Origin of the sequence: Pseudomonas sp. CROZ-RG-20F-R04-15, from assembly GCF_022662375.1 — a bacterium.
In the GTDB taxonomy this organism is placed as follows: domain Bacteria; phylum Pseudomonadota; class Gammaproteobacteria; order Pseudomonadales; family Pseudomonadaceae; genus Aquipseudomonas.
On the sequence record NZ_JAKNQL010000005.1, the window covers coordinates 169,660 to 225,371 of the forward strand.

At 59.7% G+C, this 55,712-nt stretch carries 54 protein-coding genes and 1 pseudogene (2 of these 55 only partly in view); 29 read left to right on the forward strand and 26 right to left on the reverse strand.

Annotation, left to right across the window (positions count from 1 at the left end):
- Nucleotides 1–375: the 3' end of a DUF6515 family protein gene (locus L8H52_RS10305; RefSeq protein WP_242206953.1), read on the forward strand. 699 nt of this gene lie to the left of the window's left edge; 375 of the gene's 1,074 nt are visible here — the last part of the coding sequence; its start codon lies off the left edge, out of view; its stop codon occupies nucleotides 373–375.
- Here L8H52_RS10305 and L8H52_RS10310 read toward each other — a convergent pair.
- Both L8H52_RS10310 and L8H52_RS10315 read right to left on the reverse strand, forming a co-directional pair.
- A complete protein-coding gene (locus L8H52_RS10310; protein ID WP_242206954.1) occupies nucleotides 365–1,264 on the reverse strand; it encodes a cation diffusion facilitator family transporter in 900 nt (299 codons plus the stop codon). The two genes, L8H52_RS10305 and L8H52_RS10310, sit on opposite strands and share 11 nt — an antisense overlap.
- Nucleotides 1,265–1,276: 12 nt before the next feature.
- Entirely contained in the window at nucleotides 1,277–1,696 is a 420-nt protein-coding gene (locus L8H52_RS10315) for a polyribonucleotide nucleotidyltransferase (protein ID WP_242206955.1), read from the reverse strand.
- 363 nt (nucleotides 1,697–2,059) lie between these two features.
- Here L8H52_RS10315 and hrpB point away from each other — a divergent pair, with 363 nt between their 5' ends.
- Nucleotides 2,060–4,579: an ATP-dependent helicase HrpB gene (hrpB, locus tag L8H52_RS10320; protein WP_242206956.1), complete on the forward strand. Its 2,520-nt coding sequence runs from the start codon at nucleotides 2,060–2,062 to the stop codon at nucleotides 4,577–4,579.
- On the opposite strand, the gene L8H52_RS10325 is transcribed toward hrpB, so the two are convergent.
- A complete protein-coding gene (locus L8H52_RS10325) occupies nucleotides 4,548–5,450 on the reverse strand; it encodes an EamA family transporter (protein ID WP_242206957.1) in 903 nt (300 codons plus the stop codon). The genes hrpB and L8H52_RS10325 overlap by 32 nt on opposite strands.
- A 94-nt stretch (nucleotides 5,451–5,544) precedes the next feature.
- The gene (locus L8H52_RS10330) at nucleotides 5,545–6,807 is read right to left on the reverse strand and encodes an MFS transporter (protein WP_242206958.1); all 1,263 of its coding nucleotides are present in this window, start codon (nucleotides 6,805–6,807) and stop codon (nucleotides 5,545–5,547) included.
- A 149-nt stretch (nucleotides 6,808–6,956) separates the two neighbouring features.
- Between L8H52_RS10330 and L8H52_RS10335 the strand changes: the two genes are divergently transcribed.
- Nucleotides 6,957–7,412: a helix-turn-helix domain-containing protein gene (locus L8H52_RS10335; protein ID WP_242206959.1), complete on the forward strand. Its 456-nt coding sequence runs from the start codon at nucleotides 6,957–6,959 to the stop codon at nucleotides 7,410–7,412.
- Nucleotides 7,413–7,433: 21 nt separating this feature from the next.
- On the opposite strand, the gene L8H52_RS10340 is transcribed toward L8H52_RS10335, so the two are convergent.
- Nucleotides 7,434–8,348 carry a LysR substrate-binding domain-containing protein gene (locus L8H52_RS10340; RefSeq protein WP_242206960.1) on the reverse strand — a complete coding sequence of 305 codons (915 nt, stop codon included), beginning with the start codon at nucleotides 8,346–8,348 and terminating at the stop codon, nucleotides 7,434–7,436.
- Nucleotides 8,349–8,569: 221 nt separating this feature from the next.
- Between L8H52_RS10340 and L8H52_RS10345 the strand changes: the two genes are divergently transcribed.
- The 4 genes from L8H52_RS10345 to L8H52_RS10360 all read left to right on the forward strand — a co-directional run bounded on the left by L8H52_RS10345 (nucleotide 8,570) and on the right by L8H52_RS10360 (nucleotide 13,053).
- Nucleotides 8,570–10,060: an aldehyde dehydrogenase gene (locus L8H52_RS10345; RefSeq protein ID WP_242206961.1), complete on the forward strand. Its 1,491-nt coding sequence runs from the start codon at nucleotides 8,570–8,572 to the stop codon at nucleotides 10,058–10,060.
- 368 nt (nucleotides 10,061–10,428) lie between these two features.
- On the forward strand, nucleotides 10,429–11,415 hold the full coding sequence (locus tag L8H52_RS10350) for an ABC transporter substrate-binding protein (RefSeq protein WP_242206962.1): 987 nt from the start codon (nucleotides 10,429–10,431) through the stop codon (nucleotides 11,413–11,415).
- Between the two features lie 10 nt (nucleotides 11,416–11,425).
- Nucleotides 11,426–12,229: an ABC transporter permease gene (locus tag L8H52_RS10355; RefSeq protein ID WP_242206963.1), complete on the forward strand. Its 804-nt coding sequence runs from the start codon at nucleotides 11,426–11,428 to the stop codon at nucleotides 12,227–12,229.
- A complete protein-coding gene (locus L8H52_RS10360; protein WP_242206964.1) occupies nucleotides 12,217–13,053 on the forward strand; it encodes an ABC transporter ATP-binding protein in 837 nt (278 codons plus the stop codon). Before L8H52_RS10355 ends, L8H52_RS10360 begins: the two co-directional genes overlap by 13 nt.
- Before the next feature lie 147 nt (nucleotides 13,054–13,200).
- On the opposite strand, the gene L8H52_RS10365 is transcribed toward L8H52_RS10360, so the two are convergent.
- The 3 genes from L8H52_RS10365 to L8H52_RS10375 all read right to left on the reverse strand — a co-directional run bounded on the left by L8H52_RS10365 (nucleotide 13,201) and on the right by L8H52_RS10375 (nucleotide 16,022).
- Nucleotides 13,201–14,121, reverse strand: coding sequence for a hypothetical protein (locus L8H52_RS10365; RefSeq protein ID WP_242206965.1), 921 nt, complete (start codon nucleotides 14,119–14,121; stop codon nucleotides 13,201–13,203).
- 71 nt (nucleotides 14,122–14,192) lie between these two features.
- Complete coding sequence (locus L8H52_RS10370) at nucleotides 14,193–15,272, reverse strand: endonuclease/exonuclease/phosphatase family protein (RefSeq protein WP_242206966.1); 1,080 nt, start codon at nucleotides 15,270–15,272, stop codon at nucleotides 14,193–14,195.
- Between the two features lie 75 nt (nucleotides 15,273–15,347).
- Complete coding sequence (locus tag L8H52_RS10375) at nucleotides 15,348–16,022, reverse strand: YciC family protein (protein ID WP_242206967.1); 675 nt, start codon at nucleotides 16,020–16,022, stop codon at nucleotides 15,348–15,350.
- 178 nt (nucleotides 16,023–16,200) lie between these two features.
- On the opposite strand from L8H52_RS10375, the gene L8H52_RS10380 reads away from it, so the two are divergent.
- From L8H52_RS10380 to L8H52_RS10390, 3 genes are all read left to right on the forward strand, one after another.
- Nucleotides 16,201–16,959: a DUF2076 domain-containing protein gene (locus tag L8H52_RS10380; protein WP_242207059.1), complete on the forward strand. Its 759-nt coding sequence runs from the start codon at nucleotides 16,201–16,203 to the stop codon at nucleotides 16,957–16,959.
- A 138-nt stretch (nucleotides 16,960–17,097) separates the two neighbouring features.
- On the forward strand, nucleotides 17,098–17,577 hold the full coding sequence (locus tag L8H52_RS10385; protein WP_007949802.1) for an NYN domain-containing protein: 480 nt from the start codon (nucleotides 17,098–17,100) through the stop codon (nucleotides 17,575–17,577).
- 41 nt (nucleotides 17,578–17,618) lie between these two features.
- Nucleotides 17,619–18,224, forward strand: a complete 606-nt coding sequence (locus tag L8H52_RS10390; protein WP_242206968.1) for a 3'-5' exonuclease — start codon at nucleotides 17,619–17,621, stop codon at nucleotides 18,222–18,224.
- Between the two features lie 130 nt (nucleotides 18,225–18,354).
- On the opposite strand, the gene L8H52_RS10395 is transcribed toward L8H52_RS10390, so the two are convergent.
- A complete protein-coding gene (locus L8H52_RS10395; protein WP_242206969.1) occupies nucleotides 18,355–18,810 on the reverse strand; it encodes an Lrp/AsnC family transcriptional regulator in 456 nt (151 codons plus the stop codon).
- Nucleotides 18,811–18,973: 163 nt separating this feature from the next.
- Here L8H52_RS10395 and yedA point away from each other — a divergent pair, with 163 nt between their 5' ends.
- Nucleotides 18,974–19,909, forward strand: coding sequence for a drug/metabolite exporter YedA (gene yedA, locus L8H52_RS10400; protein WP_242206970.1), 936 nt, complete (start codon nucleotides 18,974–18,976; stop codon nucleotides 19,907–19,909).
- A gap of 52 nt (nucleotides 19,910–19,961) precedes the next feature.
- The gene (locus L8H52_RS10405; RefSeq protein ID WP_093434676.1) at nucleotides 19,962–21,299 is read left to right on the forward strand and encodes a DEAD/DEAH box helicase; all 1,338 of its coding nucleotides are present in this window, start codon (nucleotides 19,962–19,964) and stop codon (nucleotides 21,297–21,299) included.
- A 249-nt stretch (nucleotides 21,300–21,548) separates the two neighbouring features.
- Here the strand turns inward: L8H52_RS10405 and L8H52_RS10410 are convergent, their stop codons facing one another.
- Complete coding sequence (locus L8H52_RS10410) at nucleotides 21,549–22,796, reverse strand: TIGR03862 family flavoprotein (protein WP_242206971.1); 1,248 nt, start codon at nucleotides 22,794–22,796, stop codon at nucleotides 21,549–21,551.
- Between the two features lie 293 nt (nucleotides 22,797–23,089).
- Nucleotides 23,090–24,010 (reverse strand): histone deacetylase, encoded by a 921-nt coding sequence (locus L8H52_RS10415; RefSeq protein WP_242206972.1) that lies wholly within the window; start codon nucleotides 24,008–24,010, stop codon nucleotides 23,090–23,092.
- An 83-nt stretch (nucleotides 24,011–24,093) separates the two neighbouring features.
- On the opposite strand from L8H52_RS10415, the pseudogene L8H52_RS10420 reads away from it, so the two are divergent.
- The 3 genes and pseudogenes from L8H52_RS10420 to L8H52_RS10430 all read left to right on the forward strand — a co-directional run bounded on the left by L8H52_RS10420 (nucleotide 24,094) and on the right by L8H52_RS10430 (nucleotide 26,234).
- A pseudogene (locus tag L8H52_RS10420) lies at nucleotides 24,094–24,663 on the forward strand (GNAT family N-acetyltransferase).
- 111 nt (nucleotides 24,664–24,774) lie between these two features.
- Nucleotides 24,775–25,644 (forward strand): acyl-CoA thioesterase II, encoded by an 870-nt coding sequence (gene tesB / locus L8H52_RS10425; RefSeq protein ID WP_003228466.1) that lies wholly within the window; start codon nucleotides 24,775–24,777, stop codon nucleotides 25,642–25,644.
- The gene (locus L8H52_RS10430) at nucleotides 25,641–26,234 is read left to right on the forward strand and encodes an HAD family hydrolase (protein WP_242206973.1); all 594 of its coding nucleotides are present in this window, start codon (nucleotides 25,641–25,643) and stop codon (nucleotides 26,232–26,234) included. The genes tesB and L8H52_RS10430 overlap by 4 nt, the downstream gene beginning before the upstream one ends.
- Before the next feature lie 143 nt (nucleotides 26,235–26,377).
- Here the strand turns inward: L8H52_RS10430 and L8H52_RS10435 are convergent, their stop codons facing one another.
- The 4 genes from L8H52_RS10435 to L8H52_RS10450 form a co-directional block, all read right to left on the reverse strand.
- The gene (locus tag L8H52_RS10435) at nucleotides 26,378–27,331 is read right to left on the reverse strand and encodes an alpha/beta hydrolase (RefSeq protein WP_242206974.1); all 954 of its coding nucleotides are present in this window, start codon (nucleotides 27,329–27,331) and stop codon (nucleotides 26,378–26,380) included.
- The gene (locus L8H52_RS10440) at nucleotides 27,332–28,219 is read right to left on the reverse strand and encodes a neutral zinc metallopeptidase (RefSeq protein WP_242206975.1); all 888 of its coding nucleotides are present in this window, start codon (nucleotides 28,217–28,219) and stop codon (nucleotides 27,332–27,334) included.
- Nucleotides 28,220–28,411: 192 nt separating this feature from the next.
- A complete protein-coding gene (locus tag L8H52_RS10445; protein WP_242206976.1) occupies nucleotides 28,412–29,245 on the reverse strand; it encodes an aldo/keto reductase in 834 nt (277 codons plus the stop codon).
- A complete protein-coding gene (locus L8H52_RS10450) occupies nucleotides 29,229–30,968 on the reverse strand; it encodes an FAD-dependent oxidoreductase (RefSeq protein WP_242206977.1) in 1,740 nt (579 codons plus the stop codon). The genes L8H52_RS10445 and L8H52_RS10450 overlap by 17 nt, the downstream gene beginning before the upstream one ends.
- Nucleotides 30,969–31,146: 178 nt before the next feature.
- Between L8H52_RS10450 and L8H52_RS10455 the strand changes: the two genes are divergently transcribed.
- From L8H52_RS10455 to L8H52_RS10470, 4 genes are all read left to right on the forward strand, one after another.
- Nucleotides 31,147–31,923 (forward strand): IclR family transcriptional regulator, encoded by a 777-nt coding sequence (locus L8H52_RS10455; RefSeq protein WP_242206978.1) that lies wholly within the window; start codon nucleotides 31,147–31,149, stop codon nucleotides 31,921–31,923.
- Between the two features lie 242 nt (nucleotides 31,924–32,165).
- A complete protein-coding gene (locus L8H52_RS10460) occupies nucleotides 32,166–33,227 on the forward strand; it encodes a Gfo/Idh/MocA family oxidoreductase (RefSeq protein ID WP_242206979.1) in 1,062 nt (353 codons plus the stop codon).
- A 2-nt stretch (nucleotides 33,228–33,229) separates the two neighbouring features.
- Nucleotides 33,230–34,045 (forward strand): sugar phosphate isomerase/epimerase, encoded by an 816-nt coding sequence (locus L8H52_RS10465; protein ID WP_242206980.1) that lies wholly within the window; start codon nucleotides 33,230–33,232, stop codon nucleotides 34,043–34,045.
- 67 nt (nucleotides 34,046–34,112) lie between these two features.
- Nucleotides 34,113–34,991, forward strand: coding sequence for a DMT family transporter (locus tag L8H52_RS10470; protein WP_038361795.1), 879 nt, complete (start codon nucleotides 34,113–34,115; stop codon nucleotides 34,989–34,991).
- A 129-nt stretch (nucleotides 34,992–35,120) separates the two neighbouring features.
- Here L8H52_RS10470 and L8H52_RS10475 read toward each other — a convergent pair whose 3' ends face one another.
- A complete protein-coding gene (locus L8H52_RS10475; RefSeq protein WP_242206981.1) occupies nucleotides 35,121–36,434 on the reverse strand; it encodes an MFS transporter in 1,314 nt (437 codons plus the stop codon).
- Nucleotides 36,435–36,727: 293 nt separating this feature from the next.
- Here L8H52_RS10475 and quiC point away from each other — a divergent pair, with 293 nt between their 5' ends.
- Both quiC and L8H52_RS10485 read left to right on the forward strand, forming a co-directional pair.
- Nucleotides 36,728–38,629 carry a 3-dehydroshikimate dehydratase QuiC gene (gene quiC / locus L8H52_RS10480; protein ID WP_242206982.1) on the forward strand — a complete coding sequence of 634 codons (1,902 nt, stop codon included), beginning with the start codon at nucleotides 36,728–36,730 and terminating at the stop codon, nucleotides 38,627–38,629.
- 101 nt (nucleotides 38,630–38,730) lie between these two features.
- Entirely contained in the window at nucleotides 38,731–39,408 is a 678-nt protein-coding gene (locus L8H52_RS10485; RefSeq protein ID WP_242206983.1) for a TetR family transcriptional regulator, read from the forward strand.
- A 104-nt stretch (nucleotides 39,409–39,512) separates the two neighbouring features.
- On the opposite strand, the gene L8H52_RS10490 is transcribed toward L8H52_RS10485, so the two are convergent.
- From L8H52_RS10490 to L8H52_RS10505, 4 genes are all read right to left on the reverse strand, one after another.
- Entirely contained in the window at nucleotides 39,513–40,367 is an 855-nt protein-coding gene (locus L8H52_RS10490; RefSeq protein ID WP_242206984.1) for a shikimate dehydrogenase, read from the reverse strand.
- A gap of 5 nt (nucleotides 40,368–40,372) precedes the next feature.
- Nucleotides 40,373–40,813, reverse strand: coding sequence for a type II 3-dehydroquinate dehydratase (aroQ, locus tag L8H52_RS10495; RefSeq protein ID WP_242206985.1), 441 nt, complete (start codon nucleotides 40,811–40,813; stop codon nucleotides 40,373–40,375).
- Between the two features lie 195 nt (nucleotides 40,814–41,008).
- Nucleotides 41,009–42,088 carry a tRNA (uridine(54)-C5)-methyltransferase TrmA gene (gene trmA / locus L8H52_RS10500; RefSeq protein ID WP_242206986.1) on the reverse strand — a complete coding sequence of 360 codons (1,080 nt, stop codon included), beginning with the start codon at nucleotides 42,086–42,088 and terminating at the stop codon, nucleotides 41,009–41,011.
- A complete protein-coding gene (locus L8H52_RS10505) occupies nucleotides 42,085–43,380 on the reverse strand; it encodes an NCS2 family permease (protein ID WP_064118763.1) in 1,296 nt (431 codons plus the stop codon). The genes trmA and L8H52_RS10505 overlap by 4 nt, the downstream gene beginning before the upstream one ends.
- Nucleotides 43,381–43,602: 222 nt before the next feature.
- Here L8H52_RS10505 and L8H52_RS10510 point away from each other — a divergent pair, with 222 nt between their 5' ends.
- Together L8H52_RS10510 and L8H52_RS10515 are read left to right on the forward strand one after the other, a co-directional pair.
- On the forward strand, nucleotides 43,603–44,052 hold the full coding sequence (locus L8H52_RS10510) for a DUF4879 domain-containing protein (protein WP_242206987.1): 450 nt from the start codon (nucleotides 43,603–43,605) through the stop codon (nucleotides 44,050–44,052).
- Nucleotides 44,053–44,118: 66 nt separating this feature from the next.
- Nucleotides 44,119–44,664, forward strand: a complete 546-nt coding sequence (locus tag L8H52_RS10515; protein ID WP_242206988.1) for a DJ-1 family glyoxalase III — start codon at nucleotides 44,119–44,121, stop codon at nucleotides 44,662–44,664.
- An 11-nt stretch (nucleotides 44,665–44,675) separates the two neighbouring features.
- Here the strand turns inward: L8H52_RS10515 and L8H52_RS10520 are convergent, their stop codons facing one another.
- From L8H52_RS10520 to L8H52_RS10530, 3 genes are all read right to left on the reverse strand, one after another.
- Nucleotides 44,676–44,963 carry a HigA family addiction module antitoxin gene (locus L8H52_RS10520; RefSeq protein ID WP_095048728.1) on the reverse strand — a complete coding sequence of 96 codons (288 nt, stop codon included), beginning with the start codon at nucleotides 44,961–44,963 and terminating at the stop codon, nucleotides 44,676–44,678.
- A 14-nt stretch (nucleotides 44,964–44,977) separates the two neighbouring features.
- Nucleotides 44,978–45,256, reverse strand: a complete 279-nt coding sequence (locus tag L8H52_RS10525) for a type II toxin-antitoxin system RelE/ParE family toxin (RefSeq protein WP_122607875.1) — start codon at nucleotides 45,254–45,256, stop codon at nucleotides 44,978–44,980.
- A gap of 84 nt (nucleotides 45,257–45,340) precedes the next feature.
- Nucleotides 45,341–46,579 (reverse strand): MFS transporter, encoded by a 1,239-nt coding sequence (locus tag L8H52_RS10530; RefSeq protein ID WP_150775713.1) that lies wholly within the window; start codon nucleotides 46,577–46,579, stop codon nucleotides 45,341–45,343.
- Nucleotides 46,580–47,038: 459 nt separating this feature from the next.
- Between L8H52_RS10530 and L8H52_RS10535 the strand changes: the two genes are divergently transcribed.
- The 3 genes from L8H52_RS10535 (at nucleotide 47,039) to L8H52_RS10545 (ending at nucleotide 49,740) form a co-directional block, all read left to right on the forward strand.
- Nucleotides 47,039–48,484: a cytochrome ubiquinol oxidase subunit I gene (locus L8H52_RS10535; RefSeq protein WP_242206989.1), complete on the forward strand. Its 1,446-nt coding sequence runs from the start codon at nucleotides 47,039–47,041 to the stop codon at nucleotides 48,482–48,484.
- Nucleotides 48,485–48,487: 3 nt separating this feature from the next.
- Complete coding sequence (gene cydB, locus L8H52_RS10540; protein WP_093434736.1) at nucleotides 48,488–49,495, forward strand: cytochrome d ubiquinol oxidase subunit II; 1,008 nt, start codon at nucleotides 48,488–48,490, stop codon at nucleotides 49,493–49,495.
- A 77-nt stretch (nucleotides 49,496–49,572) separates the two neighbouring features.
- On the forward strand, nucleotides 49,573–49,740 hold the full coding sequence (locus L8H52_RS10545; protein ID WP_016773090.1) for a DUF2474 domain-containing protein: 168 nt from the start codon (nucleotides 49,573–49,575) through the stop codon (nucleotides 49,738–49,740).
- Between the two features lie 71 nt (nucleotides 49,741–49,811).
- Here the strand turns inward: L8H52_RS10545 and L8H52_RS10550 are convergent, their stop codons facing one another.
- Nucleotides 49,812–50,936 carry a class I SAM-dependent methyltransferase gene (locus L8H52_RS10550; RefSeq protein ID WP_242206990.1) on the reverse strand — a complete coding sequence of 375 codons (1,125 nt, stop codon included), beginning with the start codon at nucleotides 50,934–50,936 and terminating at the stop codon, nucleotides 49,812–49,814.
- Between the two features lie 176 nt (nucleotides 50,937–51,112).
- Nucleotides 51,113–51,826 carry an autoinducer binding domain-containing protein gene (locus L8H52_RS10555; RefSeq protein WP_242206991.1) on the reverse strand — a complete coding sequence of 238 codons (714 nt, stop codon included), beginning with the start codon at nucleotides 51,824–51,826 and terminating at the stop codon, nucleotides 51,113–51,115.
- A 317-nt stretch (nucleotides 51,827–52,143) separates the two neighbouring features.
- Here L8H52_RS10555 and L8H52_RS10560 point away from each other — a divergent pair, with 317 nt between their 5' ends.
- Nucleotides 52,144–52,920, forward strand: coding sequence for a ferredoxin--NADP reductase (locus L8H52_RS10560; RefSeq protein WP_242206992.1), 777 nt, complete (start codon nucleotides 52,144–52,146; stop codon nucleotides 52,918–52,920).
- Nucleotides 52,921–52,965: 45 nt separating this feature from the next.
- On the opposite strand, the gene mscL is transcribed toward L8H52_RS10560, so the two are convergent.
- Nucleotides 52,966–53,379 (reverse strand): large-conductance mechanosensitive channel protein MscL, encoded by a 414-nt coding sequence (gene mscL / locus L8H52_RS10565; protein ID WP_038361758.1) that lies wholly within the window; start codon nucleotides 53,377–53,379, stop codon nucleotides 52,966–52,968.
- 286 nt (nucleotides 53,380–53,665) lie between these two features.
- Between mscL and katB the strand changes: the two genes are divergently transcribed.
- The gene (gene katB, locus L8H52_RS10570) at nucleotides 53,666–55,207 is read left to right on the forward strand and encodes a catalase KatB (RefSeq protein WP_242206993.1); all 1,542 of its coding nucleotides are present in this window, start codon (nucleotides 53,666–53,668) and stop codon (nucleotides 55,205–55,207) included.
- Nucleotides 55,208–55,264: 57 nt separating this feature from the next.
- A protein-coding gene (locus tag L8H52_RS10575; RefSeq protein ID WP_242206994.1) for an ankyrin repeat domain-containing protein crosses the window boundary here: on the forward strand, nucleotides 55,265–55,712 show its 5' portion. The gene runs 98 nt beyond the window's last position; only the first 448 of its 546 coding nucleotides appear in the window; the start codon lies at nucleotides 55,265–55,267; the stop codon falls past the right edge of the window.

The window sequence follows — 55,712 nt, forward strand, 5'->3', positions numbered from 1 at the left end:
CCGCGCGGGATCCGCATCCAGTATTTGCCGGATTACGCCCGTGAAGTGTGGATCGGTGGTTCGCTGCTGTTCCTCGCCGCCGGTTCCTATTACGCGTATCAGGAAGCGACGCAGGACTACGTGGTGGTCGAGCCGCCCGTGCAGCAACAACCGCAGCCGCAATCCCAGGGCTATGACGTCGAAGCGTATCCGGCCAACGGCCAGTCGCCGGAGCAGGTGCAGCAGGACGGTTACCAGTGCTACCAGTACGCGGTGCAGCAAAGCGGTTTCGACCCGCGCACCGCGACCTATCAGCCAGCGCCCGAAGTGGTTCAGGCGTACCGCCAGGCTCAGGGCAATTGCCTGAGCAGTCGCGGTTATCAGGTCAGTTACTGAGCCCGAGCGGCCGCACCACTTCCTGCGGGTCGGCGTGCACCAGCACTTCGGCTCGCGGGTAGGCTTTGTGGATGGCATCGGCGGCTTGGTCGCTGATGCCGTGGGCCACTGACAGGGTCAATTCCCCCGGCAATTCCAGGTGCAACTGCACGAACCAGTGGTTGCCGGAGATCCGCGTGCGCAAGTCATGCGCGCCCAACACGCCCGGCACACTGCACGCCAGTTCGAGCATGTGCTGACTGACGTCCGCCGGCAGTTCTTCATCCATCAGCACCGAAAAACTTTCCCGGGCAATCTGGATCGCGCTCCACAAAATGTACGCAGCAATGCCCAGACCGAACCACGCATCCAGTTGCTCAAAACCAAACCCGGCCAAAATCAGCGCCATCAGGATGCTGCCGTTAAGCAACATGTCCGAGCGATAGTGCAGCGAATCCGCGCGCACCGCGTTGGAGCCGGTCTGCTTGATCACCCGATGCTGCAACACCAGCAACGCCGCCGTCAGCAACAGCGAAAATACGATCACGCCGATGCTCAGCCACGGCGCCCCGAGCGGTTGTGGATCATGAAGTCGCTCGTACGCCTGGAACGCAATCAACACCGCACTGCCGCCAATGAACAGCGCCTGCGCCATGCCCGCCAGCGATTCCGCCTTGCCGTGGCCATAACGATGATCGTCATCGGCCGGGCGCAGTGCGTAATGCACCGCGAGCAAATTGAGCATCGAGGTGATGCCATCCAGCGCCGAGTCGGTGAGGCCGGCGAGCATGCTCACCGAACCGCTCAGCCACCAGGCGATGGCTTTGGCGACGATCAGCGTGCACGCGACCGCCACCGAGGCGCGGGTCGCCAGCCGTAGCAGGCGAGCGTGTTCGGGGCTGGATGTCATTGAACGTCCTTATTAAGCGGCGGGTTGCAGGCCGAACATGGCCAGTTGTTGCGTGCTGCCCTTGTGTTGAATCAGGCGTGGGTCGTCCAGTGGGAAATCCTTGCCCAGCTCGCTTTCGAGAATAGCCTGCAACTTGTGATTATCGACCTGACCGTCCGGGCCGATGGCTTGCTTGAGCTTGGCCGGATCGATCTGCGCGGTGTGGCCCGGTTCGAAGTAGATCGCACCAGTGGCGAAGTCGACGGCAAACGCGATCAGCCCCGGGATGATATAGAACAGCAGGCCCACGGCGTCGAGCACGGCAATCGCCGGGTCGATCTTGCCGTCGATCTGACCGCGACGATCCGGATAGAAAATCGAACCGCACGCGGTGATTTGCGTGAGCAGGGTGGCGACCAGTACACCGCCGATCAGGCGAAAAGGTAAGCGCATGGGAAATCTCCTGAGTCATCTGATAACGAAGCTTCGTCTTGTGAAGTTAAGACCCTGACGAACGCCTTGCAGTTCGCCGTTATACTCGCCGCTGGCAGGGCGTGCCCACAGTAAATTGCGGCCTCGTCTCACCCCTACCGAAATACGTTGAGGATTGAAGTTGTTTTCTCCAGATCGACACCGCGTGAAGGCTAATGAATCCTATCGGGGTTCGGCCCTACGGGCTAAAGCTGTGAGCGCGCCATGCTGCGTTGCGGGACTTGGCAAGGAAACGACCCTTACCTGCGTCCCGCGCCTTGCCTGGCACACTCACAACTTTAACGCGACTCGCAATTTACTGTGGGCACGCCCTGGGGAGCCAGCATGAATTCTTTGCCAATCGATGAAGTTTTACCCGCCCTGCGTGAAGCCCTCGCGACACGCCACGAAGCGGTGCTCGAAGCACCGCCCGGCGCTGGTAAAACCACCCGCGTGCCCTTGGCCTTGCTCAATGAAGCATGGCTGGCCGGGCAGACCATTCTGATGCTCGAACCGCGCCGTCTCGCCGCGCGTGCCGCTGCAGAACGTCTGGCCAGTGAACTGGGCGAGAAGGTCGGTGAAACCGTCGGTTATCGCATTCGTCTCGACAGCAAGGTCGGCCCCAATACACGCATCGAAGTGGTCACCGAAGGCATTCTCACCCGGCGCTTGCAGGACGACCCGGCGCTGGAAGGCGTGGGCCTGCTGATCTTCGACGAATTCCACGAACGCAGCCTGGATGCCGATCTGGCGCTGGCCTTAAGTCTGAACGGTCGCGAATTGTTTCGAGCTGAACAGCCGCTGAAGATTCTGCTGATGTCGGCCACCCTGGAAGGCGAGCGCCTGGCCGGGTTGCTGAATGATGCGCCGATCCTGCGCAGCGAAGGCCGCATGTATCCGGTGACGATGCGCTGGGGCCGGCCGTTTCAGCCCGGCGAATACATCGATCAGCGTGTCACGCAAACCGTGCTTGAAGCACTGCACGATGAAAGCGGCAGCCTGTTGGTGTTCCTGCCGGGGCAGGCGGAAATCCGTCGCGTCCACCAGCAATTGGCCGATGCGATCGGTGAGCGCAGCGATGTGTTGCTGTGCCCGTTGCACGGTGAACTCGATCTCAATGCGCAGCGCGCAGCGATTGATCCGGCGCCGCCCGGCCAGCGCAAAGTGGTGTTGGCGACCAACATCGCCGAAACCAGTCTGACCATCAATGGCGTGCGCGTCGTCATCGATGCCGGGCTGGCGCGGGTGCCGCGTTTCGACCCGGGCAGCGGCATGATGCGCCTCGATACCCAGCGGATTTCCAAGGCAAGCGCCACTCAGCGTGCGGGCCGCGCCGGGCGACTGGAACCGGGCGTTTGTTATCGCTTGTGGTCGCAGGATCAGCACGAGCAACTCGCCGCTTATGGCAGCGCGGAAATTCTCTCGGCGGATCTCGCCAGCCTCGCGCTGCAATTAGGGCGCTGGGGCGTGACGCCGGGCGAACTGGTCTGGCTCGATGTTCCGCCGGCGGCGGCGTATGCCCAGGCGCAGGACTTGTTGCAGCGACTTGGCGCGCTGGAAGGCGAAGCGCTGACCACTCACGGTCAGGCCATGGCCGAGCTGCCGGCGCATCCGCGCATCGGCCATTTGTTGTTGCGCGGGCAGGCGTTGGGGCTGGCGAACATGGCGTGCGACGTTGCCGCGTTGCTCGGCGAACGCGATATCCTGCGTGGCGCCGGAGCGGATCTGCACAGTCGATTGGTGCTGCTTTCCGGCGAAGAACGCGCCGCCCGTGGTGCGCAGGGCGGTGTGCAGCGGGCCAAGCAACTGGCTCGGCAATATCGCGGTTATCTGCGCGGCAAGGCCAGCGAGCCGGTCAGCGATCCCGATCATCCGCGCTGGCTCGGCGCTTTGCTGGCGCTGGCGTATCCCGATCGTGTTGCGCAACAGCGGCGTGCCGGTGGCGCTGAATATCGCCTGGCCAACGGTCGTGCGGCGCTGTTCGCCGAAGCCGACAGCCTGATGAAAGAGCCGTGGATCGTCATCGCCGACCTCGGCAGCCGTCAGGGCCAGCGTGAAGAGCGGATTTATCTGGCGGCGGATTTCGATCCGGCGCTGTTCGATTCAGTGCTCGCCGAACAGGTGCGCAATGTCGATCAACTCGATTGGGATGAACGCGAAGGCGTGCTGCGCGCCGAGCGTCAGCGCAAGGTTGGCGAGCTGATTCTCAGCCGTGAACCGCTGACCGGTCTTGATGAAAATGCGCGCAGTCAGGCGCTGGTCAATCTGGTGCGGCGCAAAGGTCTGGAGTTGCTGCCGTGGACGCCGGAGCTGCGTCAGTGGCAGGCGCGGGTGGCGTTGTTGCGGCAGTTGGAATTGAACAATCAGGATGACAGTCAGTGGCCAGATGTCAGCGATGCAACGTTGCTGAACACTCTCGAAGACTGGCTGATGCCGTATCTGGGCAAGGTTTCAAGACTCAGTCATTTTGCCAATCTGGATCTGTCGAGCATCGTGCGTAACTTGCTGCCGTGGCCATTGCCGCAAAAGCTCGATGAGCTGGCGCCACATCATCTGAGCGTGCCGTCGGGGTCGTCGATTCGTCTGGACTACAGCGAGTTTCCACCGATTCTCGCGGTGCGCTTGCAGGAGTTGTTCGGGCTTGCCGATACGCCACGAATTGCCGGCGGGCGGCAGGTGGTCAAGTTGCATCTGCTGTCGCCGGCGCGGCGGCCGGTGCAGGTGACGCAGGATCTGGCCAACTTCTGGCGCAGCACCTATGCCGAAGTGAAGAAGGATTTGAAGGGGCGCTATCCGAAGCACTATTGGCCGGATGATCCGTTGGTGGCCGAGGCTACTGCGCGGGCGAAGCCGCGCGGTACTTAGTCCGTATGGCATTGAAAATACGCTGCCCATAGAGGCCGACGGCCAGGCCGAGCACGATCAGGACCACTGCGAGGACTTTGCTCGCCGGCACGCTTTCGTGAAAGATCAGCACTGAACCGAGCATGCCGAAGATGGGTACCAGCAACGACAGCGGCGCGACGGTCGATACCGGATAAGTCTTGAGCAACGAGTTCCAGATCCAGTAGGCGAATAGCGTGTTGGGGTAAACCTGAAACAGGATCGACAGCACAGCGGTCGTATCAACCTGACTGACGAACGTGGTGTAGCCGGCGCTGCCGTTAATCGCGTAGTCGAGGGCGAATAACGGAATCGGCGCGAAGGCGCTGGACCAGACGAGGAAAGCAAAAACCTCCTTGGTACTGGCCTTCTTGTTGATGATATTGGCGATGCTCCACGACACGGCGCCCAGCAGCACCAGCAGCACACCGGGCAAACTCACCGAACCGTCGCTGATCAGGATGATGCACAGCAAACCGCCGAGCGCGATCAGCATGCCCAACACCTGAAAACGGGTCAGCGCTTCCTTGAACACCCAGCCGCCGAGGAGGATGCTGAAGAAGGCGCTGAATTGCAGAACCAGCGAAGCAATCCCCGCCGACAGTCCGGCCTTGATGCCTAGGTTGACGATGCCCCACAGACCGATGCCGAACACCAGGCCGTAACCGATGATGTAGCGCCACGGCACATTCGGTTTACGGATGAAGAAGATTGCCGGTAACGCACACAGACTGAAGCGAATCCCTGCGAGGATGAAGGGATCTACGGTGGTCAGTCCCAGCTTGATCACCGAGAAATTGACGCCCCAGATTGCCGTAATCAATACAGCCAATATGACGTGCAGTGGTCTCATGAATGATTTGCCTTGATAGTGGGGGGTGAACAGCGGGTCAACAGATTGGGCGATGTCGGCTAATGGCCAACTCTTGCTGGTGACGATGGAATGGTTATCGAGAGCTCAGCGTCAGGTACATCCAGTAGAGCAAAGCAATGCCGCTGAAAGTTGCACCTAATATACAAACAGCCACCCAGCCCCAATGTGCATAGGTATAAGTGGCTGCAATTGCACCGGCGCCACTGCCCACCGAGTAGAAACACATATAGGCGCCCACCAGACGGCTTTGCGCATCAGGCCGTGCGGCAAAAATCAGGCTCTGGTTGGTCACGTGTACTGCTTGCACGGCGAAGTCCAGCAGCACCACACCGACCACCATGGCGAGCAACGAGCTTTCAACGAATGCAGTCGGCAACCAGGACAGGGTCAACAGTGCCAGGGCAATGCCGGTGGTGCGATTGCCCAGACCCTGGTCGGCCAGACGTCCGGCGCGTGCCGCCGCCAGCGCACCCGCCACGCCGGCCAGACCGAACAGACCGATCTGCGTATGTGAAAGTGACAATGGCGGCGCACTGAGTGGCAACACCATGGCGGTCCACAACACGCTGAAGGCGGCGAAGATCAGCAGAGCAAACGTGCCGCGGACGCGCAGCGTGGGTTCGCTGAGATATAACTGGAACACCGAGCCGAGCAGGCGCCAGTAGCTGCCTTTGGTGGGCGGCGTGGTCGAGGCCGGCATGGTTCGATACAGCACCAGCGCCATGCCGACCATCAAGGCCGCCGACACGAAGTAGACGCCGCGCCAGCCCGCGAGGTCAGCTACTGCGCCAGAAACGAAGCGCGCGAGCAGAATGCCCAGCACCACACCGCAGGTCACGGTGCCGATGGCTTGACCACGTTGATCCGGGCTGGCGAGGGTCGCGGTGTAGGCGACCACCACTTGCACCACAACCGCCATCAAACCGACCAGCACCATCGCGCCGAGCAGCATGCCCCAGTCCTGAGCCAGCCCGACCGCGCACAGCGCCACGGCACTCAGCAACATCTGCGTGAGGATCAGGCCTTTTCGGTTGAGCAAGTCGCCCAGCGGCACGATAAACAGCAGACCAACTGCGTAACCAGCCTGTGTCGCTGTGACCACGATACCAATCGTGCTCGGAGCGACCGAAAGGCTGGCTGCCATCGACTCCAGCAACGGTTGAGCGAAGTAGACGTTGGCCACGGCCATGGCGCAAGTAATGGCGAAGAGAAATGTCTGGTAACGACTTAAACCGGCGCGGCCTGGACTCTGTAAAGGCGCGCAAGCGGCGGCTCCGGCGCCCGTGTTTTCGGCTTCGACGTCCATCTTCGAAGGCTTTTGAGGGTTCAGCGACATCATTCCATCCTTGGGGATAACTGGTTTCTAAACGAAACCGATTCGTTGATTTTTAGCAAAACTGGTTTTAATCTACAACTAGTTTTTCAAAATATTTTTGTCTGACCTTAGAACTCTTTTTCAACGCACTTCCCTCAAATTGGAGAAACATGGCCAGACAGCAGCTACTGGCACAAAGCGAATGTCCTGTGGCCCGTACGCTTGAGGCTATCGGCGATCGCTGGGTGTTGATGATCATCCGTGACGCGTTTGATGATGTGCGTCGCTTCAGTGAATTCCAGAAACGTCTGGGCCTGGCGAAGAACATCCTCACGGTGAAACTCAAGAGGCTGGTCGCGCTGGGTGTGTTCGACATCCAGCCCGCTTCCGACGGCTCGGCCTACAAGGAATACGTGCTGACCGAGATGGGGCGTGCGGTGTTTCCCATCGTGATCAGCATGCGTCAGTGGGGGGAGCGTTATCTGTTCAGCAAGGGCGAGAGCTATTCAGTGCTTCTGGACAATGATCACGCGGAGCCAGTCGAGATCATTGCTGTGCGTTCCAGGGCGGGTAAGGTGCTGAGCCCGGCGGATTGCCACCGTCGCGTAGTCAAGCGCCGCACTTGAAGTCTGCGCGGGCTTGGGGCTTCAGCCCGCGGCTTTGGCCGTCAGGTGTTCGCGGCAATAATCGGCAAACAACTGCGCCGGTTTGGTCAACTGCCCGCGCTTGAGCCACGCGGCCACCAAGCCTGAACCGGTGACGTCTTCGACGATGTCCACGCACACGACTTTCTTGCCATCGTAGGTGCATTCCGAGTGAGGTTTGGTCACCAGAATCGAAAAACCAAACCCCTGACCGACCATCCCGCGCACCATCTCGATCGACGGCGAGCTGAACTCGATGCGCGGGGTCAGCCCCAGTTCTTCAAACAGGCTGACGAAGTAAGTCCGGCTCGGCTGCACGTCGAGCAGGATCATCGGGTCCAGACACAGATCGCGCAGTGACACTTGCTTGTATTGGGCGAAACGGTGGTCGGCGGGCAACAACGCATAAGGTCGTTGCGCCGGCATCAGCGGTTCGGTCTGAATGGTCGCGTCGAGTTCATGTTCGTAAAGAATCACCAGGTCGAAAGCCCCCGAGGTCAGTCCTTGCACCAGCTCTTGCTGTTCGCCGTCGCGGATGCGGATTTTCACTCCCGGATACAGCGCGGAAAACCCGGCGATCAATTGCGGCAGGTACAGCGGCGCGACGGTTTCAAAGCAGCCGATATCGATTTGTCCCGCGACAATGTCGTTGTCGGCCAGTGCGTTCTGTTCGAACTCCTTGGCCATGCGCAGCAGTTCTTGTGCCTTGCGGAAAAACCGCGCCCCGCTGGGCGTCAGTGATACGCCTTGAGCGTGATGACGGATCAGCAATTGCACGGCAAAGCTGTCTTCCAGCGCCTTGATCGCGGTGGAGATCGCCGGCTGCGCGATGTACAGCTTGCGCGAAGCCTCGGCAACGCTGCCGCATTCGACGGTGGTGATGAAGTATTTCAGCTGACGCAAATTGTAGGCGGCCACGGCAAACCTCAGGACGAGCGGACTCGACTTCCAAGCAATTTGTGCGCCGCCACGTCCGTTGCGCGACGATGTTGTTATCCCTCAACCATAGCCACCTGCGCGGGGTTTGGGGAAAGTCGTTGCCCAGTGTTTTTATTGCCTGCGAAGACATTTTTACTATTTTTAGCCCGTGCGGGCCTGAGCGACCATCGAGGCACAATAACGTCTCAGGAGCATCCGTCGTGTTCGAGCTTGCAGAGTGGCAGCGCCGCGCCGTTGCATTGAAATTTCCCGATCAGGCCGTGATCGACGGCAAGCATTGCGCGGCGATATCGGGGCAGACCTTTGCCGCGATCAACCCGGCGACCGGGCAATGTCTGGCCAACGTCGCTGCGTGCGGTGAAGACGATGTCGACGCGGCGGTGCGCAATGCACGACAGGTTTTTGAGGCCGGTACGTGGTCGCAACGTGCTCCGGCCGAGCGCAAACAGGTGCTGCTGCATCTGGCTGATCTGCTGATGACGCATCGCGAAGAACTGGCGCTACTCGACTCGCTGAACATGGGCAAACCGGTGATGGATGCCTACAACATCGACGTGCCGGGCGCCGCCGGAGTCTTCCGTTGGTACGCCGAAGCCATCGACAAACTCTACGATCAGGTCGCGCCGAGCGCGCCGAATGTGTTGGCGACGATCACCCGTGAAGCACTGGGTGTGGTGGCCGCTGTGGTGCCGTGGAATTTCCCGTTGGACATGGCCGCGTGGAAGCTCGCACCGGCGCTGGCGGCGGGTAATTCGGTGATCCTCAAACCGGCCGAGCAGTCGCCGTTTTCGGCGTTGCGTCTGGCCGAGCTGGCGCTGGAAGCAGGGCTGCCGCCGGGTGTGCTGAACGTGTTGCCGGGGCTTGGCGAGCAGACCGGCAAGGCGTTGGGTTTGCACGCGGATGTCGATTGTCTGGTGTTCACCGGCTCGACTCAGGTCGGCAAATATTTCATGCAGTACTCTGCACAGTCGAACCTCAAACAGGTCTGGCTGGAGTGCGGCGGCAAGAGTGCCAATCTGGTGTTCGCCGACTGTCAGGATCTCGATCTGGCGGCGGAGAAAGCCGCGTTCGGGATCTTCTTCAATCAGGGCGAAGTCTGCTCGGCCAACTCGCGCTTGCTGGTGGAGCGCTCGATTCATGATGCGTTTGTCGACCGCCTGAAAGCACAGGCCGAGCGTTGGTTGCCGGGGGATCCGCTGGATCCGCAGAGCAGCGCCGGGGCGATTGTCGACAGCAAACAGACGGCGGGCATCATGCGCTTCATTCGCAATGCCGAGCAGTCGGGTGCGACGCGGGTCTGTGGTGGTCAGCAGCGGCGTTTCAACGGGTCGGATAATTTTATTGAGCCGACGATTTTTACCGGTGTGACAGCCGACATGCCGCTGTTTCGTGAAGAGGTATTTGGGCCCGTGCTGGCGGTCGTGCCATTCGACAGTGAAGAGGACGCGGTGCGGTTAGCAAACGACAGTGTCTACGGGCTGGCGGCGTCGCTGTGGACCGATGACCTTAATCGCGCTCATCGAGTGGCGCGGCAGTTGCGCGCCGGCACGGTGTCGGTCAACACGGTCGATGCGCTGGATGTGACGGTGCCTTTCGGCGGCGGCAGGCAATCGGGTTTTGGCCGGGATCTGTCGCTGCATTCATTCGACAAATACACCCAGCTGAAAACTACCTGGTTTCAGTTGCGCTGAAACCGGGTCGCCCCCTTCGCGAGCAGGCTCGCTCCCACACTGGATCTATGTCACACCGAAGATCCCCTGTGAGAGCGAGCCTGCTCGCGAATGGGGTGGCCATTCAAAACATTTTTCTGATTTGCACCCACCTCGCGCACCCCCGCAATCCCCGCCCTTTAGCAGTGCGCACTAGCCAGTTTTTTCATCATTTGCAGCCAACAATTTCCTGATTTTCCTCACCGCGCACATGGGCCACCATCGATCTTGCCCGCCAGCCGAATGTTGTCCGCCCAAGCGTCCGCGAGAGACCAACGGCAGCAACTGCACAACGGCCGGCGACCGTACTGCCCATGACAAAACTAAATCAACAGCGTCGGGAGTGCTCCATGATCAAGTCCTTGTGTTCACGTCTTACTCATCCTCTGGCAATCACCTCCCTGGCGGCCACGGTCGCGACCAGCGCCCAGGCCGGCACCCTGTCCATCGGCCACACCACGTGGGTCGGCTATGGCACCCTCTATCTGGCTCAGGATCTGGGCTACTTCAAGGAAAACGGCCTGACCGTCGAATTGCCGGTGGTCGAAGAGGCCTCGATGTACATGGCCGCGCAAGCCTCCGGGCAACTGTCCGGCTCGGCCTCGACCATCGATGAAGTGCTCAAGTACCGCCCGCAGTTCTGCTTCAAAGCCGTCGCGGCGCTGGACGACAGCCATGGCGGCGACGGTGTGCTGGTCGGCAAGGACGTCAAGAGCCTGCAAGAACTCAAGGGCAAATCCGTGGCGGTCAACGAGGGTTCGACTTCACAGTTCTGGCTCTCGTACCTGCTGAAAAAGAACGGCATGAAGATGAGCGACATCACCGTGCAGAATATGACCGCTGACGATGCCGCGACTGCGTTCATCGCCGGTCGCGTGCCCGCCGCCGTGACCTGGGAACCGCATCTGTCGATGGTCCGCGACAAGCAGCAAGGCAAAGTGTTGATCGACAGCAGCAGCACTCCCGGGGTGATCGTCGATGTGGTCGCGCTCAATTGCGGCGTGATCGAGAAGCAGCCGGAAGACGTCAAGGCGCTGGTCGCCGGTTTGTACAAAGCCGTGCAGTACACCAAGGATCATCCGGAAGACGCTTACAAAATCATGGCCAAAGGCGTCGGCGGTTACCTGTCCGATCCGAAGGAACTGGCTGCCGCCGCACAAGGCGTGCGTTTCTACGATCAGGCCATGAGCGAGAAACTTCTCGGCTCGCCGGGCAAACCGGGCGACAGCGCGCCGCTGATCAAACTGGCCAACGAAACCGCCAGCGAATTGCAGGGCAAACCTTACAACGTCAGCAACGACGAGCTGGTCGACAACCGTTTTGTCAGCCCGCTCTAGGAGGTTTGTCATGTTCAAGCGCAATTCGTGGCTGAGCCGCAGCCTCACGCCGAAAACCGCTTTGCCGGTGCAAGTGGTGTGGAGCGCCAGCGGTCTGGCCTGGTTGTTGTTGGTCGGCCTGTGGGCCGGGCTTTCTTATGGCGGCATCGTGCCGGGGATGTTCCTGCCGACACCGGGCGCAGTGGTTGAAGCCGCCGTGCGCCTGAGTCGCGACGGCACGCTCGGCACGCATGTCTGGGCCAGTGTCGAAGTGGTGATGGTCGGTTTCATTGTGTCGTCGCTGGTGGCGGTGCCGTTGGGTCTGCTGATGGGCAGCTTCCGCATCGTTCAGGCGTTCCTTGAGCCGCTGGTGAATTTCATTCGCTACCTGCCAGTGACCTCATTCGTGCCGCTGTTCATCCTGTGGATCGGAATCGGTCTGGAGCAGCGCGTGTCGGTGATTATTTTCGGCGTGTTCTTTCAGCAACTGGTGATGATCGCCGACGTCTCGAAAGGCATTTCCAAGGATCTGATCAACGCCTCTTACACCTTGGGCTCCAATCGCCGCGACGCGGTATTGCATGTGATCGCGCCGGCCTCGGTGCCGGGCGTGCTCGACACCCTACGGGTGACCATGGGCTGGGCCTGGACGTATCTGGTGGTGGCTGAACTGGTCGCCGCGTCCAGCGGTTTGGGTTACCTGAGCCTGAAGGCCATGCGTGGTTTTCAGGTCGACGTGATTTTCCTCGCCATCGCGATCATCGGCCTGCTTGGCCTGGTCACCGATCAGCTGTTTCGTTTTCTCCGCCTGAGGGTTGCCGCATGGGCTCAGTGACTGCTGCCAATCATCGATTCATCGAACCTGTTGCGACCCCGGCGCAAGCGGCGTCACGCTTGCGAGTGGACAAGGTCAGCCTGCGCTACAAGAAACCTGACGGCGGAACGTTTACCGCGCTGGAGGAGGTGTCGTTCGAGGTGCCGGATCAGCAGTTTGCCGTGCTGGTCGGGCCGTCGGGCTGCGGCAAGTCGAGTCTGTTGTATCTGACCGCGGGGCTGGCTGAGCCGACCTCCGGCGAGATTTATGTCGGCGGCCAGCAAGTGCAAGGGCCTGGCGCGGATCGCGGCATGGTCTTTCAGAGCTACACGTTATTCCCGTGGCTGACGGTGCGCCAGAACGTCGAGTTCGGTCTCAAGCGCCGTGGCATGCCGGCGGCGCGGCGCAAGGAAATCGTCGATTATTACGTCAACGAAGTCGGTCTCGCCGGGTTCGCCGACAACTACGCCAAGCAGCTGTCGGGCGGGATGATGCAGCGCGTGGCAATTGCCCGGGCACTGGCCAATGATCCACAGATTCTGCTGATGGACGAACCGTTCGGCGCCCTCGACAGCCAGACACGGCTGCAGATGCAGCAGTTGTTGCTGCGGGTCTGGGGTAACAGCAAGAAAACCGTGTTGTTCGTCACCCATGACATCGACGAAGCGATTCTGCTCGGCGACCGGGTTTATGTGATGGGCGCGAAACCGGGACGGATCAAGCAGATTCTCGACGTGCCGATCGAACGCCCGCGTTCACTGGACATGGTCATGGAGCGCTCGTTTATCGATATGAAACGGCAGATCTTCGGGCTGCTGCATGACGACCTGGAAGAAGTGCATTGATCCAACGGTCATAAAGTCTGGCCATTGTGGGAGCGAGCCTGCTCGCGAAGGCGTAGTGTCAGTCGATGTATGTGTTGCCTGACACGCCGCTTTCGCGAGCAGGCTCGCTCCCACAGGGTTTCGTGGTGGGGCTGCCTAAGATGTCATTCATGAGCGGGAAAAGACTGTTTTGACCCACCCCTGCAAGGTGTACTTCTGGTAGATGTGCTCAGGCACATCGACATACGGATCAGTAATGAACCGTTCCGGGATCACCGGATTGGCCTCATCGATCACCATAATGTTCGCCGGGTTGTAAAAGTCATAGTCGACCACGCTCTGGTTGGTGGTAATGACTTTTTTGCGTGAGGCCATGGCTTCGAAGAACCGGAAGCTCAACCCGGCCTGGCCCGGCTTGGCAATGTCGAGAATGATCCGCGAGCGCTTGACCAGCTCACCCACCGACTCCAGCGACATCCTCTTCTCGAAAAAGGTGATGCCCGGATGCGTACCTGGAATCGGTTTGCTCTGAACCAGAAATTTGCAGTCGGTAATGCCGAGCCGATCAAATTCCCGTACCAGCGCTTCGAGGGCGGGAACCCTGTCCTTGCCCGCCATCACCACGCAGGCCGAGTATTTACCGGCACCGCCGTCTGCGACGTAATCGTCGTAAATGAAATTGTGCAGTTTTTTCAGGCCGTGGCTCTTGGCATTTTCCGGGTCGAATGAAAACACCTGGTCATACACGGCAAGTTCTTCACGGCTCATCGGCCATCGACTGAAGCTGTCGTACAGGTAAGCGATCTTTCGATCAGAGGCTTGCAGGCCGGCTGTAACCTGTTTGGGGTCGATCTGTGCCGGATTGATGATGAGCGCCACGTCAAATCGTCCCGATGTACGAATTGTCTTCTTGAACAACCGCAACCGATCCCAATGTTTCAGCCAGCGACGAATGATTTTCGGGCTGCGTGCAAACCTGTCGGGCATTGAAAACGTATCGATAAAACACACGTCGTTATCGATCTTCAAAAAGTCGGCCAATTTGCGGGCATACCCGCCGATGTCCTTGCAAACCAGTAGTATTTTCATAGGCGTCCATGTCGAGCTCAAGACATGGAGCTTAGTTCCCGGATTCGTATGTGCTTTTGTTTCGGTCTCCGCTACTGCCCGGCCGGCAGCAGGAAGCGCGCAATCACCGGCAAGTGATCGGAAATGCGCAAGGTGTCGTCCTGGCGCACCATCGCTTCGACCCGCTTGATCTTCGGGCTGTAAAACAAATAGTCGACCGTGCGATCCGGGCCGTTCAAGCCGGGATCGTTGGGGTAGTGGGTCAGCCATTGCGCCCGGTCGATGCCGCTGGCTTCGTTGTTGGTCGGGATCATCGGGTATTTGTCCCACAGCACATGCAGCTCGCTGTCGGCGGAGTAGGGCGTGCGTTGTTCGGCAGCCAAGCGACGGTACTGGCCGAGTGGCAATAGATTGAAATCACCACCGATCAACCACGGCAGGCCTTGGCTCTCGTACTTGTCGAGCACTTTGGCCACGGCACTCACTTGTGCCAGCGCGGTGTCATCCGGTTGGCTGGAGCGTTCCAGATGTGTGTTGAATACGGTCAGTTGCCCGCCATCGCTCAGGGGCAGCTTGGTCGCGAGCAGGGCGTCTTTCGGCTGGAACTGGCGGCTGATGAAGTTGGCGGCAGCGACCGGCAATTGCAGGCGTTCGGCGTGCTCGATGCGGTAGCGACTCAGGGTCGCCAGTTGCCGGCCGACGCTGCCATAAATGTGTGGGTCGGGGACGAATTCGGCCTTCCAGTCAAACGCTCTGGCGCTGCACGGATACAGGTCGGCGACCCGTTCCTGCAACAGCTTGAGCTGGTCCTGATAATCACTGGCCTTGGCGCCGTCATCGAGTTCCTGCAACAGCACCACATCGGGCTGTTCGTCGCGGATCACTCGCGCCACTTCATCAAGGCTGAAGGCCATGTCTTCCAGCGTCGGCGCTTCATCGTCGCCCTGAGCCAGGTCATTCCAGAACACATAGCGCTTGCCCGCGAGAAACTGCACGTTCCAGGTCATGACTTTCAGCGCCTGGCCCGGCACCAGTGTCGGTGGCGTTCCGGTGCAACTGACTGGCAGGGTTTCGCGGGCGTCGGGACGCCAGGTCAGGCTGAACAGCAGCCCGCCGATCAGGACGATGGCGAGCACGAAAAGCAACAGGGTGTAGCGCAGTAGACGGGTCATGGCTCGGCTTATAGCGTTACAGAAAGTGGCCCCGAGCATACCTGACGGCCGTCTCGAAGCCCAAGCGCAGTGCGGTCAGATGGCTCTGTCGCGTTTGTCAGGCAATTCGCTGATCAGCATGAACAAGCGAAACAGCACCACGCTGGTGAACAGTTGCAGGAAGCTGTGAGCACTGTCGATCAATATCGCAATCACCGGATTCTGCGGCTCGGGATAAACCGCCAGTGTCGCGCCTTTGAGCAACCACAGCGGTGTCATCACGCAGAGAATGCACAGCAGGATCCGCCAGAAATGCCCACGGGTCAGGCGCAGGCTTTCCTTCATCGCCTGCAACGGCCCCATGCCGCGCAGCACCAGCAGGTATTCGCCGAACGCGAGCATGACCATCAGCATCAGGCCCGGCAGGAAGTACAGCGACAGGCCCAGCAGAATCAGCGAGGTATTGAGCGCTGTGAGCAACGCGAAGCGCGGCCACAGGGTCGCGGCCATCGCCAGCAGATCACGGTTGCGCGGCGCCTCGCCACGGCTGCGCGCATCGAGGAATAGAATCAGCGCGGCGGTGTACAGCGGATACACCAGCAGACCGACGACGATACTGATCGCCGAGATGTTTTCCGGCCCGCTGGCGTGATCGACCACTTGTTGCAGAAACGCTTCGAAAATCACCAGCGGCAGGCACAACCGCACGATGCTGCCCAAATGGCGTTTGAAAAAATACAAAGAGTCGCGCAGCACTTCGAGGGCATTCATCAGTCGGTATCGCTGGTGGAAAACAGTGGCTCACTTTAACCGATGATGACTGGCGCGACACAAACGTAAACATTCGGTAAAGGTCATTGAAACGTTTTGTCACCGTCTCCATTACAGGAGAGCACCTCGGCCAACGTGGACGAGGGCAATGTTATCCCCGGCAATCTACGAGGTCGCCATGAACAGCGAAGAGCAAACCCTGATCGATGGACTGTTTTCCCGGCTGCAACAGGCCGAAACGGAGGCAGCCCCGCGTGATGCCCAGGCTGAGGCGCGGATCAAGGAACACCTGACCCGCCAGCCGGCGGCAGGTTATTTCATGACCCAGGCGATTCTGGTGCAAGAGGCTGCGCTCAAGAGCCTCGACGAGCAGAACAAGCAGCTGACGCAACAAGTCCAGCAGTTGCAGGCCGAACTGCAATCGGCCAAGGCGCAGAGTGCCGCACCGGCGCCGAGCGGCGGTGGCGGTTTCCTGTCGAGCATTTTCGGTGGCAGCCCGCGTCCGGCGCCGACCCAGAGTGCCGCCCCGACGTCCACGGGCGGCTGGCGCGAACCGGCACCGCAGCAGAACTTCAGTGCTCCCGCGCCGCAACAGAACTTCGGTGCGCCCCCACCTAACTACGCGCAACAAGCCGCTCCAGCGGCAGGCAGCAGTTTCCTCGGCGGCGCCTTGAAAACTGCGGCCGGTGTCGCCGGTGGCGTGATGCTGGCGCAAGGCATCAGCAGCCTGTTTCATCACAATCAGCAGCCGGAAGAAATCGTTGAAGTGATCAAGGAAGAGCCGGCACAGGTCGCCGACCAGAGCAACAACGGCTGGGGCGATGATCAGCGTGTGGCGGATAACGGCTTCTCTGGCAATGATCAGGGCGGATTCACCGACACCGACTACAGCGACGACAACTCATCGTTCTTTGATGACGACGATTCCTTCGTCTGATTCACCATTCGTCCGGAGCCCCTGAGGGCTCCGGGCCGATTATTCGCGGAACCCTCCTGATGGCTGGCATACTGAGCGCCTTTTTCGGGCCAGGCGCCTGATCCCGCTTCGTGCGCTTGCGCGCCCACAGGAACTCCGGTGAAAAAAATCGCAGTGTTCGCCGACGTGCAGAACCTCTACTACACCGTGCGTCAGGCCTATGGTTGTCACTTCAACTACGCCGCATTGTGGGCGGACATCAGCAAGGACGGGCAGATCGTCGAGGCCTACGCCTATGCGATCGACCGTGGCGACAGCAAACAGCAGCAGTTCCAGCAGATCCTGCGCAACCTCGGTTTCACCGTGAAACTCAAGCCCTACATCCAGCGCAGTGATGGTTCGGCCAAGGGTGACTGGGACGTCGGCATCACCCTAGACATCATGGACGCCGCCGACCACGTCGACGAAATCGTCCTGGCCTCCGGTGATGGCGATTTCGACATGCTGCTCGAACGCATCATCAGCAAACACGGCGTGCAGGCAGTCGCCTATGGCGTGCCCGGCCTGACCGCCAACTCGCTGATCCGCGCCGCCAGCCGTTACGTGCCGATCGAAGGCGCGCTGTTGTTGAAGAATTGAGCTGTTACTGAAGAATTGATTTGTACGGAGTTGAACCCGGTTTGGAACGCATTGCAGTCATCGACTTTGAAACCACCGGCCTCTCGCCGAACAGCAGCTGTCGCGCCACGGAAATCGCCGTGGTCATGCTGGAAAACGGCCGCATCGTCGAGCGTTACCAGAGCCTGATGAACGCCGGCGTGCGCGTCCCCGCGTTCATCGAGCAACTGACCGGCATCAGCAACGCCATGCTGCGCACCGCGCCGCCGGCCGAGCAGGTGATGAACGAGGTTAACGAGTTTGTCGGCTGCACGCCGCTGGTGGCGCACAACGCCTCGTTTGACCAGAAGTTCTGGGACTTTGAACTGGGCCGCATCAAGCGCACGCGGTTGCAGAATTTTGCCTGCTCATTGCTGCTGGCGCGCCGTCTGATGCCGGCGGCACCAAATCACAAGCTCGGTACGCTGACCACTTTTGCGCGTTTGCCGCACACGGGGCAGGCTCACCGGGCGATGGCAGATGCCGAGATGGCGGCCAACCTGATGGCGCATCTGGCTGAGCAATTGCGCGACAAGCACGGCGTACGCGAGCTATCGCATGATCTGCTGTGCAAATTGCAGAAAGTCCCTGCCGCGAAAGTCAGCGAACACTTGCAGCGCTATCGCTGATCCCAAGCCCAACACAGAACCCCTGTGGGAGCGAGCCTGCTCGCGAAAGCGGTGTATCAGACAACATTAATGTTGATTGAAAATCCGTATTCGCGAGCAGGCTCGCTCCCACAGGGGGCCTTCATCGTTCTCAGGCTTTGCCGTTGCTTTCGATATGGCCGAGCGGCACGCGCTTCTCGATGGCGCTCGACAACACAATCGAGGTCTTGCTGAAGCCAAACTTCGCCACCCGATTGATCAACTCCTCCAGCTCCGTCATCGATCCCACCGCGGCCTTCATCATCACGCACGGATCGCCCGTCACTCGAAAGCATTCGGTCAGTTGCGGGATTTTTACCAGTTCGTCGTAGACCTTCTGACTGCCGTTCTGGTGCAGGCGCAATTCGATCATGCACTGGATCGGTAGGCCGATTTTCGACAGGTCGATTTTCGCTTCATACCCGGTGATTACCCCGGCGGCCTCAAGCTTGGCCACGCGCTCGGCGACGGCGGGGGCGGAGAGGTTCACTTTGCGTGCGAGGTCGGCGTAGGACGCACGACCGTTTTCCAACAAAGCGCTGAGCAGCATGCGGTCGTATTTGTCCAAGACCGGACTCCTGAAAATGCCAGACTTTCGAAATCTCGGTTTAAGCCGTCGATCTCCGTGATTTCCAAAGTGTACCGGTGCGATAAACAGCTTTTGTAACTTATTTTTAGCCGTGCGCCTTTCTAGAATAATCCATCCCCTGAGCCTGACTTTCGAGCTGCCCATGTCTGCCTTGCGCCGTTTTCCCTTGCCGCTGATCGCCGCGTTTTTTGCGTTGTACGTGATTTGGGGATCGACCTATCTGGTGATCCGCATTGGCGTCGAGTACTGGCCGCCGCTGATGCTCGGCGGTGTGCGCTTCGTGATTGCCGGTTCGTTGATGTACGCTTTTCTGCGCTGGCGCGGGGCTCCGGCGCCGACCTGGGCGCAGTGGAAAGCGGCGGGGATCATCGGCATTTTGCTGCTCAGCTTCGGTAATGGCGCGGTGAGCGTGGCCGAGCATACTGGCGTGGCTTCCGGTGTTGCCGCGTTGGCGGTGGCGACGGTGCCGCTGTTCACTTTGCTCTGTGGATACTTCTGGGGCGCGCGCAATACCCGTCTGGAATGGGCCGGGGTGGCGTTGGGCATTATCGGCATCGCCATGCTCAATATGGGCTCCAACCTGCAATCGAGTCCGATGGGCGCGGCATTGCTGATTTTCGCAGCAGCGACCTGGGCGTTCGGTTCGGTATGGAGCAAGCATTTGCCGTTGCCGCAGGGCGCCATGGCCAGCGCTGTGGAAATGCTGGTCGGCGGTGTGGTGTTGCTGATCGGCAGCGCTGTCAGTGGCGAGCACCTGCAAGCCATGCCACCGGTTGAAGGCTGGCTGGCGCTGGCGTACCTGATCTTCTTCGGCTCGATCATCGCCTTCAATTCCTACATGTACCTGCTCAAGCACGTGCGTCCGGCGGCGGCGACCAGCTATGCCTACGTCAACCCAGCGGTGGCCGTGTTGCTGGGGATCGTGTTTGTTGGCGAGACCATTGGTATCGAAGAAGCGCTGGCGATGCTGGTAATCATCAGCGCGGTGGTGCTGATTGGCTTGCCGCAGTGGCGCCGGCCGGCACAGCCGCCAGTCGCGGCGCCGACCGCCGTTCCCACAGAAACGCGTACGAATTAGGGTAAACTGCGCGGCATTGCATGCCCGCGTCATTTTTTCCTACGGTACTTCCATGACTTTCGCCACCCTTGGCCTGATCGAACCCTTGCTGCGCTCTCTCGAGACGCTCGGCTACCAGACCCCTACGCCGGTTCAGGCGCAAGCCATTCCGGCCGTGCTGGCCGGTCGTGACCTGATGGCAGCGGCCCAGACCGGTACCGGCAAAACCGCCGGTTTCGCCTTGCCGCTGCTGCAGTTGCTGGCCATGGAGGGGCCGAAAGTCGCCGCCAACTCGGCGCGTGCGCTGATTCTGGTGCCGACCCGCGAGCTGGCCGAGCAGGTTCATGAGTCTGTGCGCCAGTACGCTGAAAACCTGCCGCTGCGCACTTACGCGGTTTACGGCGGCGTCAGCATCAACCCACAAATGATGAAGCTGCGCGGCGGCGTCGATGTGCTGGTCGCCACGCCCGGTCGCCTGATCGACCTGTTCCGCCAGAACGCGCTGAAACTCGATCAGTTGCAGACTCTGGTGCTGGATGAGGCCGATCGTATGCTCGACCTGGGCTTCTCCGAAGAACTGGCGAACATTTACCGCATGCTGCCGAAAAAGCGTCAGACCCTGCTGTTCTCCGCAACCTTCTCCGACGACATTCGCCTGCTGGCCGGACAGATGCTCAACGATCCGCTGACCGTCGAAGTCAGCCCGCGCAACGTCGCCGCCAACACGGTCAAGCAGTGGATCGTCACGGTAGACAAAAAGCGCAAGGCCGAACTGTTCGTGCACCTGATGCGCAAGAACAAGTGGAAGCAGGTGCTGGTGTTCGCCAAGACCCGCAACGGTGTTGATGCTCTGGTGGAAAAACTTCAGGGCCTCGGTGTGAATGCCGACGGTATCCACGGCGACAAACCGCAGGCGACCCGTCAGCGGGCGCTGGATCGTTTCAAGCTCAGTGAAGTACAGATTCTCGTGGCCACCGACGTTGCTGCCCGAGGTCTGGATATTGAAGATTTGCCGTTGGTGATCAACTTCGATTTGCCGATCGTGGCTGAGGATTACATTCACCGGATCGGCCGTACTGGCCGTGCTGGCGCGACGGGTGAGGCGATTTCGCTGGTGTGCGCGGATGAAGTGAACATGTTATCGGCGATCGAGATGCTGACGCGTCAGACCTTGAAACGCCAGAACGAGCCGGATTTCGAACCGGAGCATCGCGTGCCGGATACCGATGCCAGCGGTCAGGTGATCAAGAAGCCGAAGAAACCAAAGAAGCCGAAAGCTTCGGGTGGTGGCGGCAAGCGCAATCTGGGCAAGTGGGTCGACAGTGGTGAGACGCAGGCGCCGGAGCCTTCGGTCAAGCCTGTGCGCAAGGTGCCGGTGTTTAACACCGGGCCGCGTAAGCGTAAGCCTTAAAGTCAAAAGCCCCTCATCGGAACGCCGCCCGCCTAACCCTCTCCCGGAGGGAGAGGGGACTGATTGGGGGATGCACGCGAAGTACGCTGACCTGATCCTATGGCTGTGAATCCATAATCGATAAAGCTTTCGCCTGACACCTAGGTTGGCTGACCAAGTCCATAATCGACGCGGTCATTCAGGTCGATGTATAGCGCCAGACACCTCGGTCGGCCCCCTCTCCCTCTGGGAGAGGGCTGGGGTGAGGGCTCAGGCAGACGCCTCGGACTTAAGCCACTGCACAATCCCTAACCCCGCCGCCCGCCCGCTGGCGAAACACCCCGTCAGCAAATACCCGCCCGTCGGCGCTTCCCAATCGAGCATCTCGCCCGCACAGAACACCCCCGGCAACGCCTTGAGCATCAAACGCTCATCCATCGCCTCGAACGTCACGCCACCAGCGCTGCTGATCGCCTCGTCCAATGGCCGCGTTTTCACCAATGTCAGCGGCAGTGCTTTGATCGCCCGCGCCAACAACGCCGGATCAGCGAAAGTCGCCGCATCCGTCAGTTCGCGCAACAACGCCGCTTTAACCCCGTCAATCCCGACCTGACTGTGCAGATGCTTGGCCATCGACCGCGAGCCACGTGGCTTGCTCAACGCCGTCTGCACTTTATCCACAGGCCGGCCGGGCAACAGATCAATGTGAATAACCGCCGCGCCATGCTGATTGATCGCCTCACGAATCGGCGCCGACAGCGCATAAATCAGACTGCCTTCAATGCCCGTCGCAGTGATCACGCATTCGCCCAAGCGCGGTACATCGTCATTCAAACCAATGGCGATATTTTTCAGCGGCGCGCCGGCGAATTTGCTCACCATCAACTCGCTCCAGGCCTGCACCTCGAAGCCGCAATTACTCGGCTGCAATGGCGCCAGTCCTACGCCGCGTTGCTCCAGCGGCAGCATCCACGCACCGTCGGAACCGAGCCGAGCCCAACTGCCACCGCCGAGGGCGAGCAGGGTGGCATCGGGCTTGACGGTAATGTCACCTTCGGGGCTGTCGATGCGCAGTGCGCCGTGTTCATCCCAACCGAGCCAGCGGTGGCGGGTGTGGATAACTACGCCGCTGTCACGCAGGCGTTTGAGCCAAGCGCGCAGCAGCGGGGCGGCTTTCATGTCGGTGGGGAACACGCGGCCGGAGCTGCCGATAAATGTTTCGATGCCCAGATCATGAATCCATTGGCACAACGCATCGGCGTCGAAGCTGCGCAACAACGGTGCGATTTGCGGCGCGCGCTCGGCGTAGCGCGAGAGGAATGCCGGGTAAGCTTCGGAGTGGGTGATGTTCATGCCGCCGACACCGGCGAGCAGGAATTTGCGGCCCACCGAGGGCATGCCGTCGTAGAGATCGACGCGGATTCCGGCCTGGCTCAGCACTTCGGCGGCCATCAGGCCGGCGGGGCCACCGCCGATGATGGCGACGTGAGCAGGGGAGGAGGCGGAATTCTGGGTCATGGCGTGCGCTGCGGTATGGCGGGATAAGGCGCGCATTCTAACAGTCGATATCCCTGTGGGAGCGAGCCTGCTCGCGAAAGCGGTGGGTCAGTCAGTTAAATGTTGAATGCTCCGACGCCTTCGCGAGCAGGTCGAATCGTCGCCGTCGCTCCCACAGGGGGATTTGGGTGGATTCAGTATCTGGTTGAAAAATAGCCAATGTTCTGTAGGCCGCAGTAGGTATGGGCTGCAGGCCCTTTCACTCAGGTTATCCACAGGCAGTTCCACAGCCATTGTGGGTAACGCAGCACAGCTCAATGACAACCGTGTGAATGCCAGACCCGTTGTGCGCTGTGATGGAGGATGCCATGGCGGCGGGCGAGGGCGTGGCGATCCTTGCTGTAGCCGCCGCCGATCACGCCCATCACCGGAATATCGCGGCCCAGGCAATGGCGCATCACGCTTTCATCGCGGGCGGCGACACCTTCGTCGGTCAACTGGAGATAACCAAGGGCATCGTCCTTGTGCACGTCGACGCCGGCGTCATACAGCACCAGATCCGGTTGATACAGCGGCAGCAGATAGTTGAGCGTGTCATCGACAACTTTCAAATAATCGCCATCGCCCATGCCTTTGGGCAGCGGAATGTCCCAGTCGCTTTCCGCTTTGCGTGCAGGAAAATTCTTCTCGCAGTGCAGGGAAACGGTAACCGCCTCTGGCGTGTCATGCAGGATCCGCGCGGTGCCGTCGCCCTGATGCACATCGCAATCAAAGATCAGCACGCGATTCACGCGGCCGCTTTGCAGCAGGTAATGGCTGATGATCGCCAGGTCATTGAAGATGCAGAAGCCCGCCGGGTAGTCGTAGTGCGCGTGATGTGTGCCGCCGGCCAAGTGACAGGCCAGCCCATGCTCCAAGGCTTTCTCCGCCGCCAGAATCGAACCACCGACCGCGCGCACCGTACGCCGCGCCAGTGCCTCATTCCACGGCAGGCCAAGGCGCCGCTGGTCTTCGCGGGACAACTCGCCGCTCATGTAGCGTTCGATATACGCACGGTCATGGGCGAGAGCGAGGATGTCGTTGGGGCATATCTCCGGGCGCAGCAGGTCGACATCGCGGGTCAGACCGCTATCGACCAGGTGATCGCGCAGCAACCGGAACTTGTCCATCGGGAAGCGGTGATCCGCCGGAAACTCGGGGCTGTAGTCTTCGTGGTAGATCAGCGGCAATGGCATGGCGATTTCGTGTGGCAAATGTAGGAAAGAGTGAAGGATCCTACCAGCGATGTAGACTTGCGGCATGGAAACGGAGGGGCACGATGGAGCCGATACTGGAACTGCAAAGCGCGCGGCTGGTGATGCGTCAGTGGCAGGACGAGGATTAGCCGGCATTTGCGGCGATGTGCGCCGATCCTCAGGTCATGCGCTATTTTCCGGCACCGTTGAGCCGACTCGAAAGCGCTTCGCTGATCGGTCGGATTCGCGGGCATTTTGCCGAGCACGGTTTTGGCCTTTGGGCGCTTGAGCGCAAGGACAGCGGTGAATTCATCGGTTTCACCGGGCTTGGTGTGGTCGGTTTCGATGCGCCGTTCACGCCAGCGGTGGAAATTGGCTGGCGTCTGGCCAAGGAGCATTGGGGCCTCGGTTACGCCAGTGAAGCGGCGTGGACTGCTCTGCGCTGCGGCTTTGATCGGTTGGCGCTAAAGGAAATCGTCTCCTTCACCGCGCAATCCAATCTGCCCTCAGAGAAAGTCATGCAGGCGATCGGCATGCATCATGCCCCGGACGATGATTTCGATCATCCGAAACTGGCCGTCGATCACCCGTTGCGCCGGCATGTGCTGTACCGCATCACTCGGGAGCAATGGCTGCAAACCTTGCATGGCTAAGCCGACACGGACGTTTACAATGGCCGCCATATCATTGGCCCGCGCCAGAATCTGAATCGACCGCCGCAGCCAAGACTGCGCGGCTTATAGCGTTGTGTGAGGAGAGTCTGAATGAGCCAAGTGTTGGAAGATCTAGTCGACCTGCTGACCCTGGAACCGATCGAAGAAAACCTGTTCCGGGGCCGTAGCCAGGACCTGGGTTTCCGTCAGTTGTTTGGCGGTCAGGTGCTCGGCCAGTCGCTGTCGGCGGCCAGTCAGACGGTTGAAGAGGCGCGTCATGTGCACTCGATGCACGGCTATTTCCTGCGCCCGGGCGATGCCAAGTTGCCGGTGGTCTACTCGGTTGATCGCGTGCGCGATGGCGGCAGCTTCAGCACCCGCCGCGTCACGGCGATCCAGAAGGGCCACCCGATTTTCACCTGCAGCGCTTCATTCCAGTACGACGAAGCAGGCTTCGAGCATCAGAGCCAGATGCCCGTTGTGGTCGGTCCGGAAAACCTGCCGTCGGAGCTGGAATTGACCCAGCAACGCGCGCACCTGATTCCGGAGCACATGCGTGAAAAACTGCTGTGCCCGAAACCGATCGAAGTGCGCCCGGTCACCGAAAAAGATCCGTACAACCCGCAGCCGGCCGATCCGGTCAAATACGTGTGGTTCCGTGCCGACGGCGCATTGGCCGACATCCCGGCGCTGCACAAATACCTGCTGGCCTACGCCTCGGACTTTGGCCTGCTGACCACCTCGATGCTGCCCCATGGCAAATCGGTCTGGCAGAAAGACATGCAGGTTGCCAGCCTCGATCACGCGCTGTGGTTCCACAACGATTTGCGCGCCGATGACTGGTTGCTCTACGCGATGGACAGCCCGTGGGCCGGCAATTCCCGTGGTTTCTCCCGTGGCAGTGTGTACAACCGCGCCGGGCAACTGGTCGCGTCGGTGACGCAGGAAGGCTTGATCCGTCATCGCAAGGATTGGGCATGAGCCTGAAAGAGCTGAAGCACTGGGTGTTCGACATGGACGGCACGCTGACCGTCGCCGTGCATGATTTTGCGGCGATCCGCGTGGCGCTGGCGATTCCGCCGGAGGACGACATTCTTACTCATCTCGCTGCGTTGCCGGCGGATGAGGCAGCGGCGAAGCATGCATGGCTGCTGGAACACGAGCGCGATCTGGCACTGGGGTCAACTCCGGCCACCGGCGCCGTGGAGCTTGTGCGCGATCTGCATTCACGCGGTTATCGACTGGGCATACTGACCCGCAATGCGCGGGAACTGGCGCATGTGACACTTGAGGCCATTGGTTTGGCTGACTGCTTCGCGGTGGAAGATGTGCTGGGCCGCGACGAAGCGCCGCCGAAGCCGCATCCGGGTGGCTTGCTGAAACTGGCAGAGGCCTGGGAAGTGCCGGTCAGCGCGATGGTGATGGTCGGTGATTACCGCTTTGATCTGGATTGCGGGCGAGCGGCGGGGGCGCGGACGGTGTTGGTGAATCTGCCAGATAACCCGTGGCCCGAACTGACCGATTGGCATGCGAAGGATTGTGTCGAGTTGCGGCGGATGCTTCTGGCCTGAGATTTATGTTGTCAGAAGGGACGCCTTCGCGAGCAGGCTCGCTCCCACATTAGATCTTCGGTGCACAGAGATTTTGTGTAATGCATCAATCCAATGTGGGAGCGAGCCTGCTCGCGAAGAGGCCAGATCATCCACCGCACAACTTACTGCTCGAACAACGCCTTCTGCCCCTCCGGCGAGGTCAACATTCCATCGCCGTTATGCCCGACCCCGGGCACTTCGATCAGTCGCTGATTCACCCCTTCCGGATGCCGACGCAGCAAATAACCGAAGTACAACTTCCCACGCTCCAGGCGATACGCGCCTTGCGCCTCGGCTTCGCAACGCTTGTCCAGCGCCGGGTGATTGGCATCGATGTCCTGCTGCCCCAGCAGATAAATCACTTCACGTTTGACGTAACTGCTCTCAAGCTGCAACGGCGTTTGCCCACCGGCGTACACCGGCATGTCTGCCAGACCGTACTTCCAGCGATTGAAGCCGGCGCACTTGGCGTGATCGAACGCCACTGGCCGCTGCTCATTGAAATACGCATAGGACGAAGGGTTGGCCACCACATAGCGCAGACGAATGCCGTTGGCCTTCAGCGCCGGTTGCTCCTTGGCCAGCAGGGCATAACGCTGCACCACCTGGCCGCCACCGGAATGACCGAAGATTACGATCTGCTTCACGTCCGGGAACTGTTTGCGATCGCTGATCCGCCCGACAATCTCATCGAGCGCCGCATAGGAACTCAACGGATTCGGCCCTGTGGATAACCCGCCGCCCATCCACTCGTTGCCCTGCCAGCGCAGGACGGTGGCGGGCAACGAATAAAGGGCAACGTCACTTTCATTGAGAAACTGCGGGGCAATTACCAAGGTGTGCGCGGTTTGCCCCGCCAGCTCGGCCGCGCTCTCGGCGCTTTTTCGATAGGTTTCCGAGTTGCGCAAACGGCCATGAATGACGATCAGCACGCGCTCGATTTTCTCCGGCGCAGAACCAATGCCTACCGCCATTTCCCCGGCCTTGAGTTGCAAACGACCGGGGCTGATCGCATCGACACCGGCGGCGTGCGCGGTGCTGCCAACAATCAGTAACGCCAGAAGCCATTTATGCATTTACAGGTTTTTCGCCGCGAAGGTGTCGCACTGGCCGACCTGGCCCTGCGCGAATCCGGTTTTAAACCAGCGCACCCTTTGCGCCGACGTTCCGTGGGTAAACGAGTCCGGCACCACACGGCCCTGACCCTGTTGTTGCAGGCGATCATCACCGATGGCGTTGGCCGCGTTCAAGGCTTCTTCGATGTCACCCGGCTCCAGCCAGTTCAAGCGCTTCTGCGCGTTATACGCCCAAACACCAGCGAGGCAATCGGCCTGCAATTCCTGGCGCACCAGCAAGCCACCGTCACCTTCCATCTGCCGACCTTGCTGGCGAGCTGTCTGAATTTTCGCCGAGACGCCAAGCAGCGTCTGCACATGGTGTCCGACTTCGTGAGCGATCACGTAGGCCTGAGCGAAGTCGCCGGCCGCTTTGAAGCGTTGCGACATTTCCTGGAAGAATGCCATGTCCAGATAGACCTTCTGGTCGGCCGGGCAATAGAACGGGCCGGTCGCCGAGGTTGCAAGACCGCAGGCCGAGTTGACCCGATTGCTGAACAGCACCAGCGTCGGATCTTTATATTGCCGCCCGGCCTGCTGGAAAATCGCGCCCCAGGTGTCTTCGGTATCGCCAAGGATCGAGCGGACGAATTCGGCCTGTTCATCGTTGGCCGGAGGCGCCTGACGGGTCTGCGACGTCGGTGCCGCTTGCTGGCCCGATTGCCCGGCGAGCTGGCCGAGAATCTGCAGCGGATCCTGCCCGGTGATCCAGCCAATGCCGACGATCAGCAGGATCGCGCCCAGGCTCAGGCCTTTGCCACCGCCGAAACGCATGCCGCCGCCACCGCCGGCATCATCACCACGGGCATCGACGACGTTGTCACTGCGTCGGCCTTTTTTCCATAGCATGTGGGAATCCTCTGTTTGTATCGGGTGGTGATGAGTGTTGCTGCTGTGCGAGTGTGGCGCCAGTCCGGTCGTCCGTCTATTGGCCATATGCAAACAGGCCCGGCCTCGTGGTGACGAGGTCGGGCCTGTTATTGACGGTCTGGCGCGCGGCAAATTCAATCCCGCGCAGGATTTCTATCGCTGGACTATCAATCAGCGATCAAACGCATCCCACTCGGGGGCGAAATCCGGGCTGACCTGGCGTTGATCTTTTGGCAGTGCGGCGATCAATGCGCGGTCTTCATCGTCGAGTTCGACTTTCAGCGAGGCGAGGTTCGCCAATTGATTGGCTTGGCTGCTGGCCTTGGGAATGGCCGCGACGTTGGGTTGATCGAGCAACCATTTCAACGCCACTTGAGTCGGCAGTACGCCGTGTTTTTCGGCGATCTGTTGAATCTGCGGGATGTCCGACACCTTGTTACGCGCCAGCGGGGTGTAGGCCGTCAGCGCCATATCGTGTTGCCGGGCATAGTCGAGCAGGGCGTTTTGGCCGAGCAGGACGTGGTACTCGACCTGAATTGCTGACAGACCGATGCCGTATTCCTCGACGACTTTGCGCAGCAGGGGCAGCGGAAAATTCGCCACGCCGATGTTGCGGGCCAGGCCTTGCTCCTTGAACGAGGCTAACGTGGCAAGGGTACGCGGCAGATCCCAGTCGGTGGTCGGCCAGTGGATCATGAACAGATCGACGTAGTCGCTGCGCAGGGCTGTGAGGCTGCGATCCAGGGAGTGGCGCATTGCGTCGGGCTGCAGCTGATCCCACCAGACCTTGCTGGTGACATGAATCTGTTCGCGGGGTATCGGCGTATTCGCCAGCGCTTGTCCGACGGCGTCTTCGTTGTTGTAGGCCGCCGCCGTGTCGATGTGTCGATAACCGAGCTCCAGCGCTTGCACGACGGCGCGGGTGCATTCGTCACCGAGCATCGGCCAGGTGCCGAGGCCGAGTTTCGGCATGTTCAAACCTTGGGCATTAACGATGTGCTGCATGGTCGATCTCCTGTTCGAAAGCAGTCATGCCGGCAATGTGCCGGGCGGCGATGTAACCGAAAGTCAGCGCCGGGCCGAGGTTGATCCCGCCCGCGGGATAGTGGCCTCCCATGATGCTGGCCATGTCGCCGCCCGCAGCGTAGAGGCCGGCGATGGGCTGTTCGTGGGCGTCCAGCACTTGCGCGTGTGGGTTGACCTTGAGGCCGGCAAACGTACCGAAGCAGCCCGGTTGGACTTTTACGGCGTAGAACGGGCCTGTTTCTATTGGGGCAACGCAGGGGTTGGGGAGGTTCGCTGGATCACCCTGTTTGCGGTTGTAGGGTGTGGCGCCGCGCCCGAACAACGGGTCTTCGCCGTCGCGGGCATGGCGATTGTAGTTATCCACAGTCTGGCGCAGGCCGCCCGGGTCGATGCCGCAGGCAATGGCCAATTCCTCAATGCTGTTGCCGGTTTTCAGATAGCTGCTGCGGATAAATGCTGACACGGGCAGCGGGAATGGCCTCGATATGCCAAGACCGTAACGTCGTTGAAAAGCGCGGGTGCAGATCAGCCACGAGGCAACTTCTTCGCCTTCCGGCGCGGCGGCAACCATGGCGCTGACGTAGTCGTAGTAACCATTGGCTTCGTTGACGAAGCGCTGACCGTTACGCAGAACGCCAATTATCCCCGGTTTGCCGCGCTCGATGATGTGTGGGAAATGACCGGTGCTGCCGTCGGAATGAGGCACTTGCGAAACCGGTGCCCAGGCAACTGGCGAAGCCATATCGGTGTTGACCCGTGCGCCGACGCTTTCGCCAAGGCGCAAGCCATCGCCATTCACGGCCAGCGGCGGCAACGCCCAATGTTCGTGGCCGGTGGGTGTGCGCGGGAACAAGGCTTGGCGCCGCTCGATGTCATTGGCAAAACCACCGGCAGCAAGCACCACGGCTTTTTGCGCATGAATGCGGATCGGGCCTTTGTTGCTGTTGATCACTGCACCACAAACGCGGTTTTCGTTGCGCAGCAGCTCGATCACCGGCGCCGATTCCCACAGCAAAACGCCGAGGTCTTCCGCCGATTTCGCCAGTCGCGCGACCAGCGCCACGCCGTTGACCAGTTGCAGTGCGCGGCCATGTAGCGCGAGGTCAAACAGGTGTCGAGTGAACCGTCGCGTCACGTGCCACGCGGCTTTCAGCGACCGGGTCAGGTTGAGAAATGCCGACAGATCCGCGCCCGCCATGATCGGCATGCCCATGAAGGACGTTTCGCACATGGTGGTACGAAGGCGCTTGAGCAGGCGTCCGATCTTGCGTCCGTCATAAGGCGCTGCGATCACCGAGCGGCCGCCGGTACCTGCGCCCGGCGTGTCGCCATGAATGTCGGCGATGGCGTTGCCGTCGGCAAATTGCAAAGCGGTGTGCTGCTCGAAAAACGTCACCATGCGCGGCCCCGCCTGGAGAAAGGCGTCGATCATCGCCGGGTCAAAGTGTTCGCCCAGTTCATGGCGCAGATAGGTGCGCGGTTGTTCGATGTCTTCGACGATACCGGCGCGACGGGCCAGCGGATTGCACGGCACCCAGGCCCAGCCGCCTGACCAGGCCGTGGCACCACCGAATACCGGGTCTTTCTCGACGACGATGACTTTCAGGCCATGCCACGCAGCAGTCACTGCGGCCGACAAACCGGCGGCGCCGGAACCGACGACCAATACGTCGCAGTCGATATCAGGGAGTTCGGCAGACATGAAAGCAACGCTCCAGCGGCAAAGTATTTTTGGAATTTGATTCCAGAAAATAACCAGCGGTGCACTTGATCGACAAGCCTTGATCCAACAAAGCGGGCGGTTATCGAACAGGCAGTTCCAGATTTCGCTTTGCCGTCGATGTCTTCTAGAATCGGCGAAATTTCCTTTGGATGTCCCCATGGCCGGCAGTCAAATCGAACGGGTTTTCAGCGTGCTGGAAAGCCTCACCAGTGATCCGCGCGGGCTGCCGATGCAGACCCTGGCCGAGCAACTGGATATTCCGAAAAGCGCGACACATCGCTTGCTCGCCGAGCTGATCCGCTTGGGCTACGTGCGGCAGAACGCGGAAACCTTGCGTTATCACTTGTCGACCAAGCTGGTGGCGATGGGTTTTCAATATCTGTCGAGCAGCGGTGCCGACATCGTCCAGCCGGTACTCGACCGACTGGCGCAGGAAACCGGTGAGCTGGTACGTCTGGGCGTGATCGAAGGCGAGCGCCAGACCTGGATTGCCAAAGCACAGGGCGCGCGTACCGGTCTGCGGTATGACCCGGACATGGGCCGCGATGCGCCGCTGTTCTACACCGCATCCGGGCATGCGTGGCTGGCGTGCATGAGCGATGCCGAGGCGTTGTCGATGGTCGAGCGACAGGCGGCGGAGGTGCCGGTGGGCGTGGGGCCAAACGCGCCGCGCTCGAATATCGAATTACTGGAACGGCTGCGCCTGGCTCGCGAACAGGGATACGCCTGTGTCGAGGAGAGTTCGGCGGTCGGCACTTCGGCAATTGCGGGGGTGGTGAAGCATCCAACGGATGGTCGCGTGATCGGTGTGCTCAGTATTGCCGGGCCAAGTGCGCGGATGCCGGGCGCACGTCTGCATGAACTGGCGCCGCTGTTGCTGACATTCACCGAAGAATTATCAGCAGCCAGCCTGGCCTCGGAACTGTTTATCTAATCCGAATTCACCCAGGTCCCCTGTGGGAGCGAGCCTGCTCGCGAAGCGGTGTGTCAGTCACTTTTGATTTTAATGACCAACCGCCTTCGCGAGCAGGCTCGCTCCCACATTTGCTTTCGGTTGCCAAAGAAAGTTGTGCGGTGTTCGCACGGTTTATGGTTGAGCGGGTTTTTGATTCTGGAACTCGGTTCTAAATTGTTGCTGGAGTGATATTCCGATAACAATCACAAAAGGACCGCACCTTGAATCCGCCCCTTCGAATCGCCTTGATCGGCGCCGGCAACATGGGCCAGCAACATTATCGGCATCTGCAGACCCTCAGCGAAGCGACACTATGTGCGGTGGCTGATCCCGGGCCGCAAGCCGCAGCTTTGGCGGCTGAGTGGGGTGTAAGGCATTTCGCCGATCACCGTCAGATGCTCGAGCACATCAGGCCAGACGCGGTGATCGTCGCCAATCCGAACAATCAACACGTCAGCACGGCGCTCGATTGCCTGGCGGCGGGCATACCGGTGTTGCTGGAAAAACCGGTCGGTGTGCATCTGGACGAAGCGCGCGAGCTGGTCGCGGCGGTCAAAAACAGCGGCGTTCCGGTACTGGTCGGCCACCACCGACGCCACAATCCACTGATTGTTCGCGCTCATGAGTTGGTGCAGAGCGGGGCACTCGGGCGTCTGACCACCGTCACCGCGTTGTTCCAGTTGCGCAAGCCGGACAGTTATTTCGAGATCCCGTGGCGTCGTGAACCGGGGGCCGGGATGTTGCTGACCAATCTGATTCACGACCTCGATTTGCTCCGGCATCTGTGCGGCGAGGTGCGCTCGGTACAAGCGATTACCGACAACGCCGTGCGCGGTTTCGCCAACGAAGACAACGCGGCGGTGCTGCTGCAATTCGAGGGCGGCACATTGGGCACGTTGAGCGGATCCGATGCGGTCGCCGCGCCCTGGAGTTGGGAGCTGGATTCCGGCGAGAACCCGGTGTATCCGCGCCAGGCCGATCAGCCGTGCTACTTGTTGGCCGGGACTGCCGGCGCCTTAAGCATTCCGCAGCTCAAGCGTTGGCATTACGCCGCTGATCAGGTCGACGCCGGTTGGCATGAGCCCTTGTTGATGGTCGAAGAGCCCTACAGCGGTGACGACGCTTTACGCCTGCAGCTACAGCATTTTGTACGTGTGGCGCGGCGTGAAGTCGAGCCGCTGGTAAGTGCGGCCGACGCTGCGCGCACTTTGGCGCTGATCGAGGCCATACGCGAGGCCGCCGCTACCGGCCGTGCTTGCGCCCCTGCACTGATCGAGGTTTGAACATGAGCGAACGAATTCTGTCATTGGCCAGCCTCACCGTGCTGGAGTTGTCACCGCCACAAATGGTCGAGGTCGCTGCGCGCGCCGGTTACAGCCATGTCGGCCTGCGCCTGGAGCCGGCGACGCCTGAGGAATATCACTTCCCGTTGGTGGCCGAAGGTGATTTGCGGCGTCAGACGTTGCAGCGCCTGCGCGATACCGGCATTCGCGTGCTCGACGTGGAAATCCTGCGATTGAAACCGCAAACCGTCGTCACCGATTTCGAGAAACTTCTTACGGTCGGTGCGGAATTTGGCGCTACTGAATTGCTGGTCGCCGGTAACGATCCTGACGAGCAACGCCTCACCGATAACTTCGCCGCCCTTTGCGATCTGGCTGCGCCTTACGGGTTGCACCCGCATCTGGAGTTCATGCCCTGGACCGATGCGCGCAACCTGGAGCAAGCGTTGCGCATTGTCGGGAACGCGGATCGGGCAAACGCTGCGGTGCTGGTCGATGCGTTCCACTTTGATCGTTCGGCGTCACGCATGGCGGACCTGGCTGATGTTCCCGCATCGCGTCTGCGCTATGCGCAATTATGTGATGTCGCGGGGCCAAGACCGTCAGACATGGCCGAGATCTTGCGTCAGGCGCGCAACGAGCGGCGGTTTCCCGGCGAGGGTGATAGCGATCTGCTCGGGTTGCTGAAAGCACTGCCGACTAATATTCCACTGAGTCTGGAAATTCCCACGGTGAAACTGCTGGAGCAGGGCGTGAGCGGATTGCAGCGGGCGCGGATGGCGATCGAAAAAACGCGGGAATTGTTGGCGCGGCTGTAAGTCAGTTTTTTGTGGCGAGGGCGCAACCGCCCTCGCCACCGTATTGTTTTTCAATCAGAGATAACCAATGACCGTCAGCACCCCGCTCTCCGGTGTCAACCAACCCTTCAAGGGAATCTTGCTGATTGTCGTGGCAACTTTCCTGTTCTCCAGTCACGACGCGTTGTCGAAATACCTTTCGGGTTTCTATCCGATCGTGATGGTGGTCTGGGCGCGCTATCTGGTGCACACGCTGCTGATGGCGGGGATTTTTCTGCCGCAGTCCGGGCTGCGCGTCCTGCGCACCAAGAAGCCTTTATGGCAGTTGACCCGAGCACTTTGCCTGCTCGGCACCAGTCTGTTTTTCACCACAGCCCTGCTGTATATCCCGCTGGCGGAAGCCACGGCGGTGAACTTTCTTGCGCCGGTTTTGGTGACGGCGTTGTCGGTACCGTTGCTCAAAGAACGGGTGACACGCGGTCAATGGATCGCGGTGATCTGCGGCTTTATCGGCGTCTTGATCATCGTCCACCCGGGCGGTGAACTGTTCACCCCGGCGGTGTTGCTGCCGTTCTGCTCGGCGCTGTTTTTCTGCTTCTATCAACTGCTGACCCGCAAGCTCGCCGAGGTCGACAGCCCGACCACCAGCAACTTTTTCGCCGGGCTGTGCAATACGCTGGTGATGAGTGCACTGGTGCCGTTCTTCTGGCAGGTGCCGACGTTGACGCATGCCGGGCTGATGCTGGCGCTGGGCAGTTGCGGGATGACCGCGCATTTGTTTCTGACCCAGGCATTCCGTCATGCCGCTCCGGCGCTGCTGGCGCCGTTCGGTTATTGCCAGATCGTGTTTGCCGGGTTGTTGGGCTGGTTGCTGTTCAATCACACGCCGAGTCTGTTGACGGTGATCGGCATCGCAGTGATCTGTTGCAGCGGACTGGCGGCAGCGTGGCAGCAAAGCCGCCGCTGAGCTGACAACACAAGAAACTGTGGGAGCGAGCTTGCTCGCGAAAGCGGTGTGTCAGTCACATTTGTTTCGACTGTCAGTCCGCATTCGCGAGCAAGCTCGCTCCCACAAGGGGCCAGTCTAGTGGCCAGGTTATTCGGTAACGGTCGGAATCTTGCGCGGGGCCATGAAGTACATCCACGTCAGCGCAATGAAGTACATCGCCGGAATCAGGGTGAACAACACGGTGTAGTTGTTGTTGGTGACGGTGAGGATGTGGCCGACGATCTGGGTCATGAACATCCCGCCAATCGCCGCGCACATGCCGCCGAAACCGAACACCGTACTCATCATGTGTTTGGGCGTGTAGTCCATCACCAGGCTCCAGATGTTCGCGGTCCAGGCCTGATGCGCACCGATGGCCAGAGAGATCGCGGCCACTGCAACCCACAGATTGGCAGAGCCAGCGGCCATGATCACGCCGATGATGCAGCAGGCAAACAGGAACATCGACAACAGCCGCGCCTTGATCGAGTTCATCCCGCGACCGATCAGGAACGAAGACAAGATGCCGCCACCGACGCTGCCGAAGTCAGCCGTGACGTAGATGATGATCAGCGGAATGCCCATCTGGGTGACGTTGATGCCCAGGTTGTATTGCTGATTGAGGAACGGCGGCAGCCAGTACAGGTAGAACCAGAACACCGGCGCGGTCAGCGAGTAGGCGAGGGCGAAGGCCCAGGTGCCGCGCATACGGAGGATTTTCGAGAACGGCACGCGGGCCTGTTCCGGTTCGACTTCTTGCTGGATGTAGTCCAGTTCGGACTGTTTAACGCTTGGGTGATCTTCCGGGTTGAAATACTTCAAGCCCCAGAACAACAACCAGATCCCGCCGAGTGCCGACATGCACAGGAACGCCGCTTGCCAGCCCCATACGTGGAGAACCAGCGGCAGCAGCATTGGCGTGAACATCGCGCCAACGTTGGTGCCGGCGTTGAAGATGCCGGTGGCCACTGCACGTTCGCCGGCCGGGAACCACAGACGTGTGGTTTTCACGCAGGCCGGGTAGTTCGCCGCTTCAGTCAGACCGAGGATAAACCGGCAGACCATAAAGCCAACGGCCGACGTCGCGAGACCGTGAGCACCGGTGGCCAGGCTCCAGAGCAGCACGGCGCAGAAGAACACGCGTTTGACGCCGACCCGGTCGATCAAGCGACCCTGCAGGACGAAACCGATCGCGTAGCCGACCTGAAACCAGAAGTTGATGTTGGCGTAATCCATCGCCGTCCAGCTCATTTCCTTGGCGAGGATCGGCTGCATGACGCCAAGGGCGGCGCGGTCAATGTAGTTCAGGGTAGTGGCGAAAAACACCAGCGCCAGCATGCCCCAACGGGTCTTGCCGACAGCCATGGCGCCGCGGATCTTGTCGCCGATGCCACCCGTGGCAGTGCTTATGGCCGGGGCCATGCGGGAAGTCTGTGAAGGAATCATGTGTTCCACCCGTTTTTGGATTTGTTATTTGGTGTGCTTTTTTCTGTGCACGCTGCGACCGGCGGTTCAGAGCCGGACTCAATGTGCAGCCGATGTTGGGCAGTGGACGAAAAATCGTCAATTCGCCAAACCGCCATTGTGTTCGATAATCGCACGCAAAACTAACCGGGTAGTACACTTTAAATTGCTGTGCGCAGTGATGCAGCCAATAATTTCCCACACTACAAAAACCATCCCAGCCAAAAGCGGCGCAGTCCGGGAGTTGAATAATGCAGCGTTCCATTGCCACCGTTTCCTTGAGCGGCACCCTGCCGGAAAAACTCGAAGCCATTGCCGCCGCCGGGTTCGACGGGGTGGAGATTTTCGAAAACGACCTCCTGTACTACGACGGCAGTCCGCGGGAAATTAAACAGATGTGCGCCGACCTCGGCATCGCCATCACGCTGTTCCAGCCGTTCCGCGATTTCGAAGGCTGCCGCCGCGATCGCCTGGCGCGCAATCTTGAGCGCGCCGAACGCAAGTTCGACCTGATGCAGGAACTCGGCACCGATCTGGTACTGGTATGCAGCAACGCTTCGGCCGACAGCGTCGGTGATCAACAGATTCTGGTCGATGACTTGCGCCTGCTGGCCGAACGCGCCGGCGCACGCGGCTTGCGCATTGGCTACGAAGCGCTGGCGTGGGGTCGTCATGTGAATACTTATCAACAGGTCTGGGACATCGTGCGTCAGGCCGATCACCCGAGCCTCGGCGTATTGCTCGACAGCTTTCATACCTTGTCGCTGAAGGGCGATCCGCGTGCTATCGCCGATATTCCCGGCGACAAGATCTTCTTCGTGCAAATGGCCGACGCACCGATTCTGCAAATGGATGTGCTGGAGTGGAGCCGGCATTTCCGCTGCTTCCCGGGGCAGGGCGAATTCGATCTGCCAGGGTTCCTCGCGCCGATTATTCAAAGCGGTTACACCGGGCCGCTGTCGCTGGAAATTTTCAACGATGGCTTCCGCGCCGCGCCACCACGAGCCAATGCTGCCGACGGTTTGCGTTCGCTGCTGTATCTGGAAGAGAAAACCCGCCAGCGTCTTGAGCAGGAAGCCCAACCTGTGGCCAATCGCGAAATTCTTTTCGAAACGCCGAAGGCCAGCGAATACAACGGCATCGAGTTTCTTGAGTTTGCCGTTGATGAAAGCCTCGGCGCCAAGCTGTCGAACTGGCTGGAGCGCTTGGGGTTCGTCAAGGCCGGGCAGCACCGCTCCAAGAGCGTGAGCCTGTTGCGTCAGGGCGATATCAACCTGATTCTCAACTCCGAGCCGTATTCGTTTGCTCACAGCTTTTTCGAGGCTCATGGCCCGTCACTGTGCGCCACCGCCGTGCGGGTCAAGGACAGCGCCAGTGCCTTGGCGCGCGCCGTCGCTTACAAAGGTCAGCCCTATCGCGGACTGGTCGGCCCTAACGAATTGGAACTGGCGGCAGTGCGTGCTCCGGATGGCAGCTTGATCTATCTGGTGGATGAACAAGCCGATGTCTACGGCACTGATTTCAATCTGCTGGCAGACGCGCCGGCCCGTGGCGGTCTCAAGCGAATCGATCACATGGCCATGGCGCTGCCGGCCGACAGCCTCGACAGTTGGGTGTTGTTCTATAAGAGCCTGCTGGATTTCGAGGCGGACGACGAAGTGGTGCTGCCCGATCCGTATGGTCTGGTGAAGAGCCGTGCCTTGCGTAGCCGCGACAGCTCGATCCGCTTGCCGCTGAATATTTCCGAGAACCGCAACACTGCGATCTCCCACGCGCTGTCGAGCTATCGTGGTTCGGGTGTACATCACATCGCCTTCGATTGTGACGACATCTTCGCCGAAGTCAGTCGCGCCAAAGAGGCGGGTGTGCCGCTGCTGGATATTCCGCTCAACTATTACGACGACCTTGCCGCGCGCTTCGATTTCGACGATGAATTCCTCAGCGAACTGGCGTATTACAACGTCTTGTACGACCGTGATGCCCAGGGCGGTGAGCTGTTCCACGTCTACACCGAACCGTTCGAAGGGCGTTTCTTCTTCGAGATCATTCAGCGCAAGAACGGCTATGCCGGCTACGGCGCGGCGAACGTCGCGGTGCGTCTGGCGGCGATGGCCAAGTCACGCAGTGGCGCCGTGCGCCAAGCGAAGTTGTAGGAAATTCGTAAACGCGGGATTAAACACAGGTCCCGCAGCTTCCTTCACTGTGCTGCGCGGCCCATAATCGCCGCCTGTGCAGTGATGGCCGTGAGCCCGCAATGACGATGAATACAGAACTTTCCGCAGCTACTGCCGTATCCGCCGTAGAGCCGCGCAAGAGTCGCAAGAACAACCCGGAAAAGACCCGCGAGAACATCCTGCAGGAGGCGATCGTCGAGTTCGTCCAGCAAGGTTTGTCGGGCGCTCGCGTCGATGCGATCGCCGAACGCATACACACCTCCAAACGCATGATCTATTACTACTTCGGCAGTAAGGAGCAGCTGTACGTCGAGGTGCTGGAGAAGCTTTACGGTGATATTCGCAGCACCGAAAACCGTCTGCATCTGGCCGAGCTGGCGCCGGTGGAGGCGATTCGGCGTCTGGTCGAATTCACCTTCGATCACCACGACCGCAACGTCGATTTCGTGCGCATCGTCAGCATCGAAAACATCCACAACGCCGAGTTCGTGAAGCGTTCCGATGCGATCAAGGCGATGAACAACACTATCCTCGATTCACTCGGCGAGATTCTGCGGCGTGGTGCTGAAGAGGGCGTGTTCCGTGCGGGGCTGGATGCGCTGGATGTGCATTTGCTGATCAGTTCGTTCTGCTTCTATCGCGTATCGAACCGGCACACATTTGGCGAGATCTTCCAGATCGATCTGCCGGATGAAAGCATCAAGCAGCGGCATCGCGAGATGATTTGCGAATCCGTTTTGCGCTACCTGCAAGCCTGACGCTGCTTTTGTAGGAGTGAGCCTGCTCGCGATAGCGGTGTGTCAGTCAGTAAATATGTCGACTGAAGGTACGCCTTCGCGAGCAGGCTCGCTCCCACAGGTTTTTAGCCATTCATGCTTTGAAAATGCGCGAGCATCCGCTGCGCATCCGGCGCCACGCCGCTGAACAACTCAAACGCCTTCACTGCCTGAAACACCGCCATGTTGCCGCCATCCAGGGTCCGGCAACCCAGCGCGCGGGCGTTGCGCAGCAGTTCGGTTTCCAGCGGGAAATACACAATCTCCGCCACCCACAAATCCTTACGCAGGAGTTCGACCGGCACCGGCATGCCCGGCAGTTTGGCCATGCCCATCGGCGTGGTGTTGACCAGACCGTCGGCCTGATTCAGCGTGCTCGGCAGATCTCGCCCGGCCACGGCACGACCAAATCCGAAGTGCTGGTTGAGATTGTTCGCCAGACTCTCGGCGCGCTCACTGTCGACATCAAAAATGCTCAGTTTCTGTACGCCTTCGCTCAACAACGCGTGGGCCACTGCCGCGCCTGCGCCACCGGCGCCCATCTGGACCACACGCTCACGGGCAGCGTCCTTCAGACCGCGGCGAAAACCCTCAGCGAAACCGAGGCAATCGGTGTTGTGGCCGACACGCTTGCCGTCTTTCAGCACCACCGTGTTCACCGCGCCGATGCCTTTGGCTTCCGGTGACAATTCATCGAGCAGCGGAATGATCGCCTGCTTGCACGGAAAGGTAATGTTCAGCCCGGTGTAGTTCATCCGCTCGGCCGCCAGCAGCAAGTCTGGCAGGGCGGTGCTGTCCATTTTCAGCTGATCGAGATCGATCAATCGATACAGATAGCGCATGCCCTGCGCATCACCTTCGTGCTCATGCAGCGCCGGCGTGCGCGAGGCCTGAATACCAGCGCCGATCAGCCCGGCGAGTATTACGTTAGAGCGAGCCATGACATTCACCCCTTCAACCGCTGACTGAAATGTTCCAGTGCCAGGCGATAGCCATGACTGCCAAAACCGGCCATGACCGCTGTGGCAATCGCCGAAACAAACGAGTGATGACGAAACGGCTCGCGGGCATGAACGTTCGACAGGTGCACTTCGATCACCGGCAATTCACTGGCCACCAGCGCATCGCGAATCGCCACCGAAGTGTGCGTCCACGCTGCCGGGTTGATCACGATCCCGGCGCAACGGCCACGTGCCGAGTGAATCCAGTCGAGCAGTTCGCCTTCGTGGTTGGTCTGGCGAAACTCCACGGCCAAGCCAAATTCTTCAGCCGCACGACCGCACAACGCAGAAATATCCGCCAGGGTTTCGTGACCGTAAGTCGCCGGCTCGCGGGTGCCGAGCAGGTTCAGGTTCGGGCCGTTGAGCACCAGAACGATAGGGGGCATGAGGGGTAACTCCACTTATTGTTTTTGGCTTTGGCCAGAGGTTTCGGCCTGTGGAGATAAAATGTACTAGATGGTTACCATGGTCAATTGAACAAAAATGGTCTGGCCGATTTATGTTCGGTGATCGCACAAACAAATGAGCGCGCACAAAAAAGCCGTCAATCACGACGGCTTTCTCGTATCAGCTTCCCGCAATCAACGCCGGGTCAACAACACACCCGATTCCATGTGATGCGTCCACGGGAACTGGTCAAACAACGCGCACTGGGTAATACGGTGCGTGTCGTGCAACTGGGCGATGTTCGCCGCCAGGGTTTCCGGGTTGCAGGAGATGTACAGGATGTTGTCGAAACGACGGGTCAGTTCGCAGGTGTCCGGGTCCATGCCGGCGCGTGGCGGGTCGACGAAGACGCTGCCGAACTCGTAGCTCTTCAGGTCGATGCCTTGCAGGCGACGGAACGGGCGCACTTCGTTGAGCGCTTCGGTCAGTTCTTCGGCGGACAAACGCACCAGGGTGACGTTATCCACAGCGTTTTCGCTGAGGTTGCTCAACGCGGCGTTGACCGAGGTCTTGCTGATTTCGGTGGCCAGCACTTTGCGCACGCGGGTGGCGAGCGGCAGGGTGAAGTTGCCGTTGCCGCAATACAGCTCCAGCAGATCGTCAGTGCGATCGCCCAGCGCTTCGTACGCCCAGTTGAGCATCTTCTGGTTCACCGTGCCGTTCGGCTGGGTGAACGCGCCTTCCGGCTGGCGATAGCTGAACGTGCGACCGCCGACGTCGAGTTTCTCGACCACGTAATCGAGCCCGAGCACTTCGCGTTTGCCTTTCGAGCGACCGATGATGCTGACGCCGAGATCCGCCGCCAGTTTGGTCGCCGCCGCGTGCCAGTGCTCGTCCAGCGGGCGGTGATAGCACAGGGTGATCATCGCATCGCCGGACAGTGTGGTCAGGAACTCGACCTGAAACAGCTTGTGGCTCAGCGCCGAACTGGCCTGCCATGCCGCTTTCAACTGCGGCATCAACTGATTGATGCGCAGGCTGGCGATCGGGAACTCTTCGATCAGGATCGGCGTGCGTTTGTCGTCTTGAGCGAACATCGCGTAATGCCGATCGCCGCCCTCGCGCCACAGGCGAAACTCGGCGCGCAGACGGAAGTTCTGCAGCGGCGAATCGAACACGCTCGGCTCGGGGGCATCGAACGGCGCCAGCAGATCACGCAAACGCGTGACCTTGGCTTCAAGTTGCTCGGCGTAAGCCTGGGAATCGAAAGTCATGCGTTGAACCAACCCAACTTGATCACAAACAGAATCGACAGAATCACCAGCGCCGGGTTCAGTTCACGGGCACGACCCGACAGCAGCTTGATCACGGTCCAGGAGATGAAACCGAAGGCGATGCCGTTGGCGATCGAGTAAGTGAATGGCATGGCCAGCGCGGTCACCACGACCGGTGCGGCGACGGTGATGTCGTCCCAGTCTATTTCCGCCAGACCCGAAGTCATCAACACGGCGACGAACAGCAGTGCCGGCGCGGTGGCGAACGCCGGAACGCTGGCTGCCAATGGCGAGAAGAACAGCGCCAGCAGAAACAGAATCGCGACGACAATGGCGGTCAGGCCAGTACGGCCGCCGGCACTGACGCCGGCTGCGGATTCGATGTAACTGGTGGTGGTCGAAGTACCCAGCAACGAACCGGCCATGGCCGCGGTGCTGTCGGCGATCAGTGCACGACCCATTTTCGGCATGTGGCCGTCCTTGCCCATCAGGCCGGCGCGCTTGGCGACGCCGATCAGGGTGCCGGAGTTGTCGAACAGGTCGACGAACAGGAAGGCGAAGATCACGCTGACCAGACCGATATCCAGTGCGCCTTTGATGTCCAGTTGCAGGAAGGTCGGGGCCAGCGAAGGTGGCATCGATGTCACGCCGTTGAACGGAGTGAAGCCCATCACGATGGAAACGATGGTCACCGCCAGAATGCCGATCAGTACCGCACCGCGCACTTTCAGCGCTTCGAGGGCTACGATCAGGGCGAAACCTAGGGTAGCGAGAATCGGTGCAGGTTGTTTCAGGTCACCGAGGCCGACCATGGTCGCCGGGTTGCTGACGACGATGCCCGCGTTGTGCAGGGCGATCAGTGCCAGGAACAGGCCTATACCGGCAGCAATCGCCGAGCGCAGTGGCAACGGGATGCTGTTGATGATCCATTCACGGATGCGGAAGATCGACAGCAGGAAGAACAGCACCGCCGAAATGAACACCGCACCCAGCGCCACTTGCCAGGTGTGGCCCATGTGCAGGACCACGGTGTAGGTGAAGAAGGCGTTCAGACCCATGCCCGGGGCGAGGGCGATCGGGTAGTTGGCGATCAGGCCCATGACGGTCGAACCGATGGCAGCCGCCAGACAGGTGGCGACAAACACCGCACCTTTGTCCATGCCGGTCTCGCCGAGAATGCTCGGGTTGACGAACAGAATGTAGGCCATGGCCAAGAAAGTCGTGATGCCCGCCAGAATCTCGGTGCGCACGTTGGTGTTGTGTGCCTTGAGTTGAAACAGCCTTTCCAGCATGTCTGCTCCCCGTGGCGCGCGTAGCGCCGTGAATGTATCGACCTCAACAGCAAAGCACAGACCGTCGCAAGCGCCTGAAAAATTGTGGTGGGCCGGAAAAAGCCGCGCATCATACCAGCAGCGTGAGGAATATGGCGGTTGTTGGTGTCGATCGTCGGCGAAGTTTTGCGTTGAAGCCAACTGCGCCATACTGCGCGCTGAATTTTTCGGGGTGGGGAACGCATGAGCAAGCGCTGGATGAACGCTTTCGGGTTAATCGCAACGCTGACAGCCGGGATGTCGCCAGCCTGGGCGGCATCGGCACCGCCGTTGACGCAAGTGAAAGTCATCAAGGTGCAATCGCCTGCCTGCGGGCTTGAAGACATCGGCGACGGGCAGACGCAGACCCAATGCAATCACAGCGGACCGAATATCAAGGTCTACGTGCTCGAAGTCGGCTACGGCAAGAGCCAGCCTCAGGTCGCACTGGACGGTTTTGAAGTGAACGGCACCCGTGCCCCGGTGTGTGCCTTTGATAACGGTAACCTGACCGAATGTACTCCCGGTAATAAAACCGTCGGTTCTCTTTATACCTTCGATCTGGCGGGCAAACAGGAAGGCACCTTCACCTTCAGCAACACCTCGATCAACGCGCCACGCAACACAATGTCGACCCAGCTTTACATCAAGTAACGGCTGTTGCAGCGCGATCCGGTTGAAGCTGACTACGCTTCACGTATCACCCAGCGGATAGCGCCCATGACCTTTAGAGCCCTGATTACCCTCGCCGAGGGCATCGATGATCTGCAAAGTGTGACCCTGATCGACGTGTTGCGCAGGGCCGGCGTCGAAGTGGTGGCGGCCAGCATCGAAGGCCGGCGCATGCTCACCTGCGCTCGCGGCACGCGCCTGACCGCCGACGGCATGCTGGTCGATGTGCTGGCGCAAACCTTCGACCTGATCGTCCTGCCCGGCGGCGCCGTCGGCGCACAACACCTGGCGGCGCATCAACCGCTGCAACAACTGCTCAAGGATCAATCCAGCGCCGGACGCCTGTTCGCCGCCATCGCCGAAGCCCCGGCCATCGCCCTGCAAAGCTTCGGGGTGCTGCGCCAGCGGCGCATGACCTGCCTGCCCAGCGCCAGCCATCAACTCTCGGGCTGTACGTTTGTTGATCAACCGGTGGTGGTCGACGGCAATTGCATCACCGCGCAAGGCTCCAGCGCTGCGCTGGAATTTGCCTTGACGCTGGTCGAACAACTGGGCGGCAAGGCCTTGCGGGCGAAAGTGGCGGGGGATTTGTAATCGCGGAGGTGTCAGGCGTGGACAGCGATCAGTTCGATAACCGGTTGCTCCCGATGCTCCGCTTGCCACAGATCGTAGTCGGTTTGTACGCCTAGCCACACACGCGCCTTGCCAATGCCGGCACGCTCAAGACGCACAGCCAGATCCGGGCTGATGGGCGCATGTCCGTGTAATACACGTGAAAGATGCGGGCGTGCGAAGCCCAAGTGTCGGGCCAATTCGGTCACGCTGATGCCAAGCTCGGGCAAAACATCCATCAGCAGTGTTTCGCCGGGGTGTGGCGGGTTGTGCATGGGCATGAGCCTGCCTCCTGTCAGTGGTAGTCCAGATAATCGACCAGTTCGATATCCGAACCGACAAAACGAAAGATCACTCGCCAGTTGCCTGAAACGCTCAGCGACCAGTACTCCGTCAGTTCACCTTTCAATCGATGCAGGCGCCAACCCGGAAGGTCCAGATCTGCGGGAAGCGTAGCGCGATCCATGAACTGCAGCATGCGCGACAGCCGTTTTGCGTGGTCGGCACGAATCCCGCGAGTCGAACCTGTTTCATAGAAGCCTCGAAGGCCTTTGTGCTGAAAGGATTTGATCATGGGCTCGAGTGTAAGGCGATACATTACACTCGGTGCGGTAACTATGTACCGCACATTTTCAGTTTTCTTGTGCTTTGGAGGTTGTCAGACCTTCACTTCCTCCACCGGCACATGCATCCGATCCCGGTTAGCCAGCGTCGGAAATAACTTGATCCATGTCCCCGTCACCACCAGCGTGCCGATCCCGCCCATCACCACTGCCGGCACGGTGCCGAACCAGTGGGCGGTGACGCCGGATTCGAATTCGCCCAACTGGTTTGAGGCGCCGATAAACAGCCCGTTCACCGCGCTGACACGGCCGCGCATTTCGTCCGGGGTTTCCAGTTGTACGAAAGACGCGCGGATGACCATGCTGATCATGTCCGCCGCGCCAAGTACCACCAGCACTGCCAGCGAGAACCAGAACGAGGTCGACAGGCCAAAGGCGATGGTCGCGACGCCGAATATGCCCACCGCTGTGAACATCACCCGGCCGACATTGCGCTCGACGGCAAACCGCGCGAGGAACAGCGACATCCCCAGTGCGCCGACCGCCGGTGCCGAGCGCAGCAGGCCGAGGCCCCACGGCCCGGTCAGCAGAATGTCCTTGGCGAACACCGGCAGCAACGCCGTGGCGCCGCCGAGCAACACCGCAAACAGATCCAGCGAGATCGCCCCGAGAATGTCCGGGCGGCTGCGAATGAAACGAATCCCCGCCAGCAATGAATCCAGCGTGGCTTTGCCTTTGTTCAACGGTGTCTGCCGCGCGGGCAAGTTGAGCATCAAGGTGCAGGCAATAACGTAAAGCAGCACGGTTGGGCCATAGACCCAGACGCTACCGAATGCGTAGAGCAAACCGCCCAGCGCTGGAGCGACGATGGTCGCCGACTGCTGCGCCGACTGTGCCGCCGCCACTGCCCGAGGGAACAGCGCGCTGGGCACGATGCTCGGCAGCAACGCCTGAGTAGTCGGCATCTCGAACGAGCGCGCCGCGCCGAGCAGGAAGGCGAGGATGAAGATCATCTCGCGGGTGACATGATCGGTGGCGCTGCCGATGGCCAGCGCCAGCGCGATCAACGCCTGCAACGACTGACAGATCGCCGCAACTTTGCGCCGGTCATAGCGGTCGGCGACATGCCCGGTGTGCAGCATGAACAGTACGCGCGGAGCAAATTCGACCAGCCCGACCAGGCCCAGATCGAGGACGTTGCCGGTCAGTTGATAGAGGTTCCAGCCGATCGCCACGGTGAGCATCTGGAAACCGCTGGCGGTGAAGATCCGCGCGAACCAGAAAGCGAGAAACGGACGATGGTGACGTAACAGCAGGGGCGCTTGGCTGGGCATCTGAAGGCAGGTCTGGCTCGGGGGGGAACCGCGAGATTATCACCAGTCTGTAACAGGAAGTTGCCATGACAAAAAATTTAGTTAGGAGGACATCGATTTTTTGCGGTGCAGATTGATTCTGCTGTTCGGGGATTTGCGTCGGCCTGGAGATCTGTACTGTTTTTCTCGCTGCCGATGCTCCGGGGATGTGTTGCAGGGCTTTACCGAGGTTGTGAGGCAACTTGTCACGCGGCAAACGACCACGCAGTTCATCGGCAAAAATGGGACTACTCTTTCAACGTTGCTTGATCCAGATCAAGACCCAAAAGGAATTGATCCGGTGGCCAGTTGGCCAGACTCCCTGCGTTGCGATGGTTGTTTAAAAAGAACGAATCAGAATTCGCCGCACTCCATATCCGTGGGGGCAGTGGGTGCAGGCCTCCGGGTCCGCAGCCGGTACTACCTGACAGAGGAAGCCATATGTTCGGTTTAGAGGCACTAGATCTCGCCCGAATTCAATTCGCGTTCACCATCTCGTTCCACATCCTGTTCCCGGCCATCACCATCGGTCTGGCGAGTTACCTTGCGGTGCTTGAAGGCCTGTGGCTGAAAACCCACAACGACACTTACCGTGACCTCTACCATTTCTGGTCGAAGATCTTTGCCGTCAACTTCGGCATGGGTGTGGTCTCGGGGCTGGTCATGGCGTACCAGTTCGGCACTAACTGGAGTCGATTCTCGGACTTCGCCGGCGCCGTCACCGGGCCGTTGCTGACCTATGAGGTGCTCACGGCGTTCTTCCTCGAAGCCGGTTTCCTCGGCGTGATGCTGTTCGGCTGGAACAAGGTCGGGCGTGGGCTGCACTTCTTCGCCACCGTCATGGTGGCGATCGGCACGCTGATTTCGACCTTCTGGATTCTCGCCTCCAACAGCTGGATGCAAACGCCACAGGGCTTCGAAATCGTCAACGGTCAGGTGATTCCGACCGACTGGCTGGCGATCATCTTCAACCCCTCGTTCCCCTATCGCCTGATGCACATGGCGACGGCAGCGTTTGTCGCCACGGCGTTCTTCGTCGGCTCATCGGCGGCCTGGCACTTGCTGCGCGGCAAGGACAATCCGGCGATCCGCACCATGTTGTCGATGGCAATGTGGATGGCACTGATCGTCGCGCCGATCCAGGCAGTCATCGGCGACTTCCATGGCCTGAATACGCTCGAACATCAGCCGGCGAAAATCGCCGCGATCGAGGGGCACTGGGAAAACAAGGGCGACGAAGCGACGCCGCTGATTCTGTTCGGCTGGCCGGACATGAAAGAAGAGAAGACCAAATTCGCCGTGGAGATTCCGTACCTCGGCAGCCTGATCCTGACCCACTCGCTGGACAAACAGGTGCCGGCGCTCAAGGAATTTCCGCCGGAAGACCGGCCGAATTCGACCATCGTGTTCTGGTCGTTCCGGGTCATGGTCGGCCTCGGTTTCCTGATGATCTTCACCGGTCTGTGGAGCCTGTGGCTGCGCAAACGCAACACGCTCTACACCTCGCGGCCGTTCCTGTATCTGGCGTTGTGGATGGGGCCATCCGGCCTGATCGCGATTCTCGCCGGTTGGTTTACCACTGAAATTGGCCGTCAGCCGTGGGTGGTCTACGGCTTGATGCGCACGGCGGATGCGTCTTCCAACCACAGTTTCATGCAGATGAGCATCACGCTGATCATGTTTGTAGTGGTGTATTTCGCGCTGTTTGGTGCGGGGCTCGGCTACATGATGCGTCTGGTGCGCAAAGGGCCGAAGATCAGCGAGGGCGCGGAAACGCCGGACGGTGGTCCGGGCAAACAGCGTACACCGGCGCGTCCGTTGTCCGCCGCCGACGATTCGGCCGATGCCGATCACGACGACACCCCCAGCCTGACCAAGGAGATTTGAGCCATGGGTATTGATCTTCCGCTGATCTGGGCCGTGATCATCATCTTCGGCATCATGATGTACGTGGTCATGGACGGCTTCGATCTGGGCATCGGGATTCTCTTCCCGTTCATCCCCGGCAAAGTAGACCGTGACGTGATGATGAACACCGTCGCCCCGGTCTGGGACGGCAACGAAACCTGGCTGGTTTTGGGTGGTGCGGCGCTGTTCGGCGCGTTCCCGCTGGCGTATTCGGTGGTGTTGTCGGCGCTGTATCTGCCGCTGATTTTTATGTTGATCGGTCTGATCTTCCGTGGCGTGGCGTTCGAGTTCCGCTTCAAGGCCAAGGACGACAAACGTCATCTATGGGACAAGGCCTTCATCGGTGGTTCGGTCGCGGCAACGTTCTTCCAGGGCGTGGCGCTGGGTGCATTCATCGACGGTTTGCCGGTGGTCAATCGGCAGTTCGCCGGCGGATCACTCGACTGGCTGACGCCGTTCACGCTGTTCTGCGGCGCCGCACTGGTGGTGGCGTACGCCTTGCTTGGCTGCACCTGGTTGATCATGAAGACCGAAGGCAAGCTGCAAGAGCAGATGCACAATCTGGCCCGGCCTCTGGCCTTCGTGCTGCTTGCGGTGATCGGTGTCGTCAGCCTGTGGACGCCGCTGGCTCACCCGGAAATCGCCTCGCGCTGGTTCAGCATGCCTAACCTGTTCTGGTTCATGCCGGTGCCGATTCTGGTGTTGGTGACGATGTACGGGCTGATCCGCGCCGTGGCACGCAATGCCAACTACATGCCGTTCCTGCTGACGCTGGTGCTGATCTTTCTTGGCTACAGCGGTCTGGGCATCAGCCTGTGGCCGAACATCGTGCCGCCGTCGATCTCGATCTGGGACGCTGCCGCACCGCCGCAAAGTCAGGGCTTCATGCTGGTGGGCACGCTGTTCATCATCCCGTTCATCCTGGGTTACACCTTCTGGAGCTACTACGTGTTCCGCGGCAAGGTCACCCACGAAGACGGCTATCACTAAGCAAAACCCTGTGGGAGCGAGCCTGCTCGCGATGGCGTCGGCGATGGCGCCATCAATCTTGAAGAGGTTTGAAGAAAATGACTGGAAAACATTCCCTGCACGACATTGAAGAAGCAGAAAAAAAACCGCTGTGGCAGCGGCTCGGCTGGTTGGCCCTGATCTGGGTCGGCAGTGTTGGCGTGCTGTTTATCGCCGCCAGCCTGATGCGCATGTTCATGAATGCCGCAGGCCTGACGACACACTGAATCATCCCGTCCCGGCGCCTTCGGGTACGGCTTTGCAACCCTCCTCACGGAGGGTTTTTTTTACCTCGCGATTACTTGCGGGCCTTGAGAATCACGAATTTCGGCGTGGCAGCCACTTGCTCGACACCGCGGAACAACCGCGCCAGTTTGCTGTGGTAACCCAAATGGCGGTTGCCGACGATGTACAGCGCGCCGCCCACTACCAATGCTTCACGCGCCTGCTGGAACATGCGCCAGGCGAGGAAGTCTCCAACTACCTGCTGCTGATGGAATGGCGGATTGCACAGCACCACATCCAATGATTGCGGCTCCTGCCCGGCCAGGCCATCGCCAGCCCGCGCTATCACTTCACGATCACCCAGCGCTGCGTGCCAGTTCTCGGTAGCCGATTGCACTGCCATAAACGATTCGTCGACCAGCGTGTAATGCGCATCGGGATTTTGCAGCGCACTCGCGATGGCCAGAACCCCGTTGCCACAGCCCAGATCGGCGACTCGGGCGCTGCCAAGATTTTTCGGCAGATGCGGCAGGAAGGCGCGCGTGCCAATGTCCAGCCCTTCGCGGCAGAACACGTTGGCGTGGTTGAGCAACTCGATCGAAGGTTCGTCGAGGCGATACCGCGAAGGGTAGGGCGAGACTGCGGGTGCTTTCGCTTCAGGTGTGGCAATCAACAGCCGCGCTTTCTTCACTGCCAGAGAGGCTTGCACCGGACCGATGTAGCGTTCCAGCAGATCACCGGCGGCGCGTGGCAGGTGTTTGACCATGGCAGCGGCGATCACTTCGGCATCGGGCGCGAGCTGCCCTTGCAAGCGGATCAACTGTTCTTCCAGCAACGCGAGGGTTTTCGGTACGCGAATCAGCACCCGGTCGAACGGTCCGACCAATGGCTCGCTGGCAGGGATCCCGCGAACGGCGTCGAACGCCTGGCCATTGCGCAGCAGGTTTTTTTCCAGACCCTGAAACCCCAGGAAGGAGTCGCCGCTGCTGCTGACCTTGACCTTGCCGAACAGGCTGGCAGCCAGCGCACCGAAGCTGTCGTTGAGCACCAGTACCCGTGTTTCAACCGTCGGTTGCTGTGCCGCCAGATGGTTGAGCAGGTATTCGTCGGCCGCGTCGAAGGCTTGCAACGGTTCATTCTGCTGTTCGGGCTGGCGGATCAGGTCGAGTTGGGCGAAGGGTGTTTCAAGCAAAGGCATCGGGCGGGAACTCAGGGGTAATCAACGGGGTGTTCCGCAGCCTGACAGTGTGCGGCGGAACCGACTGAGTGTAATGCAACGCAGAATGTTCGCGTCATCACTCAAGAGGGTCACAAATGGTACGTTTTTTTCGTCGTTATTACCTGAATGTTTTTAAACGAGGCAAGGCTGATCGACTAGATGAGTCGCATTTTGGCGGCTTTTATGACTGCGGAAATCTTGTTGCAGACGTTGAGCTTCTCGATCACGTTTTGCACGTGGTAGTTCACCGTGCGCTCGCTCAGGCTAAGGATCTTCGAGATCTCATAGGCCGTTTTGCCGCCGGCGGATAACTGCAGAACCTCCAGCTCCCTTGGTGAGAGGTGCGGATGGCTGGGCTTGAGAGAATGAGCAGGCAGTGACCGGGCAAACATTTCACTCAAGTGGCTGGCGGCATAAAACATGTAACCGAAATGCTCATACAGCTCCAGAGGACTGATCGAACAATGTCGTCGCGCCAGGCTTACGATACTGCACAAACCACTCTGCTCGTGATGGAACGACTGCGACCAGCCATTTTGCAGTCCATATTGCTGTAATCCCTGCCATATCGGCTGGGTCTCGGCAAATACCGATTCGCACCAGACAATGGGCGTCATTGAATGATTGCAGTGTGCTATCAGTGGATCGATTTTACTGTAATGGTTTTCTTCATATTGTGAGTTCCATTCTTTAGGGTAGTTATTGATTTGCAAGGTGTTAAGAGGCAGGTCCCGATGGAGTGAAACAACCGAAATTGCACAAAAGTTGAATCCGAGGTTTTCGGCGAATCGCAGCAGAATCGGATAAGCAGCATCTACTCCCTTGGCAAACGTCAGTTGTTTCAATTGTGATTCCTTCCATGTTTCCATTGCTGAACACTCCAACGACGTTGCGGGGGGGCGCGGAATGGATCCAAAAGATCCGGCACGCAGCGAAGTGTAGGACGTTTCCTAAGTCTGGCTTTAAATTATTTCGGTATTGAACATTGAAGATCTATTCATAAAGAGTTTTTAGCATTGATAAACTTTACATTTAACCCTTCATATAAAGTTGTCGCTCTAATTCTGACTTTCCGACAGCAAGGTTTTGACAGTGTCAGGCGCCTGTTGAATACCATTATCAGTCGTCGGTGTTTCGCGGGCTCGATTTGCGCGACACTGGCAGTCACCGATCAATGGAGTGCCCCATGACTGCCAGTGCCGAGAAATACACCCCTCAAACCTTGCTCGATGTGCAAACCTTGACGCCGAGTCTGTTTACCTTGCGCACCACCCGTGACGCGGGGTTTCGTTTCCGCGCCGGGCAGTTCGCCCGGCTCGGGGTGACCAAGGCCGATGGCAGTATCGTGTGGCGCGCTTATTCGATGGTGTCGTCGCCGTTTGACGAGTTTCTCGAGTTCTTTTCCATCGTGGTGCCGGGCGGTGAGTTCACCAGTGAGCTGAGCCGGTTACAGGTTGGCGACACTTTACTGGTGGAGCGCCAGGCATTCGGGTATCTGACCCTTGATCGCTTCGTCGACGGGCGTGATCTCTGGCTGTTGTCCACGGGCACGGGTGTGGCGCCATTCCTGTCAATCTTGCAGGACTTCGAAGTCTGGGAAAAATTCGAGCGCATCATTCTGGTGTACAGCGTGCGCGAAGCGCGGGAGTTGGCCTATCAGGATCTGATTGCCGGGCTTGAGCAGCGTGAATACCTCCGTGAGCATGGCCACAAATTGCAGTTCATCGCGACGGTAACGCGCGAAGCTCATCCGGGTGCACTGCACGGGCGCATTACCACGCTGATCGACAGCGGTGAACTGGAGCGTGCGGCAGGCGTTGAGCTATCGGCGGAGCACTCGCGGGTGATGCTGTGCGGCAATCCGCAGATGATCGATTACACTCGCGCGTTACTGAAAAAACGCCATATGAGCCTCAGCCTGACCCGTCGGCCCGGCCAGGTGGCGGTGGAAAACTACTGGTAAACAAACGGCGCCTCGCGGGCGCCGTTTGTTTATCGTGCAAAAGGTTCAGGGCCGAGTGTTCTGGGCCTTGAGCAAGTCGCGGATCTCGCCCAGCAACTCTTCTTCCTTGGTCGGTACCGGCGGCAGGGTAGGGGCCACGGCTTCTTCGCGCTTGAGGCGGTTGATGGCTTTTACGCCCATGAAAATCGCGAAAGCGACGATCACGAAGTCCAGAATGGTCTGGAGGAATTTGCCGTAGGCCATCACCACCGCAGGCGCAGCGCCATCGGCGGCTTTGAGCGTGATGGCTAAATCACTGAAGTCCACCCCACCGATCAACAGGCCGATTGGCGGCATGATCACGTCGCCGACAAAAGACGAAACAATCTTGCCGAACGCGGCACCGATGATGATACCGACGGCCATGTCGACCACATTGCCTTTGACCGCGAAGGCCTTGAACTCACTTAGCACGCCCATAGTTATTTCCTTGTTACAGATGAGTTTGGTGTACGCAGTGTAAATCAGCAAAACGCGTCCTGCGCGAAACACCTTCTTACAATGCCCGTTTTTATCGACACATCAATTGGCGATTAGTTTGCAAAGTGCCATCAATCGCGCGCGAAATATACGGTAACTCGCTGATCAGGAAGCCAATTTTCTCAATCATGGCGTTACGTTCTTTCTATTTATGTTCAACGCTGCAGGCCTCTAGCCTTGGGTTGGCGCATCTGGATGCGCCCCAAAACAACCAGAGGATCCTGATATGAATTCCGCACTTGGACTGGGGGTTTTTCCCCGTCGCCGCACCCTCGGTGTACTCACCGCCAGCCTGTTGACCTTTTCGGTTAACGCCGCGCCCCTGACCCGCGATAACGGTGCCGCCGTCGGCGACAACCAGAACTCGCAGACCGCCGGTGCCAGCGGCCCGGTGCTACTGCAGGATGTACAACTGATTCAGAAGCTGCAGCGCTTTGATCGCGAGCGCATTCCCGAGCGCGTGGTTCACGCCCGCGGCACTGGCGCCCATGGCACGTTCACGGTCACCAACGATCTCAGCGACCTGAGCAAGGCAAAAGTGTTTGCTGCCGGCCAGAGCACACCGGTGTTTGTACGCTTCTCTGCGGTGGTGCACGGTAATCACTCGCCGGAAACCCTGCGCGATCCACGAGGTTTCGCCACCAAGTTCTACACGGCTGACGGCAACTGGGACCTGGTCGGTAACAATTTCCCGACCTTTTTCATCCGTGACGCGATCAAGTTTCCGGACATGGTGCATGCGTTCAAACCCGATCCACGGACTAACCTCGACGACGATTCGCGCCGATTCGACTTCTTCTCCCATGTACCGGAAGCCACCCGTACGTTGACCGAGTTGTATTCGAACTCGGGCACTCCTGCCAGTTATCGAGAAATGGACGGTAATGGCGTACATGCTTACAAGTTGATCAACGCCAAGGGCGAAGTTCACTACGTCAAGTTTCACTGGAAAAGCTTGCAGGGTCTTAATAATCTGACGCCGAAGCAAGTCGCCAAAGTTCAAGGTCAAGACTACAGTCATATGACCAATGATCTGGTGAGTAATATAAACAAGGGCAACTTCCCAAAATGGGACTTGTACATTCAAGTGCTGAAGCCACAAGATTTGTCCAAGTTTGATTTTGATCCATTGGATGCCACCAAGGTCTGGCCAGGTATTCCTGAACGAAAAGTTGGACAAATGGTGCTGAACCGTAATCCGGCGAATGTGTTTCAGGAAACCGAACAAGTGGCCATGGCACCCGCGAATATCGTTCCGGGTATCGAGCCTTCCGAAGATCGCTTGTTGCAAGGCCGAGTGTTTTCTTATGCCGATACACAGATGTATCGCCTCGGTGCCAATGCGCTGCAATTGCCAATCAATGCGGCAAAAGTTGCGGTGAACAATGGCAATCAGGATGGCGCGATGAACTTCGGCGCCAGCAACAGCGGCGTGAACTATCAGCCGAGCCGCCTGCAACCCCGAGAGGAGACGCAAGACGCCCGATACAGCCAGTCGGCGCTGTCGGGCAGCACCCAGCAGGCGAAGATCCAGCGTGAGCAGAACTTCAAGCAGGCCGGCGATCTGTATCGCTCGTTCAGCAAAAAGGAACGCCGGGACCTGATCGACAGCTTCGGTGGCTCACTGGCCAGCACCGATGACGAGAGCAAGCACATCATCCTGTCCTTCCTTTATAAGGCCGATGCGGAATATGGCACCGGCGTCACGGAAGTGGCCAAGGGTGACCTGAGCCGGGTCAAGGCACTGGCGGCCAAACTGGTCGACTGATACCGATGTAGCACACGGGGCCTGAGTCAGGCCCCGTTCTGTTCAAGGAGGCTGCTGATGCGAATCTGTCTTTTACTGTTGGCCGGTTGTCTGTCGTTCGCGGCATGGGCGGGACCGGTCGAGCAGAGTCCCGAGGCGATCAAGTCTCAACTGCGCGACTATTATTTCGACGCGGCCCGGCGCGGTGATGTGCCGATGCTCGACACGTTCATCGAGTCTGGTTATTCCCTCGACACCCGCGACAGCAAGGGTTACACCGCGCTGATTCTGGCGGCCTACCACGGTCAGGCGCCGGCAGTGGAACGTTTGCTCGCCGCCGGCGCCGATGCCTGTGCCCAGGACCTGCGCGGCAACACGGCGCTGATGGGCGCGATTTTCAAGGGGGAGTTGCAGATCGCCCGCCGCTTGATGGCCACCGATTGCAGCCCCGATCAACGTAACGGCGCCGGACAGACGGCAGCCATGTACGCCGGGCTGTTCAAGCGTCTGGAATTGCTCGATGCGC

Coding starts and splice junctions, on each gene's coding strand:
- L8H52_RS10440 (WP_242206975.1), bottom strand. CDS start 28,219: ATGCTATGGAAAAAAGGCCGACGCAGTGACAACGTCGTCGATGCCCGT.
- L8H52_RS10310 (WP_242206954.1), bottom strand. CDS start 1,264: ATGACATCCAGCCCCGAACACGCTCGCCTGCTACGGCTGGCGACCCGC.
- L8H52_RS10475 (WP_242206981.1), bottom strand. CDS start 36,434: ATGGCCCCGGCCATAAGCACTGCCACGGGTGGCATCGGCGACAAGATC.
- L8H52_RS10450 (WP_242206977.1), bottom strand. CDS start 30,968: ATGTCTGCCGAACTCCCTGATATCGACTGCGACGTATTGGTCGTCGGT.
- L8H52_RS10510 (WP_242206987.1), top strand. CDS start 43,603: ATGAGCAAGCGCTGGATGAACGCTTTCGGGTTAATCGCAACGCTGACA.
- L8H52_RS10525 (WP_122607875.1), bottom strand. CDS start 45,256: ATGATCAAATCCTTTCAGCACAAAGGCCTTCGAGGCTTCTATGAAACA.
- L8H52_RS10335 (WP_242206959.1), top strand. CDS start 6,957: ATGGCCAGACAGCAGCTACTGGCACAAAGCGAATGTCCTGTGGCCCGT.
- L8H52_RS10355 (WP_242206963.1), top strand. CDS start 11,426: ATGTTCAAGCGCAATTCGTGGCTGAGCCGCAGCCTCACGCCGAAAACC.
- katB (WP_242206993.1), top strand. CDS start 53,666: ATGAATTCCGCACTTGGACTGGGGGTTTTTCCCCGTCGCCGCACCCTC.
- L8H52_RS10405 (WP_093434676.1), top strand. CDS start 19,962: ATGACTTTCGCCACCCTTGGCCTGATCGAACCCTTGCTGCGCTCTCTC.
- L8H52_RS10350 (WP_242206962.1), top strand. CDS start 10,429: ATGATCAAGTCCTTGTGTTCACGTCTTACTCATCCTCTGGCAATCACC.
- L8H52_RS10380 (WP_242207059.1), top strand. CDS start 16,201: ATGAACAGCGAAGAGCAAACCCTGATCGATGGACTGTTTTCCCGGCTG.
- L8H52_RS10560 (WP_242206992.1), top strand. CDS start 52,144: ATGACTGCCAGTGCCGAGAAATACACCCCTCAAACCTTGCTCGATGTG.
- L8H52_RS10530 (WP_150775713.1), bottom strand. CDS start 46,579: ATGCCCAGCCAAGCGCCCCTGCTGTTACGTCACCATCGTCCGTTTCTC.
- L8H52_RS10545 (WP_016773090.1), top strand. CDS start 49,573: ATGACTGGAAAACATTCCCTGCACGACATTGAAGAAGCAGAAAAAAAA.
- quiC (WP_242206982.1), top strand. CDS start 36,728: ATGCAGCGTTCCATTGCCACCGTTTCCTTGAGCGGCACCCTGCCGGAA.
- aroQ (WP_242206985.1), bottom strand. CDS start 40,813: ATGCCCCCTATCGTTCTGGTGCTCAACGGCCCGAACCTGAACCTGCTC.
- L8H52_RS10470 (WP_038361795.1), top strand. CDS start 34,113: ATGACCGTCAGCACCCCGCTCTCCGGTGTCAACCAACCCTTCAAGGGA.
- L8H52_RS10555 (WP_242206991.1), bottom strand. CDS start 51,826: ATGGAAACATGGAAGGAATCACAATTGAAACAACTGACGTTTGCCAAG.
- trmA (WP_242206986.1), bottom strand. CDS start 42,088: ATGACTTTCGATTCCCAGGCTTACGCCGAGCAACTTGAAGCCAAGGTC.
- L8H52_RS10325 (WP_242206957.1), bottom strand. CDS start 5,450: ATGAGACCACTGCACGTCATATTGGCTGTATTGATTACGGCAATCTGG.
- L8H52_RS10330 (WP_242206958.1), bottom strand. CDS start 6,807: ATGTCGCTGAACCCTCAAAAGCCTTCGAAGATGGACGTCGAAGCCGAA.
- L8H52_RS10375 (WP_242206967.1), bottom strand. CDS start 16,022: ATGAATGCCCTCGAAGTGCTGCGCGACTCTTTGTATTTTTTCAAACGC.
- L8H52_RS10515 (WP_242206988.1), top strand. CDS start 44,119: ATGACCTTTAGAGCCCTGATTACCCTCGCCGAGGGCATCGATGATCTG.
- L8H52_RS10435 (WP_242206974.1), bottom strand. CDS start 27,331: ATGCATAAATGGCTTCTGGCGTTACTGATTGTTGGCAGCACCGCGCAC.
- L8H52_RS10505 (WP_064118763.1), bottom strand. CDS start 43,380: ATGCTGGAAAGGCTGTTTCAACTCAAGGCACACAACACCAACGTGCGC.
- L8H52_RS10410 (WP_242206971.1), bottom strand. CDS start 22,796: ATGACCCAGAATTCCGCCTCCTCCCCTGCTCACGTCGCCATCATCGGC.
- cydB (WP_093434736.1), top strand. CDS start 48,488: ATGGGTATTGATCTTCCGCTGATCTGGGCCGTGATCATCATCTTCGGC.
- L8H52_RS10550 (WP_242206990.1), bottom strand. CDS start 50,936: ATGCCTTTGCTTGAAACACCCTTCGCCCAACTCGACCTGATCCGCCAG.
- L8H52_RS10455 (WP_242206978.1), top strand. CDS start 31,147: ATGGCCGGCAGTCAAATCGAACGGGTTTTCAGCGTGCTGGAAAGCCTC.
- L8H52_RS10445 (WP_242206976.1), bottom strand. CDS start 29,245: ATGCAGCACATCGTTAATGCCCAAGGTTTGAACATGCCGAAACTCGGC.
- L8H52_RS10360 (WP_242206964.1), top strand. CDS start 12,217: ATGGGCTCAGTGACTGCTGCCAATCATCGATTCATCGAACCTGTTGCG.
- L8H52_RS10315 (WP_242206955.1), bottom strand. CDS start 1,696: ATGCGCTTACCTTTTCGCCTGATCGGCGGTGTACTGGTCGCCACCCTG.
- L8H52_RS10535 (WP_242206989.1), top strand. CDS start 47,039: ATGTTCGGTTTAGAGGCACTAGATCTCGCCCGAATTCAATTCGCGTTC.
- L8H52_RS10415 (WP_242206972.1), bottom strand. CDS start 24,010: ATGCCATTGCCGCTGATCTACCACGAAGACTACAGCCCCGAGTTTCCG.
- L8H52_RS10490 (WP_242206984.1), bottom strand. CDS start 40,367: ATGGCTCGCTCTAACGTAATACTCGCCGGGCTGATCGGCGCTGGTATT.
- L8H52_RS10520 (WP_095048728.1), bottom strand. CDS start 44,963: ATGCCCATGCACAACCCGCCACACCCCGGCGAAACACTGCTGATGGAT.
- L8H52_RS10370 (WP_242206966.1), bottom strand. CDS start 15,272: ATGACCCGTCTACTGCGCTACACCCTGTTGCTTTTCGTGCTCGCCATC.
- L8H52_RS10365 (WP_242206965.1), bottom strand. CDS start 14,121: ATGAAAATACTACTGGTTTGCAAGGACATCGGCGGGTATGCCCGCAAA.
- tesB (WP_003228466.1), top strand. CDS start 24,775: ATGAGCCAAGTGTTGGAAGATCTAGTCGACCTGCTGACCCTGGAACCG.
- mscL (WP_038361758.1), bottom strand. CDS start 53,379: ATGGGCGTGCTAAGTGAGTTCAAGGCCTTCGCGGTCAAAGGCAATGTG.
- yedA (WP_242206970.1), top strand. CDS start 18,974: ATGTCTGCCTTGCGCCGTTTTCCCTTGCCGCTGATCGCCGCGTTTTTT.
- L8H52_RS10465 (WP_242206980.1), top strand. CDS start 33,230: ATGAGCGAACGAATTCTGTCATTGGCCAGCCTCACCGTGCTGGAGTTG.
- L8H52_RS10430 (WP_242206973.1), top strand. CDS start 25,641: ATGAGCCTGAAAGAGCTGAAGCACTGGGTGTTCGACATGGACGGCACG.
- hrpB (WP_242206956.1), top strand. CDS start 2,060: ATGAATTCTTTGCCAATCGATGAAGTTTTACCCGCCCTGCGTGAAGCC.
- L8H52_RS10485 (WP_242206983.1), top strand. CDS start 38,731: ATGACGATGAATACAGAACTTTCCGCAGCTACTGCCGTATCCGCCGTA.